Source organism: Dehalococcoidia bacterium (assembly GCA_030648205.1).
In the GTDB taxonomy this organism is placed as follows: Bacteria; Chloroflexota; Dehalococcoidia; order JAUSIH01; family JAUSIH01; genus JAUSIH01.
In genome coordinates this window covers 1-53,328 of sequence record JAUSIH010000053.1, presented here as the reverse complement: position 1 = coordinate 53,328, position 53,328 = coordinate 1, and the positions used below count along the sequence as shown (strand labels likewise).

The window sequence follows — 53,328 nt, the reverse complement described above, 5'->3', positions numbered from 1 at the left end:
AAAGCCCTGGCGGACGCTGCCAGGGAAGGGGGACTGCAGTTCTAATGAACAGACCAATTCGGCGTGACCGGTTCAACGCGGGGGACAGCTCCTTCACCGAGAAGGTTGTGTTTATCCGCCGTGTCGCCAAGGTGGTCAAGGGCGGGCGTCGGTTCCACTTCAACGCTGTCGTCGTCGTCGGCGACGGCGAAGGCCGCGTGGGCATCGGCATTGGCAAAGCGGAGGAGGTGCCCGAGGCCATTCGCAAGGGCGGTGCACTGGCGCGGAAGAACCTCACGCCGATCCCTCGGAAGGGGGACACCATCCCGCATGAGATTAATGTAAAGTTCGGCGCGGCCCGTGTCCTGCTCAAGCCTGCGAAGGCGGGCACCGGCGTCATTGCGGGAAGCAGCGTTCGAGCCGTAGTGGAGGCTGCCGGCATCAAGGACATCGTGACCAAGTCCCTGGGCAGCTCCAATCCGATCAACGTCGTGCGCGCCACACTCAAGGCCCTTTTGGACCTGCGGGACCCTGAGAAGGAAATCGCCCTGCGCAAGAACAGGGCCTCAGCCGCGGCGCAGCCTGCCGCGGGCCGTCCTCAGGCGGCCCCCGCGCCCGCCGTAGCAGCGCCCGTCGTTGTAGCGCCCGCCGCGGCAGCACTGGCTCCCGCGCAGGAGAAGCCCAATGGCTAAACGCATCCGCGCGACATATGTCAAGAGCTCCATCGGCTACAGTGGTGAGCAGAAGCGGACTGTCCGGGCGCTGGGACTCCGGCGCCTGCACCAGACTGTCGAGCACGATGACACCCCCGCAATGCGGGGCATGGTCGAAAAGGTGAAGCACCTGCTCCGCGTAGAGTGGGTTGACGCGGCCTGAGAGATAGGGGTCTGACACAATGATCAAACAGCATACGCTCAAGTCCCCGCCCGGGTCCCACCATCGCAGGAAGCGCGTCGGCCGGGGCATCGGCAGCGGGCACGGCGTCTATTCCACCAAGGGCGTGAAGGGCCAGAAGGCCCGCACAGGTGGTAAAAGCGAGATGCGCCCCGGCTTCGAGGGCGGCCAGAATCCCCTTATCAAGCGTCTGCCCACCAAGCGAGGCTTTCACAACCCCCACCGTGTCGAGTACACAGAGGTGAACGTCAGCAAGCTGGAGACAGCCTTCGCGGCGGGCGCCGAGATCACGCTGGACGCGCTGGTCAAGGCCCGCGTCGTTCGAGACCTCAAGAAGCCAATCAAGGTGTTGGGAGAGGGTGACCTGACGAAGGCCCTGACGGTCACGGTGCACAAATTCACCGCCTCCGCCAAACAGAAGATCGAGGCGGCGGGCGGCAAAGCTGTTGAGGTAGCCACTTAACGTGACCACACAGACGCAGGCGGCAGCCCCTCGATTGCTCCAGGCCATGGTGGACGCGTTCCGCCAGCCGGACCTGCGGGCGCGCCTTCTGTTTACCTTTGGCCTGCTGGTGCTCTTCCGTTTTGTGGCCCATATCCCCGTGCCGGGAGTGGACCTGGCCGCCATGAACCGGTTCTTCCAGGGCAACGCCCTTCTGGGCATGCTGGACCTGTTCACCGGCGGCGCCATGCGCAACCTGAGCGTTGCGGCCATGGGAGTGTACCCCTACATCACGTCCACCATCATCATGCAGCTCATGGTGCCTGTTATCCCCGCTCTGGAGCGCCTGTCCAAGGAAGGCGACCAGGGTCGGGCGCAGATTAACCGCATCACCTTCTGGCTCACCATCCCGCTGTCGGCGCTGCAGGCATATGCACAGCTCTTCGTCTTTCAGCGCGCGGGCATCATCCCCGGCTTCGGGCTGACCGGCGAGAACCTGCTGCCCACACTGGCGATGGTCGCCTCCATGACGGCGACGTCCATGTTCCTCGTCTGGCTGGGCGAGCTCATCACCGAGCACGGTATCGGCAACGGCATCTCCATCATCATCTTCGCCGGCATTGTGGCGAGCCTGCCGCAGATGCTGGGACAGTCGTTCCTGCAGGCGGGGAACCCCATGGGCCTGGTGTTATTCTTCGGCGTTGGCTTCCTGATGGTGATGTTCATCGTTATCTTCACCGAGGCCAAGAGGCGCGTTCCCGTCCAATACGGCAAGACCCTGTTCAGAGGAGGGCAAGTCCGTCGGGTGGGCGGCTCCACCCACATCCCACTGCGCGTGAACTCGGCGGGCATGATTCCCCTTATCTTCGCCATCTCCATCATGATCCTGCCGGGGACTGTCGCCAGCTATTTCATCGGCGTGCAGCCCGCGTGGGTATCGGACATGGCGTCCTTTGTGCAGCGCGTGTTCGCCTTCGACAGCATTTTCTACCAGACGCTGTACTTCCTGCTGGTGGTAGCCTTCGCCTTCTTCTACACGATGGTCATCTTCCAGCAACAGCAGATGGCGGAAAACCTCCAGAAGAATGGCGGCTTCATTCCCGGCATCCGTCCGGGGCGCCCGACCCACGACTATCTGCTGCGCGTCATCACTCGCATCACCTGGGGCGGCGCCATCTTCCTGGGACTGGTGGCCGCGGCCCCGTACTTCGCCACGCTCCTGACGGGTGTGCAGGGGCTGCAGCTTTCAAGCACCGGCCTGCTCATCGTCATCGGCGTGGTCCTGGACACCATGCGGCAACTTGAAGCCCAACTCCTCATGCGCCACTACGAAGGATTCATTCGCTAGGGCAATGCCCTTCGCAACGCGAGGATAACAGAGCATGTACGTCATCCTATTGGGCGCCCCCGGCGCGGGGAAAGGCACTCAGGCCGCAACCCTGCAGCAGGAGTTGAAACTGGCGCACGTGGCGTCCGGCGACCTCTTCCGCGAGCACCAGCAGAAGGGCACGGAGCTGGGGCTGCTGGCCAAGTCCTACATGGAGAAGGGCCAGCTTGTGCCGGACGAGGTGACCATCCGCATGGTCCTGGAGCGGATAGAGCGGCCCGACTGCGCCCAGGGAGCCATCCTGGACGGCTTCCCCCGGACCATTGAGCAGGCCAAGGCCCTGGACCAGGCCCTGACGCAGCGGAACAAGGCCATTGACAAGGTGCTGTATATCGTCGTTTCGGAGGCGGAGCTTGTCCGCCGCCTGAGCGACCGCTGGATATGCCGTTCCTGCCAGATCCCGTACAACGTGACGTCCGCGCCGCCCAAGCTGACAGGCAAGTGTGACAGGTGCGGGGGCCAGCTCTACCAGCGCGCCGACGACACGCCGGAGACGGCCCGCAACCGCCTGCGTGTGTACTTCCAGCAGACCATGCCGCTCATCGAGTATTACCAGAAGGCGGGCAAGCTGACAGAGGTCAACGGCGAGCAGGAGATCGACAAGGTGCGCGGTGACCTCCTGCGGAGCCTCAATGTCGCCAAGCGCGTGGCGAGGCGCTAACGCACCACGCATGATTTCGACGGGTCCCCTGAATTCCTCACCCTGTTCGCAGGGTGGACGAGCACCTTACAAGCTGACAAAGGCTATTGGAGAGCGGGACGCCTGCTTGACCTGGCGCGCGTTATAGTGCACAATAGAGTTTTGCCACAATGTTAGAACCCGTACTGCAACAGGGAATAACGCTCAAGTCGCGCCAAGAGCTCGACTACATGCGCCAGGCTGGGAAGGTCGTCGCTCACATGATTGACGCCCTGGTCAAGGCCGTGCGCCCCGGTATACGTACGGGAGAGCTGGACGCCATAGCGGAACGGGTGGTCCGTGACATGGGCGCCATCCCTTCGTTCAAAGGATACAGAGGCTTTCCGGCCACCATCTGCGTCTCGGTCAACGACGAAATCGTCCACGGCATCCCCGGGCGCCGTGTCCTCAAGGAAGGGGACATCGTCGGCCTGGACGTGGGCGCCATCGTGAGCGGCTATCACGGAGACGCCGCGGTGACGGTGGGGGTGGGACGCATCAGCCGAGAGGCCGAGCAGCTTATCGAAACCACTCGAGAGACCCTGGCGCAGGGCATCCAGGAGGCCAGGGCGGGCAACCGGATGGGCGAGATCTCGGCGGCCATCCAGAGCTACGCCGAATCACGCGGCTACTCGGTGGTCAAGGAGTACGTAGGACACGGGATAGGCAGGGCTCTCCACGAGGAGCCCGCCGTGCCCAACTACGGTGAGCGGGGCAAGGGATTGGCCCTCCAGAGCGGGATGGTGCTCGCCTTGGAGCCGATGGTGAACATCGGGACATGGCGGACCCGCCTCAAGCCGGACAACTGGACGGTAGTCACGCTGGACGGAAGCCTGTCGGCGCACTTTGAGCACACGGTGGCGATCACCGACGGGACGCCTGAGGTCCTGACGCAGTTATAGGGCGGATTGTGAAGGGGAGGCGGATGGGACAAGGAGTGTATGGGAAAAAAGGAAACAATCGAGGTAGAGGGGACGGTGGCGGAGGCCCTGCCTAACGCCATGTTTCGTGTGCAGTTGGCGAACGGGCACACTGTCCTGGCCCACGTGTCCGGCAAAATCCGGCTCCATTTCATCAAGATTCTGCCGGGGGACAAAGTGTTGGTGGAGCTATCTCCCTACGACTTGACCCGGGGGCGGGTAACGTACAGGTTCAAATAGCACAAGGTATATCACGCTCAGGGCTGGTTTACCAGCCTCTGAGCCTTTCGTTTGCCAGAATGAAGTATTCAACCGAGAAGAGGAAACGGCGATGAGGGTCAGGTCATCTGTCCGGGCGCGATGCGAAAAGTGCAAGGTCATCCGCCGCAAGGGCGTGGTGAGGGTCATCTGTAGCAACCCCAAGCACAAGCAGAGGCAGGGCTAAAGCCTTAGGGATTGGCCTCAACGAGGAGATGTTATGGCGCGTATCGCAGGGGTGGACCTGCCGAACAACAAGCGAGCTGAGATCGCGTTGCGTTATATCTATGGCATCGGGCCCACCCTGGCCCGGATTGTCTGCCAGAAGGCCGGCGTTGACCCTCAGGCCAAGCTGTCCGACCTTCCCGAAGATCTGGTTAACCGCCTCCGAGAAATTGTGGACAAAGGGTACCGGGTGGAAGGCGACCTGCGCCGCGAGGTGCAGATGAGCATCCGCCGCAAGATAGAGATCAACTGCTACCAGGGCACGCGGCACCGCCGCGGCCTGCCCGCCCGAGGCCAGCGCACGCGCACAAACGCCCGCACCAAGAAGGGCGCGCGTAAGACCGTGGCCGGCAAGCGCCGCGTCGCCGCCAAGAAGTAGCCTCGGACAGATAGCTAAAGCTGAGGAGCACGTATGGCAAAATCTGCGCCTAAAGGTGGACGCCGTCGGGAAAAAAGGCAAATCCCCGCAGGACGGGCTTATGTCCAGTCCACATTCAACAACACCCAGGTGACCCTCACCGACCCCAAGGGCAACGTCCTCTCGTGGGCCAGCGCCGGGGCTACCGGCTTTAAAGGCTCCCGCAAAGGGACGGCCTTTGCCGCCCAACGGGCCGCTGAAGAGGCGTCCAAGCGAGCGATCGAGTACGGCATGCGCCAGGTCGAGGTGTACGTGCGTGGCCCTGGCACTGGCCGCGAGGCAGCCATCCGCTCTCTCCAAGCGTCTGGCCTCACCATCACCCGCATCACGGACGTGACTCCCATTCCCCACAACGGGTGCCGGCCACCCAAGCGGCGCCGCGTGTAGGTGGGGGACGCATCGCCTTGCACGGCTTTAGACAGGAAGTGAGATAACTATGGGACGCGACACAGGCCCGGCTTGCCGGTTATGCAGAAGGATAGGCGAAAAGCTCTTCCTGAAGGGAGAGCGATGCCTGAGCCCCAAGTGCGCCGTCGAAAAGCGGGGCACGCCGCCCGGCGCTCACCCCCAGCGTCGGCGCCGCCTTTCCGAATACGGCGTGCATCTCAAGGAGAAGCAGAAAGCACGCTACGTCTACGGGATGATGGAGCGCCAGTTCCGCCGCTTCTTTGACCAGGCCAAGCGCCGGCCTGAAATGACGGGCAAGTACCTCATGCAGCTTCTGGAGCGACGCTTGGACAATGTGGCCTACCGGCTGGCCTTCGCGGAGTCGCGCAGGCAGAGCCGGCAAGTCGTGGGACACGGCCACATCACCGTCAACGGAGTGGTGACGGATATCCCGTCCTATTTGGTACGCACCGGCGACGTCATAGGCTGGCGGGAAGTGAGCAAGAAGAGTTCCTATTACCAGGCCGTCGCCAAGGACGCGCCTCAACGCCCCGTGCCCGCATGGCTCAGCCTGGACAGCGGCACTATGACCGCCAAGGTGATCGGTTTGCCTGAGCCAACTGACACCGAGGTGAAAGTGGACGACCGTCTCATCGTAGAGTTCTACTCTCGGTAGAGGTCTTCCTCCAGATAGCGTGAGCTAGTAGGAGCGGAATCATTCATGACCACAGAAGAACGAGTTGCAACGCCGCAGCCCAAGATTGGCTGCGTGGAACAGGGCGAGACGTATTCCCGGTTTGTCGCGGAGCCGCTGGAGCGGGGGTTTGGCGTGACGCTGGGCAATGCGCTGCGCCGCGTACTTCTCGGCTGCCTGCCCGGCGCCGCTATTCGTGGGATCAAGATCGAGGGCGTGCAGCACGAGTACTCCTCCCTCCCTTTCATGAAGGAGGACCTTACCGATCTGCTGCTGAACGTGAAAGCCATCCGTCTGCGGCCCATCTCCAACAAGCCGGCAACGCTCTACCTGAACGTCCAGCGTGAGGGAGAGGTAACCGCGGCCGACATCGAGCCTTCGTCCGACTACCAGGTGGTCAACCCTGAGGAGCACCTGGCAACCCTGGACTCCCAGGACGCCCGACTGGCGATTGAGTTCTACGTGGAACCGGGCAAAGGCTATGTCCCGGCCACCCACGTCACCGGTATGCCTATCGGCAACCTGCCGGTGGACGCCATTTTCTCGCCGGTCCGGAAGGCTAACTTCACCGTGGAGCACACGCGGGTCGGCCAGGTAACGGACTATGACCGGCTCGTCCTGGAGATATGGACGGACGGTACTATCACCCCCATGGAGGCGCTGCGCCAGGCGGCCCAGGCCCTCGTGGACCAGTTCTTCCTGTTCACCAACTTCGGCAAGGCGCTGGAGCGCGGCCCGGACCAGAAACCCCTGGCTCTGACCATCCCGGCTGAAGTCTATAACACGCTCATTGAGAAGCTGGGCCTCTCCGCCCGCACGCTCAACTGTCTCAAGCGCAACAACACCAACAAAGTCGGCGAGGTCCTGGAGAAAAGCCGCGAGGAGCTCCTCTCCATGCGGAACTTCGGCGAGAAGTCGCTGGATGAGTTGTACGATCGCCTCCGCTCCATGGGCCTCCTGTCGCCAGAGGAAAAGCCCGCTGACTCCAAGGAGGGCGCCGAGGCTGACTCGGAAGCGGTAGAGGCTACAAGCTAGTTAAGCAGTACCGAGGATAACCATGCGACACAGATTATCAGGACGTCATCTCTCACGGGCCACGGACCACCGTATGGCCCTCTATCGCAACCTGGCCACCAGCCTTCTGGAGAACGAGAAGATCGTGACCACGCTGGCCAAGGCCAAGGAGACGCGCACTTTCGCCGAGCGGATGGTCACACTGGGCAAGAGCCAGGAGCTCCACGGCCGACGCCAAGCCCTGGCCTTCATTTACAAGAAGGACGTGGTGGAGAAGCTGTTCACGGACCTGGCCCAGCGCTACAAGGACCGCTCCGGCGGTTACACCCGCATTATCAAGATGGGCCCCCGTACGGGTGACGGCGCGATGATGGCGCAGATAGAGATGGTTGACGCTCCCGAGAAGGCGAAAGCCAAGGGCACCAAGAAGTAACGGTGGCCCCCAGCGCCACGGCGCAGGTACGGCGTATCGTCCTGGTGGTGGAGTACGAAGGGACACACTACAGGGGCTTTCAGATACAGAAGAGCGCTCCCACTATTCAGGGGGAGCTGCAAAGAGCACTTGAACAATTGACAGGCGAAAGGACGCGGATGGCAGGCGCCAGCCGTACGGATGCCGGCGTCCACGCACGCGGGCAGGTGGTCAGCTTCCTGACGGACTCTCGGCACGCGCCGGAAGTCTACAAGCAAGCTCTGAACCACTATTTGCCGGAGGACATCGCGGTGCAGGCCGCCCATGAGGCGCCCCTCCCATTTGACGTCCGGCGCAACGCGCAAGGCCGCGAGTACATGTACCTCGTGCTGAATCGGCCGGATCCCAGCCCCTTGTGGCGACGGTTCACTTACCGGATGAGCGAGCCGCTGGACGCCGCGGCTATGGACGCCGCCAGCCGCCTCTTCGAAGGCGAGCGGGACATGGCATCCTTCACCGAATCGCTGGAGCCGGGGGTACGCAGCACGGTGCGCCGGGTGGCGCGAGCGCGCGTGACGCGACGCGGCGAGATGGTGAGTTTCACCGTCCGGGCCAACGCCTTCCTGCCTCAGCAGGTCCGCCGCATGGCGGGGGCGCTGACAGCGGTGGGCACGGGGAAATTGGAGTTGGCGGCGTTCCGCCGGGTACTGGACACGCCCAGAAAAGGGACCGCGGGGCCCGTCCTTCCCGCCTGTGGACTGTATCTCATGCGGGTCATATACCAGGACTTCCCGCCCAAGGAAAAAGGGTTATGAAGATCATTCAAACCAAGACATACACGGCGTCAGAGAAAAACCTGACGCTCCGGTGGCGCGTCATTGACGCCTCGGGGCGAACGCTGGGCCGTCTGGCCACGGAGATCGCTTGCATCCTCCGGGGCAAGGACAAGCCCACGTTCACGCCTCACATCGCCATGGGCGACTTCGTCGTCGTTGTCAACGCAGCCAAGGTGCACGTCACCGGGGCCAAGCTGACCAAGAAGTTCTACTATCACCACTCCCTGTACCCCGGCGGCCTCAAGAAGACCCGCCTGGACGATGTGCTGGCGAAACATCCGGAGCGCGTCATCGAGGACGCCGTACAGGGCATGCTGCCCCATAACGCCCTGGGCAGACGCCTGATCAAGCGCCTCAAGGTATCGTCCGGGCCCGACCACCATTACCAGGCCCAGGTCGGTCCCGCTCATGCGGTCAAGGACGCGGCTGCTCCGGCCAAGGATGCGATTGCTCCAGCCAAGGAGCGCAAGACCAGTGCTGCGAAAAAGACAGCCGCCCCCAAGAAGAAAGAGGCGTAACTTATGTCAACACAGTCGCCAGCGCAGCCAGACTACTACAGGGGACTGGGCCGCCGGAAGTGCGCCGTCGCACGCGTGAAGATGGTCCCTGGCAACGGGACCGTCCTCGTGAACGGCAAGCCTCTGGAGACGGCGTTTCCCCTGCCACGTCTGCAGACGCTTGTGCTGCAAGCGTTCAAGGTCGCCAACGCGGAAGGCAAGTTCAACGTCATGGTCAAGGTCACCGGCGGTGGACTGACCGGCCAGGCCAGCTCCGTGCGTCACGGCATTGCCCGGGCGCTGCTGGTCATGGACGAGACGCTTCGGCCAATTCTGCGGAAGGCCGGCCTTCTCACGCGGGACTCGCGCGTCAAGGAGCGCAAGAAGTACGGCCTGAAGCGGGCCCGCAAGGCGCCTCAGTACACCAAGCGCTAGGAACCAACCCGCAACGCGGAGAACACAAAAAGAGACGCCCCGGAATTCCGGGGCGTCTCTTTTTGTCTCTTGACGCCACCCTCTACTGTGTACCAGCCCGGAGATGGCCAGCCTCTACCCTCGCGGCAGGCCCAGCCCGCGCTGAGCGATGATGTTGCGCTGAATCTCGGAGGTGCCCGCAGCAATGGTCACGGAGACGGCGGTGAGGGCGCCCCGCGCTATGCGGCCCTCCAGAGGCGCGCGCTTCTCCCCCACCTCTAACTGACTCCGCATCCCCAAAACACTCATGCCCGTGCGGTACAGGCGCTGCGTCATCTCCGTGCCAAAGCACTTGGACATGGAGGCCTCGTAGTTCGGCACCTTGCCCTGCGACTGCATCACGGCCACCCGGTATGCCATGAAGCGCGACAGCTTCGTCTCGATTGCGGCGTCCGCGAGCCGGTTGCGCACGAAGGGGTCCTGGGCCAGGGGCGCGCCGTCGCGCACCGTGCTCTGACAATATGCCGTCAGTTCCTCAATGACCCTCCGCGCGTGCGCGGAATAGGCCACGCCCGACCTCTCGAAGTCCAGGGCCACGGCCAGAATGTACCAGCCGTGGTTCTCGTCCCCCACGCGGTTGCGCGCAGGCACCCGCACGTCGTCGAAGAAGACCTCGTTGAAGTAATGCAGATTGGCCATTGTCTTGATGGGCCGGACGGTGACGCCCTTCGACTTCATGTCCACGACGAACAGGCTGATGCCCTTGTGCTTGGGCGCCGCGGGGTCCGTCCGCGCGGCGATCCAGCCCCAGTCGGAGACGTGCGCAGCGCTGGTCCATATCTTCTGGCCGCGAATGATGTAGTCGTCCCCGTCACGGACGGCCTGCGTTTGGAGCGAGGCCAGGTCCGAGCCGGTGCTCGGTTCGCTGTACAGGGTGCACCAGTAGCGCTCCGCCCGCGTGATGGAGGGCAGGTGCTCGCGCTTCTGCTCGTCGGTGCCGTAGAGCATGAGCGTAGGGCCGACCCAGCTCACGCCGCCGACACCCATGTCAATACCCGGGACCCCGTTGTAGACCATCTCCTCGCGGTAGATGACCGTGTCCATCAGGGGACGAGCGAGGCCGCCATACTCATGGGGCCAGGAGAGGGTCAGCCATCCCTTCCCCGCCAGCTTCCGCGACATGGTGCGGGTGAATTCCCAGTTCTCCCCGTCGAACTCCTCGCCGTGGTCGAGGCCGGTGAAGCCCCGCGGAAGCTCCTGCTTCAGCCAGCCGCGTATATCCTGGCGAAAGGCCTCCTGCTCCGAGGTCAAGGCGAAGTCCATAGCCTCTTTTCTCCGTACGCACGATTCAGGCGAGGGCCACCCCAGGCCCCCTGATGAGCGCTCAGGGCAATTCTACCCCTTCCCGGGCGCGTTGAGATAGGAGGGAGACGGGCGTCGAAGTCGCTTGCGCGAGGAGACGGCGAACGGACTCGGACGGAGAAAGCGGGAGCGTATGCGCCGGCCCGCGCCGTGGACAGGCCGCGCTAGGGCACGACGACTATGGACGGGCCGCGGTCCCGGGTGAACTCGCCGATGATCGCGCCCTGCACGCCCGACTGGCGCAACGCCTTCAGCAGGCGGTCTACCTTGTCGGGAGGCGTGGCCATCAGCAGCCCGCCCGACGTCTGGGCGTCCGCCAGCACGATCCGCCCGTCCTGCGACACCTTTTCGTCCCACCGCACGATCTTCTCCAGAGACTTCAGGTTGCGGATGGTGCCTCCGGGGATTGTCCCCTTGGCTATCAGGTCCCACGTGCCATCCATGACCGGCGTCTGCGAGAGCGAGACGCGGGCGGTCAGCCCCGTGGCCTCCACCATCCAGCGCAGATGGCCCAGGAGTCCGTAGCCGGTGACATCAGTGCAGGCATGGACGCCCACCTTCATCATGGCCTCTGCCGCAGCCTTGTTGAGCGTGGACATGACCTTGATGGCCTGTTCCAGCACGGCCTTGGGCGCCACGCCCCCCTTGCCGGCCGTGGTGATGATGCCCGTGCCCAGCGGCTTCGTCAGAACGAGCTTGTCGCCCGCCTGCGCCGTCGCGTTGGACACCTGCAGGCCGGGCCGGATGAGGCCCGTGACCGCCAGGCCGTACTTGGGCTCCGGGTCGTCAATCGTGTGGCCGCCCACGATGAGCAGGCCCGCCTCGGCGGCCTTGTCCGCGCCGCCCCGCAGAATGCGCCCCAGTATGTCCTTCGAGAGATTGACCGGGAAGCAGACGATGTTCAGGGCCGTGAGCGGCTGGCCTCCCTTGGCGTACACATCGCTCAGGGCGTTGGCCACGGCGATTGCCCCGAAGGCATACGGGTCATCCACGACGGGCGGGAAAAAGTCCACCGTCTGGACGAGGGCGATCTCCTCGGTCAGCTTGTAGACGGCTGCGTCGTCGGACGTGGCCGTGCCGATGAGCAGATTGGGGTGGCTCACTCGCGGCAGGTGCTTCAGGACCTCGACCAGGTCCTCCGGGCTGAATTTGGCGGCTCAGCCCGCGCATCGAGCCAGGCTGGTGAGGCGGACCTCCTCCACGCTGGCCATAGCTGCCTCCTTCTCTCGTCGCGGGAACGGACTGTCCACAACGGCAAGGCGAGAGATTAAAAATACTAAAGCATTCCATAAGAGAATGCAAACTTGACCGGAGGCGCGTGCCCGCCGCCGGGGTACGGGCACAGGCTGACGCCCTTGCGGCCTCCGTGCGTTTCCACTAGACTATGCGCCTGCGCTAGACTACGCGCGGGAGCGCTTGCTCGCCAGATCTGAACGCCCTGCTGTCGCGGGAGCAGGCGCTCATTACTCCGGACATCAGCGGCATCATCTCCCTCAGCGTCTTCAGCGCCACGGTCTCCCAGTTGGTGAGCAACGTGCCGCTGACCATGCTCGTGATTCCGTTGATAAAGGGTATCCAGGGTGATACACTATGGGTTACGCTTGCCGCAAGCTCCACGCTGGGCGGCAACCCCGCAGGGCGGGGCGGTGTCCAACATCATCGTGGCGGAGGTGGCGGCCCGAGACGGCGTCGAGGTGCGGTTCGGCGAGTTCCTGCGCGTGGGGCTGCCCGTCACCGCGGCGACGCTGGCGCTGGCGGTGGGCGTGCTGATTGTGGAGTTCCAGATGGGCTGGCTGAGGTAGGCGCACCCGGGACGCAGCCTCCCCGGCGAAGGGGCCGGGGCTCGCCCCGATGTATCGGGGTTCCGCTCAAACCTTTTCATAAGGCGAGGAGGAGGGGGCATGGCCTCTGACCGCAAAGTAGAGCTTTACGACACAACGTTGCGCGACGGCACGCAGGGGGAGGGCATCTCCCTCTCCGTGGAGGACAAGCTGCGCATCACGCGCAAGCTGGACGAGCTGGGCATACCCTACGTCGAGGGCGGATGGCCCGGCTCCAACCCGAAGGACGCCGAGTATTTCGTCCGCGCCCAGGGCCTGACCCTGAAGAACGCCGTTGTCGCCGCGTTCGCCATGACGCGCCGACCGAACGTCACGCCGGAGCAGGACGCCAGCATCCGCGCCCTTCTGGACGCACGAACGCGCGTCGTCACGCTGGTGGGCAAGAGCTGGGACCTCCACGTCACCCAGGTGGTGGAGACCACACTGGAGGAGAACCTGCGGATGATCCAGGACTCCATTCGCTTCCTCAAGGCCAAGGGGCGCAGGGTCTTCTACGACGCCGAGCATTACTTCGACGGCTTCAAGGCCAATCAGGAGTACGCCCTGCGGTGCCTCCGCGCCGCGGACGAGGCGGGCGCGGAGCGCATCATCTTGTGCGACACCAACGGCGGCGGCATGCCCTGGGATATCCGGGACGTCGTCAAGCGCTCCCTCCAGACCGTCAAGACGCCCCTGGGCATCCACTGCCATAACGACTGCGAGCTTGCCGTGGGCAACAGCCTGGCCGCAGTGGAGGCGGGCGTCTTCCAGGTGCAGGGCACCGTCAACGGCTACGGCGAGCGCTGCGGGAACGCCAACCTGGTCTCCATCATCCCCAACCTGAAGCTGAAGATGGGCATCTCGTGCCTGACGGACGCCCAGCTCGCCAGTCTCACGGAGGTCTCCCGCTTCGTATCGGAGATAGCCAACCAGTCCCCGAACGCATTCCAGCCTTACGTGGGGGCCAGCGCCTTCAGCCACAAGGCGGGGCTGCACGCCTCCGCCGTGGCGAAGGTGGAGCACAGCTATCAGCACATTGACCCGCTGCTGGTCGGCAACACGAAGCGCGTGCTCGTCTCGGAACTGGCCGGGCGCGGCAACATCCTGGCGAAGGCCAAGGAGCTTTTCCCGGACGTCCCCCTCCACGGGGAGCAGGCGCGGCGCATCCTGGACCAGATCAAGGAGCAGGAGAGCAAAGGCTTTCAGTACGAGGGCGCCGAGGCGTCTTTCGAGCTGCTGGTCCGCCGCGCCGTCGGCAGCCTGCACCCCCACTTCGAGCTGGTGGACTTCCTGGTGCTGGTGGAGAAGCGCCGGCGTCTGCCCACCCTGGGCGACGTCAACGGCGAGGTCCTCTCCGACGCGATGGTGAAGGTGCGCGTGGCGGGAGAGACCAGCATGGTGGCGGCGGAAGGCAACGGCCCGGTCAACGCCCTGGACGCCGCCCTGCGCCAGGCGCTCCTGCGCGTGTACCCCAGCTTGGCCGCGGTCAAGCTGGTGGACTACAAGGTCCGCATCGTGAACGAGACGGAGGGCACCGGCGCCAAGGTGCGCGTCCTCATCGAGTCCACCGACGGCGAGCGCTCCTGGCGCACCGTGGGCTGCTCTGCTAACATCATCGAAGCGAGCTGGATGGCCCTGGCGGACAGCCTGGAGTACTGGCTGCTCAAGCGCGGCGTGGAGTCCGCCTAGTGTGGTGTTCCCGAAGTACGCCGTCGATGTCATTGCGAGGCCCGACGAAGGAGGGCCGTGGCAATCTGGCTGCGGGGCGCGCCCTTCCTCCAGATTGCTTCGTCCTCCGGCAAGCCGGAGTCCTCGCAATGACAAATCGTAGGCGTATTTCCGAAACGGGACACTAGCCGCCTACCCTCCGGCGGCAGCGAGGCATGGGGATGCGGAAGCCCGACTCCGGAGCGCCAAAGCCGACGGACGGTCTTGTGGAGAGCGAGTGGGGGCGGGCCATGTCCATCGCCTACGTGACTCGCTACGGCATCATCGTTCGCGCCAGCCTCATCACCATAACCACAGTCATCGTATTCTTTGGCGCGCCGTTTTTCCCCGGCTTTGACCCCGTCCCTGTCTATGTCCTCTACGCCCTCGCCCTGGCGGTGCACGGACTCGCGTGGTTCTGGGCGCGGCGCACCCCCTTATCAGTTGTCCGGTCGTGGGTCGTTGTCGCGGTGGACGTACTGGTGGTCACCACTTTCATCTACCTGACGGGCGGCCTCGTCAGCCTTTTCCCCTGGCTCTACCTTATCGTTGTCATGAGGCCCGACGTGGTCCTTCGGGGGAGAGGCACCCAGGTGGCGTTCGCGGCGACCCTTGTCTTGCTATGGGGCCATGCCTGGCTGAGCTATACGGGCGTCATTCCTCGACCATATGTCCTTGCGGGCGCTCCCAACCCGTACAACAACCCATCGTTCCTCCTGATGGCGCTGCTGTTCCACACCTTCGCGCTGTCCATCCTGATGTTCCTCACCACATACCTGATCTCTACACGCCAGCGCGACGCCCTGCGCTCCAGCCACATGGCGGTAGTGCGGACGCTGACCACCACGGTGGGGGCGCACGCGCCGCAAGCGGTTGGCGAGGGAGAGCGCATCGCGCGGCACGCCACGGCCATCGCCCGGGAGATGCGCGTGGGCCCGATGGAGACGGAGACCATTCGCGACGCGGCGCTGGTCTGTGACGTGGGCATGGCGCTGCTGCCACAGGATACGATCAGCCAGACCGTTCCCCTGGACCCGGTGCGACAGGCCCAGATCATGCGCCATCCCCTCGTCGGCGTTGAGATACTGGCGGCAACGGGCGTAATGCAGCATGTCCTGCCTCTTGTGCGGCACCACCACGAGTTCGTCGATGGAACGGGTTACCCGGACGGCCTGTCCGGCGAAGCCATACCCCTGGGCGCGCGCATCCTCGCGGTGGCGGACGCCTTTGAGGCGATGACAATGAACGGAAGGCTCTCTCCTGAGCAGGCCCTGGCGGAGCTGCGACGCATGGCCGGCTCGCAGTTCGACCCGCGCGTGGTCCAGTCCCTTGCCGAGACCTGGCGCAAGGGTCTTGTGACACTCCCGCCTCCCACTTCGGCAGGGCGCACTCGCGTTGACGCGGGACGTCCCCTGGCGGCGATACCCCTGCCCTGGGCGCTGGACATGCGGCCAAGCACCCAGCAGAAGGTGGCCACCGCGTTGCTGCGCCTCGGCGGAGACGTCAGCGCGGTGCTGAACATGGAAACGCTGAGCAAACGCGTATGCGAGATTCTGCAAGAGGCCATCCCGTGTTCGAGCGAAGCCTTCCTGTTCCGCGCCACCAAAGAGACCTTCGTGGTCGCCTGCGGCATGGGGCGGTGGAGCGACCACGGCGGGAAGCGCGTGACTCCACTGGCAGGGCCGGTAACAGAGGCCCTGGGAACCGGCGACCCTGCCCTTCTCACCGGCACGGGCGACATACCCGCCTTCGCCGAGCTGCTTTTTGCCGGCGGCGCAGCCATCCTGCTGCCCTTGCGCCACGAGAGCGAGGTCAACGGCCTCGTGGTGATGGAGACCGCGGAGCCGAACGGCTTCACCGAAGAAGACCTGCGGCTAACGCGGGCGCTGGTCCCCTCCATCGGCCTGATGCTGGAGGTCGCCGTGCTGCATAGGCAGACCGCGGAGGCGGCGGTCACGGACTCCCTGACCGGGCTGCACAACCACCGCTACTTCAAACAGCGGCTGGAGGAGGAGATAGCCCGCGCCAGGCGGCTCAAGGAGCCTCTAACACTGGCGGTGCTGGACATAGACCGCCTCAAGCAGATCAACGATAATTACGGCCATTTGGCGGGCGACACCGTCTTGCAGCGCGTGGGCGCCGTGCTGCGGCGCGAGATGCGCGGCTCGGACGTGACGGCGCGCTACGGCGGAGACGAGTTCGTGGTGATCATGCCGGAGGCGACGAAAGAGGCGGCGGAGACGGTGGTCCAGCGCGCGGCGCAGGCCTTCAAGTGCCAGGAGCCGAGGCTTGAGACCGGCGGGAAAGAGGTGCCGCTGCCGGGCATCTCCTGGGGTCTGGCCACATTCCCGCTCGACGGCCAGACGTCGTCCGCACTCTTCTCCGCGGCGGACGCGGCCCTCTACCAGAGCAGGACGAGCAAGGGCGACGCGACGCCACGACAGCCGCCCTAGTCGTGCCGCAGCGCCTCAATAGGGTCCAGACGGCCCGCACGGTAGGCCGGGTAGATGCCGAAGAAAAGCCCCGTCATCACGGACACTGCCAGGGCCATCGCCACCACGTCCAGCGAGACCTGTGTCTGAATCTGCTGCCCATTAATCTGCTGGGTGGCGAATAGCTGAGCGAGGCCCCAACCGGCCCCCACGCCGAGGGCGCCGCCTAGCAGGCTGAGCGTCGTCGCCTCGATTAGGAACTGCAGCAGGATGTCCCTGCGCCGGGCGCCAACCGCCTTCCGAATGCCTATCTCACGGATGCGCTCTGTCACGGACACCAGCATGATGTTCATGATGCCAATGCCGCCCACCACCAGCGATATGCCGGCGACGCTCCCCAGGAAGACGGTGAGCACGCCAGTGATCTGGCCAAAAGTAGCCAGAATGTCCTGCTGGCTGGTGACCGTAAAGTCATCGTCTCCGCTGATGTTGTGCCGCTCGCGCAGAATGCTTGAGATCTGCTCCTTCGCGGCGTCAAGCTGGCTCTCGTCTGTAACCTGCACGCTGATGAGCTGCACGTTAATAGCTCCCTGAGCGGTGCGCTGGGAAAAGAGCCGGTAACGCACGGTTGTCAGGGGCGCAAGGACCATGTCGTCCTGAGACCCCAGGAAGCTGCCCCCCTTCGGCTGGAGCACTCCGATGACTCGAAACGGCCGGTTGCTCACGCGGATAGTCTGGTCAATCGGGCTGCTGTCGCCGAAAAGGTTCTGGGCCACTGTGGCGCCCAGGACAATCACGGCGGAACGCGCCTGTATGTTCTGGTCCGTAATAAATGACCCCTCCGCCAGGCTGAGGTTGCGTACGTCCGCATAGTCAGGCGTCACGCCCACCACGCGGGTTGACACGTTCTGGCCCTGGGCTACGATACGAGCGCCCGTGGTAAGCTCCGGGGCTACTTTGGCCACGGCGGACGCGGTGATGGGGTCCGCCAGGGCTTCGGCGTCGTCCAGCGTGAGCGTCTGGACCGAGCCTTGCTGCCCGCGCACGCCAGCCACAGTCTGGGCGCCGGACCGGACGAAGAGCAGATTGGAGCCTACAGCCTGGACCGCGGAGGTGACAGACGCCTGGCTGCCGCGGCCGATGGACATGAGCGAGATGACCGCCGCCACGCCAATGACGATGCCCAGCACGGTCAGGCTGGAGCGCAGCTTGTTGCTGCCCAGCGCCTGGAGGGCTATGGAGAGGCTCTCAAATACGTTCATCAGTCTGGACTCCAGCTTACGATCTGCATGTTAGCACTCGGTTGCGTAAGTTCACGTACACCAGGTTTGCCCCAGGCCCGCTCACCCTTCGACGAGCTCACCATGAGCGGCTTTTCATACCGCGCTTTTTCGCAACTACGCACTAGCGCGGCTGGCCGAGCGTCACGCGGGCCGGAACTGCGGCTCTGATCACATCCTCACCAGACCTCTTCGTCACCTGCTCTATCCGATGGACAAGCCCGTCCCGGAGCATAATAATCCGCTCCGCGTACTGGGCGATGTCGCTCTCATGTGTCACCAGGATCACGGTCATGCCCTCCTTGATGTTTAGCTCCAGGAAGATGTGCATGATCTCGCTGCTCGTCTTGGTGTCGAGGTTGCCCGTAGGCTCGTCCGCCATGAGGACGGCGGGGTCGGTCACGATAGCGCGAGCGATGGCCACGCGCTGCTGCTGGCCGCCTGACATCTCCGACGGACGGTGATGCGCGCGATCCGCGATTCCTACCCGCTCCAGAGCCTCCATTGCCCGCTTCCGCCGATCGCGAATACCGGCATACACGAGGGGAAGCTCCACGTTGCCGAGGGCGTCCAATCGGCTGAGCAGGTTGAATCCCTGGAACACAAAGCCTATCTTGCGGTTACGCACGACAGCAAGCTGGTCATCGGAAAGGCGGCTCACCTCCGCTCCGCCCAGAATGTAAGACCCAGACGTGGGCTTGTCCAGACAGCCCAGAAGGTGCATGAGAGTGGACTTGCCCGAGCCAGAGGGGCCCATGATAGCCACCATCTCGCCGTCTCGGATGCTCAGGCTGACGCCTCGGAGCGCACGCACCTCCGTAGTGCCCATGTGATAGACCTTGGTGATATCGTGCAGTTCAATCACGAAGCACTCCCGTCGAAAAGGGTCTGGCTCTAGCGGCCAGCCGGCCGCGCTCCGCCGACGCTGGGTAAGCCAAATGTGGATGTCGTGGGCGTGGCGGAAGCCCGTTGAATCGGCTCGATGAGCACGGTGTCGCCCTCCACCAACCCCTCCAAGACTTCAACGTTTTGCCCGTCGGAGAGGCCAATGGTGACCTTGCGCTCCTCCGGCAGGCCGTTGACCAGCACCTTCACAATCCGATCGCGACCGGACTGCCGGACGGCCCGCACGGGCGCGAGCAGCACGCTTTCACGCTGGTCCACGACTATCCGCACCAAGACGGTGAGACCCTGGCGCAGGGGAACGCCCAGACCGGAGGACGCCCGCGGCGCCTGCGTCGCCCCGCTCTGCGGTGGAGCGCCCGCCAAAGGCGTGCGCCGTGGCGCCGGCTGGCCGGGCGTTGCGGATGCCTGCGGCGCGCCGCTTGCCTGCGCTTGCGTCGCCCCGCTCTGGGACGGCGCGCCCGCCGTGGGCGTACGCCGTAGCGCCGGCTGCCCCCCCGACCCTGCCACAGCGCCGGTTGAAGCGTTAGGACGCCTGACCTGACTTCCCGCGGGACTCTCCGTGGGAAGGATGTCCAGGGTCACGTCATAGGTCACCACGCCGCTCTGACTGGTCGCAAGGAATGAAATAGTCCGCACGCTGCCCGTGAGCGTGACGCCGGGGAGCGCGTCCATGGTGAGCGTGGCGATCTGCCCCGGACGCAGACGGAGCACATCCACCTCATCAACATTGGTGTGCAACTCCGCCTTGCTGGGGTCAACGATCTGGAGGACGACCGTTGAAGCGCCTACGGAGGTCCCTTCCTCGACGCTCACCGCGGCGATGACCCCGTCAAAAGGCGCCACCATGGTGGCCTTTGTGATCTGGTCCTTGGCGCGGTCAAGGGCAACCTGCGCGTTGGAGCGCTGGTTCTCTTTGGTCGCGACGTCGTTCGGGTCGCCGCCTGCTTGCAGCTTCGCAAGCTCCTCCTCCGTCGTCTTGAGACTTGCCCGTGCGCTGGCGAGCGAAGCCTCGGCCTTTTGCACGTCCACAGGGTCCGCGCCACTCAACTGCTTGTCCAAGTCCTCCTGCGCCTTCAGCTGGTTGGCCTGGGACGAGTTTACCTGGCTCTGTTTGACCTCCAGATCAGTCGGGTCCGCCTGGGACGCTAGCATGTTGTCAATATCCTTGTAGAGTTGCTCCTGGCTTGTTGCAAGGGTGGAGATGCTCCTGAGGGCCTGCGCCAGCGCCTGGCCGGCCCGGCCTTGCTCCTGAGCAAGCTTGTCCATGGCCACTTGAAGGTCCGCCGCCTTGCGGCTCATCTCCGCTTGCGACACCTGTTGCTGGTTGAACGAGGCTTTCGTCTGGTCGTAGATGGCCTGTGCCCTGTCCACCTCCACCTTATAGAGCGGAACGCTGAGGGCGATGCTGCCTTGCGCAGTCACCAGGCTTTGCTCGGCGGCGGTCACGAGTGCCTTGACCGCCGTGGCCTCAGCCCCAATGGTATTCAGGTCGTTCCGACGGATGGTTTCAAGCCCCGCCGTGAGGTTCTTCTGATTGGTCTTGCCCTTGTCAATCCAGTCCAGGGCGTTATCCGCGTTGGAGACGGCGGTGAACAGAGCGTCATGCGCGCGGGCCACGTCGGGCGCCGTGGGGGCAGCCGTCTGACGCAGAGCGCCGACAGCGATTCCCACCTGCCGGTCCATGGCCTCCAGGGCAGAGCGCGCGCTCTGCACCTCGGGGAACGGGTTCCGTGAGTCGTCCAGGGCGCCCTGGGCCGTACGCAGATTTGCCTTGGCCTGCGCCACCACCGCTCGCTGCTTGGCGATATCAGCCGCCGTGTAGGGATTCTTAACTTTTTCAAGATTGCTCACCGAGGCCGCGAGGTTGGCCTTGGCGGCCGTCACGTTAGCCTCCGCCTTGGCAATGTCTCCTTCCGTGTAGGGGCTCTTGGCCTTCTCCACCGCGAGCTGAGCGTTCTTCAGGTTGAACTCAGCCTGCTGGACATCCCGCCCCAGATCGGAGGTGTCCAACTTGCCGAGAATCTGGCCCTTTTTGACCTCGTCGCCGGTGTCCACGGGAAGGGTGGCGATATTCCCCGCCACCCCGAATGCCAGCTTGCCCTGTGCGCGCGTGGGGATGGCCACGCTGCCGCTGGTGTTGACCACTATCTCCAGATTGCCCCGCCTGACATCCACCTGCTGGACGTTCACGGCGGTGGTGGACTTGGCATTCGCCACCTGGCTATAGGCCAGGTAGCCTCCGCCCGCCAGGGCGACGGCAGCAAGGGGGACAGCTATCTTCAGCCAACGAAGGGCCATAGACACCTCACACCCCTAACAACGCTGCCTGCGCTGGAAGGTTAGGCCCTCCTAGCCCTCAATCTGCACTGTTTGCTCGGATATCTCCCCGCGCTCGTCAATGACGAATGCGCGCAACACGGGGTTCCGCTCGTCGCGTAGCGAGACAAGGACGTAGAAGACGTCCGGCCAGGCGGCCATGGCCTGCCGGCGGTCCGTTGGGGAGGGATAGGCCTCGGTCGCTGTGTGGGAATGGTAGAAGCCGACTATCTCCGTACCGTTCTTCTCGGCCTCGCGGATAGCGGCCAGCAACTGCTTGTCGTCAATGCGGTACAGCACCGGGGAGTGGAGCGTGTTGTCGGCGCGGCGGGCCTCGCTCACGCGGGAGCCTTTGCCTATCAGGATGCCGCAGCACTCCCGGGGGGCGTCCGCACGGGAGTGGGCGATCATCTCGTCCACATGGCGCTTCTCAAGGTACAGAGTCACGCGGATGCCCCTCCGGAATGTACGAACACGCTCCAGCTATTCATTATACGTCATCCGGATACGGACGTGGGCTTGCCAGCCAGCTTGTCCAGCGGAGAAATTGCTCTCAAGGCGCTTGACAGCGTCCGCAGCCGCTCGGTATAGTCTAGCTACACTACACTAACCCGGGCCCGACGCGCTGGCCTCCGCAAGGCCAAGCCGCGCCACAGGAGGCGTACAATGGCCGTCCACGAGCGCTACAAGTTCCAGTACCTGTGGGACCAGGCCCTCCAGGTCCCGCATGAGGGTAGGGAATGGAAGGTCATCATCTACGAGAAGCCCACCCCCAAGGTCGCTCGCATCACTCTCAACCGGCCTGAGCGACGCAACGCCTTCAACGACAACCTCTTCCTGGAGATGCTCGCCGCCTACCACAAGGCGTTCGACGACGCTGACGTCCGCGCCATTATTATTCGCGGCGCCGGGGCCGGCTTCTGCTCCGGCCACGACCTCTCCGGCCCCAAGGACGAGCACGGGCGCCCGGACGAGACGCCGCCTGTTCCCCCGGATATGAAGCCCACCATGCGCGACTACTTCAACGTCGAGCGGCGGCGTTGCACCAAGCACAGAGACATCCTCTTTTTGCCCAAGGTGACGATCGCACAGGTGCATGGCTTCGCCATCGGCGCGGGCGAGTTCGTGGCCGCATCCTGCGATCTGACCATCGCGGCGGAGGACGCCGTGCTGGGCCAGCGCGGCTTTGGCCGCATGACGGAGGGCGTCCACAACTGGCCCGGCGCCTGGCCGTGGGGCTCGCAGTTCCAGCGCGGCGGCACCGTCCTTCAGGAGATAGGGGCCAGGGACGCCGCGCGCGTGCATCTGATTAACAAGACTGTCCCCGCGGACAGGCTGGACGATGAGGCCCTGACGTGGGCCAAGGCCATTGCGGAGATACCCGCGGACGCGCTCACCTTGACGAAGGAGTTCTTGAACGGCTGCGCGGACATCTCCGGTATCAGCCGCGCCTGGCGGTCCCATCACGCCAGGCATATCGCGCTGCAGTTCATCCGATTCCCTGAGGGAGAGGTCAACTTCTACAAGCTGCGCCGGGACAAAGGACTGAAGGGCTACTTCTCGGACCGCAAGCAGAGCGCCACGCCGGAGGCCCTCCGCGCCTAGGCGTCGCCGCTTGCCCCCAAATAGCGCGTACAGGAAAGGGCTTCCGTCACGTGGAAGCCCTTTCCTGTACGCATCCGCGGGGATGGCGGCGAGGGTTTTGCTATACTTGCAGAGATGGAAGACGAAGACTTCGTCAGGCACATCAAGCAGCGCATTGAAGGCGCCACGGGGACCGTGATTGAGCTGTCCATAGACACAGCCAAGCGGTCGGGCATCTCCGTGGACCTCTCCTCGCCCACGCCCAAGATCGCCTTTGGCGCGGACGCCCTCAAGTTCTCCGGGCTGGCACGCATGTTCACCCAGTACACCATCCTGTGTCTCAAGGAGAAGCGCAGGGTCAGCGACGAGGAGTTCATCCTCTACCTGCGCCGCAACTAGTGTAATGTCCCTGAAATACGCGTATGAATTGTCATTGCGAGGAGTCCTTCCGCGGAAGGAGGACGAAGCAATCTGGAGGAGGGGTGTACCCCGCAACCAGATTGCCACGCCCCGATTTCATCGGGGATCGCAATGACATTGGCAACGAACTTCGGGGACACTACACTAGCGCCTTCTGGACTGAAAAGCAGGCCTGCGCTCTATGACCACTGAAGGCAACGACGACCTCTACAAAGAGATCATCCTGGAGCACTACCGTCATCCCCGCAACGCCCGGCCTCTGGCGGCCCCGGACGTGACGCGTGAGGCGAGCAATCCCCTGTGCGGAGACCAGGTCGTCCTGCAAATGAAGCTGAAGCACAATCGCATCGAGGACATCTCGGTTCAGGTCAGGGGGTGCTCCATCAGCTGCGCTTCTGGCTCCATCATGACCGAGGTCATGAAAGGTAAGACGTTCGCGGAGGCCCTGGCGCTCTACCAAAGGTTCAGTGGAGCAGTCCAGAGCTCTGGCCCTCGCCTCTCCGGCCTGGGCGACGTGGAGGCATTACAGGGAGTGCGGAAGTTCCCCGGCCGGCTGCAGTGTGCCCTGCTCCCGTGGACAGCCCTCGAACAGGCCGTAGAGACCGCTGAGCAGGCCGCTCAAAACTAGCGGATTGCCCACGACCCGGCAGCACGCTCATTCAGCTATCTGTTAGCCTCGCCGCCCCCAGCAAGACAGATCGGCAGCCCTAAGGGTCTGCCTGCCGTCCCCCAACCTCCTTGGCCGCCTGTTGCTGTTGCCAACCCGCGCGTATGGCGTTCAATGCTGTGGGGACGAGCTGCGCCACATGGCGCAGGCGCTCGCGGAAGACGACCACCATGGCCAGACAAAGGGCCACGTACATGGCGGCGAAGGCGAGGCGCACCCGCGGGTCCGGCGTCACGAGCTGGACGGCGAACAAGAGGAACAAAACGAGCGCCTCCCAGGCCTTAAGCCGCAGAGATGCCAGCAGGAACACGGCGAACAGGGACTGGGCGCTGGTCAGCAGGAACTCCTCCTGCTGACGGAAGTCCAGCGCCAGGGCGGTAGGCGCCCCCGAGGAGATGCTGTAGACCACGGGCAGCGTCCCCACCAGCAGCGTCCACTGGTTCACCTTGGCGGAAATCATTGTAGTCATGGCGGCGTTGGCCTGGCCTCGCAGAGTGAAGATGCAGGCCACCACAATCTCCGGCGCCTCGGAAGCCAGAGGCGCCAGCCATTGCACCAGCAGAAACTCGTCCACCTTTAGCACGTGGCCCATCGCGAGCAGACTCTCGGCGAAGGGCTCCGCAGAGGCGAAGATCGCCCCCGCCGCGAAGATGAACATCACGATGGTCGCAAGTCGCCGAGGCGCCTTCGGCAGCCTCGCGATGGTCGCCGCAGGCCCCCCCAGCTCCGGTTCCTCCACGGGCGCACGGGAGATGATCCAGATGTACACGCAGAAAAGACCAACCAGGATGACGGTGTCCAGCAGAGATATGGAGGCCTTGAAGTAGATGGCGAACGAGTACAGCGTAGCCAGGCCAAGGACGCTCAACTCTACCGTGTTGGCGGGCAACAGGTTAAACGTCCCTTTGCGCGACTTGAAGAAGAACAGCAAGAGAATCAACGGCCAGGCAAGGCCAATAAGGAGCCGGTTGGACCCTGTCATATTAGCCGCGGCGTACGCCACATAGGCCGGGTCCTTGCCCGCCTGCCACGCGAAGTACAGGTCCACGCTGTATTCCGGCAGGACCGCGACGACGGCTAGTATGGCGAGGGCCAGGGAGGGCGGTATGTCCATATGGGCCACTTCCGAGGCCCAGGCAAGGATGAACGCGCCGCCGAGGATGGCGACGCCGAAGAGCACTGCCCCCAAAATGGGAGTGGGAAGATGGAGTCCCGTCAGGCGTGCGAATATGGCGGGCGCGGCGACCGCCACCGCGATAAGGATAAGCGTCAGGTCCACCCAGACCCAGTGTTTTTTTTCGTTTTGCATATCGGCAGGTCTCTCCTGATATGGTGCGTTCATCGCCCGTGCGGCGCCGTCCGGCTCGCGGGACCGCCCGTTGCCCCCCCGCCCTGCTGAAGAACACGCGTAGCCATAGGAATCAAGTTGACAATGGAACGCATGCGCTCGCGGGACAGCACGATGAGGCCCAGGCACCCCGCGACGTAGAGAGCCGAATAGATAAGCCGCACCTGAGAATCGGACACGACGAGTTGAGTCGTGAAAAGCACGAAGATGACCAGGGCCTCCCATGCCTTCAGCCGCAGGGACGCCAGCAGGAAGACCGCGAATAGCGCCTGGGCATTGGTCAACAGGAACTCCTGGCGCTGCACCGAGTCCAAAACAAGGTCGTGGGACGCGCCCGCGGACAGGCTGAGCGCAACGGGTAGAGCGCCCGCCAGAAGGGTCCCCAGCGCCAGCCGGGCGGCGATCAGCGCTGTCAGGGCCTCACCGCCGTATCCGCGCAGGGCTAGCACGCCGACCACCACAATCTGCGGCGCCTGAGCGGCAAGGGGCGCGAACCACTGGACAAGCAGAAGGTCGTCACCGGTGGCCCTGCCGGTGGCGGCCAGCGCCTCGACGAACGGCCCGGCGGAAGCGACGAGGCCGAGCGTCGACAGGAGGAACAGGCCCAGGACGATGGCGCGCCGCCAGCCATGTCCGAGGCGGGCCATGGCGACGAGTGGGCCTTCCCGTCTCGGCTGCTCCCGGGGCGCCCGGGCCGCAAGCCACAGGTACAGACCGAAGAGAACCACCAGAAAGGCGCTGTCCAACAAAGCGATGGACGATTTGAAATAGATAACAAAGGAATACAACGTGAGGCTCCCCAGGAAAACCAGGTCAATGGAAGCGGCGGCGGGTAAGGGAAGCGCACCCTTACGGGACCTGGCCAAGAAGGCCAAGAAGACGACAGGCACAGCAAGGCCCACGAGGATACGGTTGGCCCCTGACATGCTGGCGGCGGCGTATGCCGTATAGGATGGCTCCCTGCCCGCCTGGGCTATGAGATGCAAGGTTACATTAGACTCCGGCAAAACAACTACAACGGCGAGAAGAGCGACGATCAACGGAGCGGGGAAATCCCTGCGCGCCGCCTCTGAGGCCCAAGCCAGAAGGAATGCAGCGCCCACGACGGCCGCGCCGAACACCAGAGCGTCCTGGTAAAGGGCGGGGGCGGGAATGCCTGCCGCGCGCCTGACGAAGCCAAGCGCTGTGAGCGCGACGGCCACCAAGACCAGGGCCCAGTTCTTCATTGAGCGCGTCTCTACACCGATTAAGAAAAGAGACCTGCGACGCAGGTCTTTGAAAGAACATGCAAGGGGTCTGGCCGGCTAGCCTTCAACCTTCACCACTCGGTACCGGAGTTTGCCCGCCGGCGCGCTCACGTCCACCTCATCCCCCAGCTCGTGCTCCAGCAGCGCCCGGCCCGTGGGCGACATGACGGATATCTTCCCCGTGCTGGGGTTCACCTCACTGGGATTCACCAGCACGTAAAGGAACTCCTCGCTATTGGCGAGATCACGCACGGTGACGCGGCAACCGAGCCTGACGCGGCTTGAGCGTTCGCCGTTACGCCCTTCGATGAGGGTGGCGCTGCGCAGCTTGTGCTCCAGCTCGCGGATACGGGCCTCCGTCATGCCCTGGGCCTCCCGCGCGGCGTCCAGCGGCGCGTTCTCGCGGAAGTCCTTGTCGGCCATGGCGCGCTTGAGCTCCTCGGCGATGTGTACCCGTCGGGACTTCAGTTCCTCCAACTCACCCTGCAGAAGGGCAAAGCCCTCCGGTGTGAGTTGCATGGCATCCGCCGCTCCGGCGCGCGCGTTCCGGCCGTTCCGCCGGGCGCCCGACACCCGTTTCACCTTCAGGTGGACACCCAGGTTCTCCGGGGTCAGGCCCTTCTTGCTCACATATCGGAAGAATGATTTAAGTGGTTGGAGGCGGACTCCGGCGTCGCCGTAGGAGGATGAGCATGACTCAGCATACAGTTCCAGCTCGTGGGGTGTGAGCTGTGACACGAAGCGGTCGCCCCTGCACCACCGGATGAACCGGTTGATCTCCTGCTGAGCGCTGGGCTTATCGTGAAGTGGCGCCTCGGTCAGGTAGCGAGCGGCTATTTGAGCTATGGTAGCCCCTTGGTCCTGTTGAAGAGCCATCTCGTCTATTGTAGAACGCGCTCACCCCCCTGTCAAACGGACAGCGCCAGGAAAGACATTCGGGCGCCGCGGGTCTGGAACCTCTATTCAAGAGATATCCCTTGGAGTAGCGGATACACGTTCACAAGGCTATAATCGCTCTGTAATGACTGAGCGCAGCGTGTTCCGTTGGCAGCGGAACCTCTACTTCCTGGCGGTTGCACAGTTCTTCTCCACGTTAGGATTTCAAGGCGTAAGTCCTCTCCTTCCCCTCTTTGTGCAGGATCTCGGCGTGAGGGCCCCCAGCGAGGCTGCTTTCTGGACGGGCGTGGCCCATTTCGCGGGCGGCTTTTGCTCCTTCCTTGCCGGCCCACTGTGGGGCGCCATGGCCGACCGCTACGGGCGCAGGACCATGGTACTGCGCTCCACAGCCGCCGGCGCGGTCATTCTGGCGATCACCGGCCTCTCCCCAAATCTGGCCTTCCTCATCGTGATGCGCTCGCTGCATGGGGCTTTGACCGGCGTCAACGCCGCCTCTTTTGCCCTCGCCGTGTCACAGGCCCCGCAGAAGCGGACAGCATTCGCCCTGGGGATAGTGCAAATGGCCTTTTTCCTCGGTACGATGGCTGGCCCGTTGCTGGGCGGCTTCCTGGCCGATTCCTTCGGCTACCGCGCTCCCTTTTTCGTTACCGGCGGACTGCTGGTCGTCAGCTTCCTCGTCGTTCTCCTCTTCGTGCGGGAGAAGTTTGAGCCTCCCCCGGAGACCAAGGAACGGCTGCATCCCCTCCGGAACGTCCGGATGGTGCTGGGCCTGCCGAATGTGGTGCCTCTCCTGGGGATGCTGCTCGTCACGCGCTGCGGACCGTTCATGCTGTTTCCCGTCATGGCGGTCTTCATGCAGGAGATGGTCGCTCAGGGAGCCGCCACGATGGCTGGCCTCGCCTTTGCCCTCTTGGGACTGGCGAGCGCGCTCGCGTCCGTGCTGATCGGTCGCTGGGGCCAATCGCACAACCTGCACGTCGCCGTCCTGGTCGCCGCCTTCGGCGCCTCCGCGTTCTATCTGCCCCAGGCGTGGGTGCGGTCGCCAGGCGCGTCCTTGGCGCTTTTCGCGATAGTAGGCCTTTTTCAGGGGACGTTGCTTACGGCGACAAACGCCCTGCTGAGCACGTCCGTCTCCCGGCAACACCAGGGAGCAGTCTTCGGAGTTGTCCAGAGCGTCAACGCGATGGCGCTCGCCTCGGCCTCCCTGATCGCGGGCACGATGAGTGTGGCGATGGGATTCCGGTCCATCTTCGTCGTTGACGCCCTCATGTTCTTTTTCATGGGAATGGTAGCCCTATGGATGTTCAAGACCCAGCGCCGACGGCTCCAAAAAGAGGGCGTTGACGCCCGCACGAAGCAAGCCTGAACGTGCCTGAGGCGCCCCGGCTCTCTCTCGATAGCAGCCACCGCGTGCGAGACGCCGCTCCCGCGTTCCGCCGCTCCTTGCGCCTCACCTATGCGCCAGCTATACTGAAGACGGAAGAGAGACTTTCACAAGACTATGGACGACATCAAGCAGTTCCTGCCCAAACTGGAATCCGTCGAGAGGCGCTATAACGATATCGAGCGCCAGATGGCGGACGCCGCCCTCGCCACCGACTACGGGCGCGTGCAGACCCTGGCGAAAGAACGCGCCTCCATTGAGGACGTGGTCAACCAGTTCCGCTCCTACCGCAAGGTGGACCAGGAACTGCAGGACACGCTGGCCCTGGTCAAGGAGAGTGGCGACGAGGAGATGCGCGCCATGGCCCGCCAGGAGGCGGACGCGCTGGAGAAGAGGCGCAACGGCCTCATCGAGGAGTTGCACCGCGGGCTGCTGCCCAGGGACCCCAACGACGAGAAGGACGTCATCGTTGAGGTCCGCGCCGGCGCGGGAGGCGACGAGGCCGCCCTGTTCGCGTCAGACCTCTTTCGCATGTACAGCCGCTACGCGCAACGGCATAACTGGAAGACGGAGGTCATCAACACCAGCGCCATCGGTATCGGCGGCTTCAAGGAGATCACCTTTGAGGTCCACGGCAAGGGCGCCTACAGCCGCCTGAAGCACGAAAGCGGCGTCCACCGCGTCCAGCGCGTGCCCTCCACCGAGTCCAGCGGCCGCATCCACACGTCCACGGCCACCGTGGCCGTCCTCCCGGAGATTGACGAGGTGGACGTGCAGGTGAACCCCGACGAGCTGCGCATTGACATCTTCCACGCCAGCGGCCACGGCGGGCAAAACGTGCAGAAGGTGGCCACGGCAGTGCGCATCGTTCATGTGCCCACGGGCATCGTGGCCAGTTGCCAGGACGAGCGCTCACAGCTCAAGAACAAGACGAAGGCCATGGCCCTGCTCCGCGCGCGCCTGTACGAGATCAAGCGGCGCAAGCAGGAGGAGCAGGTCTCGCAGCAGCGCCGCGCCCAGGTGGGGACGGCGGAGCGCTCCGAAAAGGGCCGCACCTACAACTTCCCTCAGAACAGGGTCACCGACCACCGCGTCAACATCACCGTCCACAACCTGGAGGGGGTGCTGGACGGCGACCTGGACAAGCTGATTGACGCGCTTCAGGCGGACGAGCAGGAGCGCAAGCTGGCGGAGAGCCTCGTGTGACCTACCTGGAGACCCTCCAGTGGGGCCGCGTCACCCTCGCGTCCGCCGGCATTGATGAGCACTACCTGGAGTCAGAAGTCCTCCTCTGCCACGCCATCGGCAAGAATCGCGCGGAGCTTTACGCGCGCCTCTCCGACAGACTGCCCGACGACAGGGCGGAAGCCTACAAGCGCCTGGTGAAGCGCCGCCTCACCCGCGAGCCTCTGGCCTACATCACCCGACGCAAGGAGTTCTTCGGCCTGGACTTCGCCGTGGACGCGCGCGTGCTCATACCGAGGCCGGAGACCGAGATGCTGGTGGAGCGGGCCGTGGGCGCGGTGCGCGAGCGATTCGGAGGGGACGGCAAGCGCGCGGTGCTGGCGGACATCGGCACGGGCAGCGGGTGCGTGGCCATCGCCCTGGCCGTGCACCTGCCAGCGGCCCGCGTGTACGCCACGGATGCCTCCGCTGGCGCGCTGGCGGTCGCTGAGCGGAACGTGCGCCGCCACGGAGTCGCGCGCCGCGTCACCCTCCTGCGCGGCGACCTTGCGGAGCCGCTGCCCGAGCTTGTGGATATGCTCGTCGCCAACCTGCCCTACGTCCTCGACGGCGACTACCCCGGCCTGGCTCCTGAGCTACACCACGAGCCGCGGGATGCGCTCCTGGGCGGACCGGACGGCACGGACGCCATCGCGCGGCTGCTGCGGTCGGCGCCGACGAAGGTGAAGCCGGACGGCGCGCTGCTGCTGGAGGTCAATGAGGCGCACGCGGACACGGTGGCGGATATGGCGCGCGCGGCCTTCCCGCAGGCTACAGTGCGCGTGTGGCCGGACCTTGCGGGCCTGCCGCGCGTGGTGGAGGTACGGAGAGAGGTAACAGGCCTACCCGCACAGTGGACAGTCAGGAGGTAGGCGAATAGGCCGAGTGATACCCGCCTTCTCAGATTGAGTTCGGGAGAATTAGTTGTCTAAGTATATCGCCCTTGTTTTTGCGTCATGGTGAAGAAGTCGTTTGGTCGTGAACAAGACCAAGCACGGCTTGCAACGTATGACGCGCAGCTTTATGAGCCAATAAACTGTCGTATGCCATTTCGCCTCTAGCGTACTCATGTCCTTTATCAGGAGATGGCAGTTCTTTGGAATCACGCCAGCACCATTCATGGAACCCTGTTGGAAAAACTATCGGGAACTCTGCGCCTTCAGGATCCAAATAAAGTGCATGAGCCCATTGATGATGAACTCTGGCACGTACATATCTGAGAGCTGGCACAATCAAGCCTCTTTGCTCCCCAAAGTTTGTGTACCATTCCCTTCCGCTATCCGACATGTGCTTTATCCAGTCGTCGACGCTCACTACCCAATTCAACGTCTCGAATAACGCAATGAACGTGTCAGACGTATCTCGTTCTGCCTGAACCTTTATGAATCGCTCATATGAACTTTCGAGTCCCTTAAGCAGTGTTGACAACTTTGGGGGATAATACTTCATGCGACGTCTTAATAGATGAATGTGGTAATCGACATGAATGCTACAACAATGTCCGGCCGTGGCGTTTCACGATCCTCGCAAACGCCTCGCCGGATACGGGCTTCATACGGCTATTTCGAGGACCCGCACCTTGCTTTTTGCCCGCGCCTTTGGCTTCTTGATGTCCACGGAGAGACAGCCCTCCACCGCCTCGTAAAGGTTGTGCAACAGCTCTTCAAAGGTCTCCCCCTGCGTGGCGCAGCCAGGGATGGCGGGCACCTCCGCCCAGTAGCCACCCTCTTCCGCCTCGTGTACCACAACCTTCAATTTCATGGCGTACTCCGTCGTTCGCGCCTATTGGACGAGCGCAAACCCACACGCCGAGTATATCAGAACCATCGCGTCACTAGCACGACTGCCGGGTCACGTCGGCCTGGAACGCGCGCTGCTTGTCCGTCCACCAGGTCTTCATGTAGGCCAGAATCGCCTTCACGTCGTCCGTGGCGAGCTTGAACCCCTCCATGCGCGGCGCGTCAGCCGGGGCGCCAGGCGACGGAGGCACTCCCTCCACAGTAATCCGCACCAGCACGCAGTCGGGGTGGTGCCAGGTGTGCCCGTTGGCGTTGTGCACGGGAGGATAGTCCTGGATGACGCCGCCCGTCGCGTCGCCGTGGCAGCTCTGGCAGTAGGCGCCGTAGAGCCGCGCGCCCCGCTGGACGACCTCCGGCGGCGCTGGCGCAGGCTGCGCCGCCTGGCCGCACGCCGCAAGGACAAGCGCGGCCACCAGACAAAGCCACAAGAAAGCGAAAGCCCTTGCGCCGCTGCGAGTGGAGACCTTCACGCTGCCTTTCCGAGGCACTGCCCGAAGCACCGCGGCTACTGGCCGCTTTCGGTCAAGCGCCGCTTCAGCCGGTCAATGACCGGCACGGGCGCGGGGTCTATCCCGTTCAGCATGGCGAGATAGTAGCTGACGTAGTCGCCGAGGAGCGTCACCGACAGCATCTGGGCCAGCGGGCTTGTCCCCCGCGCGTCCACGGTCTCGTGCGGAACGCCCGCCTCAGTCAGCATGTCGTCGGTGATGGCGTAGCGCAGGAGGGTGCGCGCGTGGAGCAGCGGCGACCGCAGCATGAGCACGAGCGTGTCCTTGCGCAGCTTCTCGGGGAGCGGGAAGCCCACAACGGCGTTGTGGTGCAGCTCGGGCAGAACCTCAAAGAACGCCCACGCCTTGCTGTTCTCGTTCACCTGGGTCTTCCACCGCCGCGCCACGCTCGTGAGCAGGCCCGCGCCGTAGATGACGGGGAGCTTGCCGTGCATCCGCCGCGCGAGCGCCTTGGCGGGGTTGCGCGACTCAGGCGCATCCGGCCCCAGCTCCGCGGCGAGCCGGTCCAGCAGGGCCGTGGCCTCCCGCACAGCCGCCGATTGGTCAGCAACCATGCCCAGCTTCTGGGTGAAGGCCACCAGCGGCAGAAAGCCCCACGCCAGGGCGCTGCGCGGCTCCCCCTCGAACTGAATGGGGAAGACCGGAACGCCACTCTCTCGCGCCAGGGCCGCGACCTGGCCGCCGCGAGTAATGGCCAGCAGCTTGACGCCGAGGGAGGCGCGACTGGCGAGGGCGCGCCGGAAACCGGAGAGGGTCTCCTCTGTGTTGCCGGAATAGCTGGACGCAACCACCAGCGTCCTGTCGCTCACCCACCGGGTCGGCAACTCGTAGTCGCGGTGCACCAGCACCGACGGCCCGCCCAGATGGGCGCACAGGTCGGCCAGCAGGTCTCCCGCGATGGCGGAGCCGCCCATGCCGAGCACCACGACCCGCTCCACGCGGCGGTAGTCCTCCGGCAAGGGGAACGCCTGCGCCGCCGACCATGCGTCGCTGCAATTGCGCGCCATCCCGGCGATGCGCCCGCCCAGGCCGGACGGGTCGAGACGACGATAGATATCCGGCGTGTCCAGGTTAATCACGGCGGCCTACACTCCCGTCATCTTGCGACCCGCGTCTAGAAGCCGCTCCACGCGCTCTGGGCTGGGGCCCTCGCCGTAGATGCGCAGCAGCGGCTCCGTGCCGGAGAACCGGATGAGCAGCCACGCCCCATCCTCCAGCACGAACCGGAAGCCGTCCGTCGTGTCCGTGGTGGCGACCTTGACGCCATCGAGCGCCGACGGCCTGCTGTCGGACACGCGCCGCACCACGGAGTCGCGCCGCGTCGCGTCAAACGGCAGGTCAATGCGCTTGTAGTGATGCGGCCCCACCTTGCCGTACAGGTACTCGATGAGCTTCGCGGGCGACTTCCCCGTCCGCACCATCAGGTCGAGGAGGAACAGGCTGGCAAGCACGCCATCGCGCTCCGGGATGTGCCCGCGGAAGCCGAACCCGCCGCTTTCCTCGCCGCCGATGAGCGCCTTCTCGCGCTCCATGATGGGGCCGATGTACTTGAACCCCACCGGCGTCTCGAAGATGGGCACGTTGTAAAGCTGCGCCAGCTTATAGAGCATACTGGTGGTCGTCACCGACTTCACGATGGCGCCGCGCTCGCCGCGCACCTCCAGCATGTACAGGGCCAGCAGCGCGAAGACCTGTAGGGACGTCAGGAAGACGCCGTTCTCGTCCACCATGCCCACGCGGTCGGCGTCGCCGTCCGTGGCCAGGCCCACGTCCGCCTTGCGCCGCACCACGGCCTTACACAAGTCGTGCAGATTGTCGGCGATAGGCTCTGGCTGACGCATGCCGGGGAAGATGGGGTTGCGCTCGCCATGCAGCTCGTGGACGCGGGTGGCGCCGCCCGCCAGCCCCGATGCATCGTGGGCCAGCAACTTCCGTAGGTAGCCAGCGCCCGCGCCGTACATGGGGTCCACCTCCACGCGCAGGCCCGCCTTTCTGATGCGCTCCAGGTCCACCAGCCGCGCGACGTGCTCCATGTACGGCCCTTCCGGGTCAATGCGCCGGACGCGCCCGCTTGCTTCCGCCTCGCTCAGGGGCATGCGCGGTATCGGGCCCCCGGCCCTGGCCGCTGCGATAAGCTGCTCCAGACGGGCCACCACCTCCGGCGAGGCGCTGCCCGCGTACTCCGGCTTGTACTTGTAGCCGTTCCAGATGCCCGGATTGTGGCTCGCGGTGATGATGGCGGCCCCTCCCGCTTTCTGGGCCACGATGCTGTAGCTGACCACCGGGGTGGGCGCGGCCCGCTCGCAGAGATAGACCGGGACGCCGCTCGCGGCCACCACCTCCGCCACGGCGGCGGCGAAGTGCTCAGAGCTGAAGCGCGTGTCGTATCCCACGACCAGCCCGCGCGAGGCCAGGCCGCGCTCCTGGAGGTACAGCGCCGTGCCGCGCGCGCAGGCCCGCACGTTCTCGAACGTGAAGTCCTCGGCGATGATGGCGCGCCATCCGTCGGTGCCGAACTTGATGGGGGTGGTGTCGCTCATAGCTACGGTCTCCCTGACAAAATGTGGACTAGCGGGCGTGGGTGGCCGCCTGATGCGCTCCGGCGGACGTCGCCGCCGCGACCACCAGCCGGCCCGGCTGGTGAGCGGGCAGCAGCAGAACAGGCACAAGCCCGGCGTAGCCGCAGACCAGCGCCGCGACAATCGACCATGTATATGACCCGCTCAGGTCAAACAGCGCGCCTCCGAGCCATCCGCCGAAGGCCATGCCCATCATGGCACCCGCGACTTCAAACGAATAGATACGATTTAGAGGCGCCTTTTCGCCGTAGAACTGCCGGTTGATGATGGGGAAGCCCACCATCTCGCCCCCGAACCCGAAGCCGAAGAGCACCGCGAAGAGATAGAAGCCCCATGTATCGCTCGCCCAGAAGAGCAGCACGAGCGGCGTAGTCTGGAGCAGCAGCGCGACGGCCAGCGTGAAGCGCGCGCCCATCCGCTCGGTCACCATGGACATGCCGAAGCGGCTCACCATGGACGCGCCGGAGATGGCGCTGAGCACGCCCACGGCCACGAGGCCGGGGACTCCCTGCAACGTGGCCATGGAGACCACGTGGGCCAGAATGATGGAGTGTCCCGCGCAACCCAGCGCGTGGACCAGCACCAGAAACCAGAAGGAGCGGTTGGAACGCACCCGGGCAAAGGTCACGGCATCCGCGGGAGGCGTCGCCGCAGTCTCCGCCGCCTGGCCCTGGCCTGCGAAAAGCCCATAGGGCATCAGGCCCTTGTCCTCCGGCTTGTTCCGCAGCAGGAAGCCCGCCGTGAGCAGGACCACCCCTGTGGGGATGCCTATCAGCGTAAAGGCCTGTTGCCACCCCACAAGGGAGATGACCCAGCGCAGCAGGAATGGCAGAATGACCGGGCCAAGGCCCACCGCCACCCACATGAAGCCGAGGGCCATCCCCACCCGCGCGTGGAACCAGCGTGTCAGGACAACGGGCAGCAGCATTGTGAAGATGGTCGTGCCAAGACCACCCAGCAGAACGCCGTAATAGACGTAGAACTGCCACAGTTGCGTCGCCGTGCCAGTCAGCAGCATGCCCGCGGTAAATGCCAGGGAGCCCGCCAGAATGACCCGCCGAGAGCCATACTTGTCCGCCACAGCTCCCGCCAGCAAGGACAGTGGCACCGCCGACAGGTACACGAGCGCGTAAGCGACGGATATGTCTCCCCGACTCCAGCCGTACTGGGCGACCAGAGGGTCAACGAGAACGGCAAAAGAGTTCCGGATGCCCGCGGCGACAACCGCCATCGCGGCGGCGCAAGCCAGGACCACCCACGCGTAGTGGAGACCCTGTGAGCGCGCCCGTGCGACGGTGGAGCCCGCCATAGGTCGGCTCTTATTCCCTGTCGCCTACGCCACTGGCGCGGGCTTGAGAGGGCTGAGGCCCGCCTCTCGCCGCAGAATGGCGGCTTTGTCCGTCCGCTCCCACGGCAGGTCCAGGTCCTCGCGACCGAAATGCCCGTAGGAAGCCGTCTGCTTGTAAATGGGACGACGCAGCTCCATGTTATGGATGACCGCGCCCGGCCGCAGGTCAAAGTGCTTGTTGATCAGCTCCAGAATGATCTCGTCGCTGACCTTGCCCGTGCCGAACGTCTCGATGGAGATGGAGACGGGGTGCGCCTTGCCGATGACATAGGCCACCTGGATCTCCAATCGGTCCGCCAGGCCCGCCGCCACGAGGTTCTTGGCCACGTGGCGGGCGGCGTAGGCGCCCGTGCGGTCCACCTTTGTGGGGTCTTTGCCGGAGAATGCGCCGCCGCCATGCCGGGCCACGCCGCCGTAGGTGTCCACCAGAATCTTGCGCCCCGTGAGGCCGGCATCGCCCATCGGGCCGCCGATGACGAAGCGCCCCGTGGCGTTCACGTAGTAGCGCGTGTCCTTGTCCCGCAAGTGCTTGGGCACCACGGGCTTGATGACGTACTCGATGATGTCGCGCTCGATGGTGCTGTGGTCCACCTCCGCGCTGTGCTGCGCCCCTATGACCACTGTGGTGACCCGCTTGGGCTTCCCTTTGCTGTACTCCACCGTGACCTGGGACTTGCCGTCGGGACGCAGGTAGGGCAACGTGCCGTCCTTGCGCACCTCGGCCAGGCGCTTGGTGAGAAGGTGGGACAGGTAAATGGGCAGAGGCATCAGAATCCGGGGATTGCCGGCGTCATTCTCCAGCATGTCCGTCTCGCGACATGCGAAGCCCACCATCATCCCCTGGTCGCCCGCGCCGATCTTGTCGAAGTCCTCGTCGCCGTTGCTGCTGGGCAGCCCTTTCTCACGCGCCTCCAGGGCCTGGTTCACGCCCATGGCGATGTCCCTGGACTGCTCCTTGATGGACAGGATGATGCCGCAGGTATCGGCGTCGAAATAGTGGTCAGACCGCGTATAGCCGATTGCGCGGACGGTATCGCGGATCACCTTGCTCATGTCTATCCATGTGGACGTGGTGATCTCCCCGGTGACGACGATGAGGCCGGTCGTCGCCAGGGCCTCGCACGCGACGCGGGCCTGGGAGTCCTTCGAGAAGATGGCGTCCAGGATGGCGTCGGAGATCTGGTCGCACATCTTGTCGGGGTGGCCCTCGGTGACCGACTCCGATGTGTACAGGTACGACGGGGATTCCATGAAGCTGTAACCCATGAGCAAGCCCTCCCTTGTTACAGGAAGGCCGGTACGGGAATTTAGGTACCGGCTTCCCAGCTTTCCAGATAGCGCCGCTGCTCGTCCGTCAGGACGTCAATAGTGATGCCCATGGACTGTAGCTTTAACCGACCGATCTCCTGGTCAATCTCCTTGGGCACCGAGTAAACGCCCGGTGCGAGCTTAGTCTGGCCCCCGGCCAGACGCTCCACGCACAGGGCCTGGTTGGCGAAGCTCATGTCCATCACGCTGGCGGGATGCCCCTCGGCGGCGGCCAGGTTGATGAGGCGGCCTTCGCCCAGGAGGAACACCTTCCGGCCGTCTTGCAGCGTGTACTCGTCCACGAACGGCCGGACGCGCCGCTTGCCCTTCGCCAGGGACTCCAGGCCGGGGATGTCTATCTCCGCGTTGAAGTGCCCGCTGTTGGCCAGAATAGCGCCGTCCCGCATCGTCGTGATGTGCTGGCGGGAGATCACGTTGATGTCGCCGGTCACCGTGATGAAAATGTGCCCCACCTTGGCCGACTCCGCCATGGGCGCCACGGAGTACCCGTCCATCATGGCCTCCAGCGCCCGAATGGGGTCCACTTCCGCGACGGTCACGTGCGCGCCCAGGCCCTTTGCCCGCAGGGCGACGCCCCGCCCGCACCAGCCGTAGCCCACGACCACGACTGTCTTGCCCGCCCACAGGATGTTGGTGGCGCGGGTGATGCCGTCAATGGTGCTCTGGCCCGTGCCGTAGCGGTTGTCGAACATGTGCTTGGTGTCCGCCTCGTTGACCGCCATGATGGGGTACAGGAGCTTTCCGGCCTGGGCCATGCTGCGCAGCCGGATGACGCCCGTAGTCGTCTCCTCGGTGCCGCCCAGGACGCCCGGAAGCAGGTCGCGCCGGTCCTTGTGGATAGTCGCCACCAGGTCAGCGCCGTCATCCAGAGTGATCTGCGGCTTGTGTTCCAACGCGGCGTGAATATGCCGGTAGTACGTATCGTTGTCCTCTCCCTTGATGGAGAAAGTGGGAATACCATAGCTTGCGACCAGCGCCGCGGCCGTCTCGTCCTGAGTGGACAGGGGATTGGAGGCGCAGACCGCCACCTGGGCGCCACCCTCCTTGAGGGTGAGCACCAGATTGGCCGTCTCCGTGGTCACGTGTAAGCAGGCGGAGAGTCGAACGCCCTTGAGCGGCTTCTCCTTGGAGAAGCGGCGGCGAATAAGGCCCAGGACGGGCATCTCGCGGGCGGCCCACTCGATCCGCAGTTCGCCGTCACGGGCGAGGCCAATATCACGAACGTCTCCCCTGAACCTCTGTTTCGATGTCATCCGTCACTCTCTCACACCGGATTCCGGCTCCTCTCCTTTGCACAGAGGAGCATAATTTCTACCCCTTCACTCCCGCCAGCGCCTCCAGCGGCAGCCTCCGCAGGACGTGGTCAATGACTTGCCCGCGGGGGCGCGACGTGTCCACCACCATGTGATGGACCGAGTCCGCTTCCGCTATCGGCTCAAAGGCACGTTTCTGCGCCTCGTAGATCTCGGCACGCGCGTCCGACGCAGACGCTCCCTGTTCGAGACGCCGCTCCAGACGGCGGAGCGCCAGCGGCTCCGGGCAGACGGCCTCCAGCACGTAAAACGCGGCGCCCGCGTCATCCGCGGCGGCGGCGGCCTGCCGACGATGGCGGGCTTCCCGGAAGGAGGCGTCCAGGATAATGGACTGCCCGCGTTTCAAGGCGTGGCGCGCCCTCTCGACGAGGGCGTCATAGGTCTTCTCCGTCATCTCCGGGCGGTACAACCCCCGATTGAACGGGTCGAAGTGGCGCTCGGTGAACGGGACGGAGGCCATCTCCTTGCGCACCACGTCCGACGAGGCCACCTCCACGCCCAGTCTCCGCGCCAGGTCACGGGCCAGCGTCGTCTTGCCCGTGCCCGCGAGACCCGTGGTGATGAAGATGGCGGGCCGCCCCAACGGTTGCGTATAGGAATGGGCCAGGTCAAAGTAGCGACGGGCCGTCTCCCGGGCCTTGTCCCGCGCGGGCGGGGGCACATCGGGCGCGTCCACCTGGAAGCTGGCCACCTTGCCGCGTACATAGGCCAGATAGCACTTGTAGAATGGCAACAGCTCCCGCAGCTCGCCGTCCCCCGACAGCTCCACGTAGGTGTCCACCCACAGGCGGGACAGGTCGTGACGCCCGTTGAAGTCCAGGTCCATGGCCAGGAAGGCGACCTCGCTGGCCACGTCAATGCAGCGGAAGCGCGGAGTGAACTCGATGCAGTCAATGACCTCAATGCCGTTGGTGAAGCAGACCTGCGCCGTGTGCAGATCGCCGTGGCAGTCGCGCACGCGCCCTTCCGCCATGCGGCGCTCCAAAAGCGGCGTCTGAGCATCCACAAAGCGGGTGGCGTAGGCGCCCATGTCGCGGTACTGGCGCTCGGCGATGGTCGTGCCCACGTATTTCTCCGTCTGCGCCAGGTTCTCCCGCCAGTTGAACCGAACGGCATCCGGACTGCCGAAGCGCGCGACCTCCGGGTCGGTCTCCGCCCGTCGGTGGAACTCGACGGTCTTCTCGGCCAGCCGCCGCACCATGTCGGGCGTTGCCTCATCGCGGCGCAGAAGGGCGTCCAGCATGCGGTCGCGCGGAAGCTGCGCCATGTGCACGGCGTACTCCACCACCTCGCCCGGCGCGCCGACGCGGTACGCATCCCCGTGGCGGGTGACCTCCACGACGCCCTTGTACGCGGCCGGCGAGAGGCGCCGGTTCAGCCGCAACTCCTCCTGGCAGTAGTGACGCCGCTTCTCCAGGGTGGTGAAGTCCAGAAAGCCGAAGTCCACCGCCTTCTTGACCTTGTACACGTCCTGCCCAGTCAGAAAGATGTAGGAAATGTGCGTCTGCACCAGCTCGACGGTCTGGACCGGGTGGGAATAGGCCCCCGGGTCAAGCAAAGCCCTGACCAGTGGTGGGTACAGGTCTGACCCACCCTGGACTGAAGGGATGGCGGCGGTGCGGACATTCCTCATCGCGCTAGGGCGCCGACTTGTCCTTGGCCGCCTGTTCTCCCTCGGAGGTCTTGGCCTTCGCAGGTCTGGCATGTTTCTCAGCGGGCGCCTTGGGTTCCGCGTGGGGCTTGGCTTCCGCGGGAGCCTTCGTCTCAGCCGCAGCCTTGGGCTCGGCGGCGGGCTTATGCTCCGGACGCGCCCTGGGGTGCTTCTCCACGGCGGGCTTTTCCACAACGGGTTTCTCAGCAACCGGCTTCTCCACGGGCTTCTCCGGGGGCGCCGCCTTGGCCGGAGCGGGCGGACGGGGCCGCGCTACGTGCGGACGTGGCGCCGCAGCCGCGGGCGCCGGGGCGCGGTGCGCGGGAACGGGGGCCCTGACGGCGGCCGTTACGGGGGCCTTGACCGATGGACCGCCGGTGGCCCGCAGCGACTTCTTGCGAAGTTTGAGTATCTGCTGCCGGTGGCGGTGCTTGAGGGTAGCCATGCGCTTCCGTTTATTCATGAGTTCCTCTCTGGAGAAATCTTGCCGGGCACCGTCCCGGACGCTTCTGATCACCAACAATTCGCCGAGGGCTATGCATCTTTACCCTTCTTCACAGGGTAGCTACAGGCGATCCACCCCTCCGTCCCACCTTCGACGTTGTAGAGCAACGAGGCGTCGAAGCCCAGGGCCGCCGCCATCTCGCAGGTCAGGGCGCTGCGCACGCCGGTCGCGCAGATGAACAGGGCGGGCTTCCCGCTGTCCACCTCCCCGGAGCGGGTGAAGAACTCGTCCACCGGAATGAGCTTGGCGCCTGGCACATGTCCAAGCACGTATTCGTCCGGACGGCGAGTGTCAATGACCTGGACTCCGCCCTTGTCAATGAGCTTCTTCGCCTCCTCAGTCGATATCCTTGCAAAAGGCTCGCCGGTTTCCCGCGGCTGCCGCTTACTGGTCGCCATGGTGCTCCCCTCCCTCGCCATTAAGGTCAAAGCGCCATCTTATTGTACATACTTCCCAAGCAACAGGGTCAGGTCTCGCCTGGCGCGGGCGGGAATGCTGTCCCGCGCCGTGACAATGGCGTTCTTAAGGGCGCTCGCGCAGCCGCACGTCCGCTCCGCCGGCAGCTTCGCGATAAGGCGGCGCAGAACGCCCTTGGCGACAGCCACGTTCTTCAGCAGGTTGGAGATGACCATCTCCACTGTCACATCGTCGTGCTCCGGGCGCCAGCAGTCGTAGTCGGTGGAGCAGGACAGGCTGGCGTAGCATATCTCCGCCTCGCGGGCCAGCTTGGCCTCCGGCAGCACGGTCATGCCGATGACGCTGCCTCCCCACGAGCGGTACAGCTCGGACTCGGCGCGCGTCGAGAAGAGAGGCCCCTCCATCGCGATGTACGTGCCGCCGCGATGGGTGCGGCTGTGCGTCCGCCGCGCCGCTTTGTAGAGAAGGCCGCTCAGGTCGGCGCAGAACGGGTCGGCGAAGCCGCAGTGGACAACGACGCCGCTGCCCTCAAAGAGGCTGTTGACCCGGTTCTTTGTCCGGTCAATGACCTGGTCGGGGATAACCATGTCCTGGGGCCGTATGTCCTCCCGCAGGCTGCCCACGGCGTTGACGGAGATGATGCGCTCCACGCCAAGGCTCTTCAGCGCATAGATATTGGCGCGCGAGGGGAGTTCCGTGGGCGAGATAACGTGCCCCCGCCCGTGGCGCGGAAGGAAGGCCACGCGGCGCCCCTCCAGCGTCCCCAGGATGATGGCGTCGCTGGGATCGCCGAAGGGCGTCTTGACCCGCACATTCTCCACGTCCGTCAGACCGTCCATCTGGTACAGGCCGCTGCCGCCTATGACGGCAATGGTGGCGCGCCTCCGGTCGCTCTCCCCCTCTTTCAGCTTTCCCCCCTGGCGTGGCGCCATAGCTTCCTCTCTATCAGTCCGACGCTCGTATCCGCGCTCTCCCGAACAGCGCTGGCGGGGTAATCAAAAAGCCTTTTCGACCATCCCCCTGCCCCCTTCCTATCTAGGAAAGGGGTAAAACTTGTATCTGGGGGACACCCCCAGCCCCCCGCCAGTCCTTCCGGGGAAGGACTGGACTTTCCTTTTTCAGCAGCCCTAGCGCACGGAAGCCGCCGATGCCTGCCGTAGCAAGCGCCCCAGGCTTGTCCCGTACGGCGCGCGCACAATCCCGCGCTCCGTGACAATGGCCGTGACGTACCTGTGAGGCGTTATGTCAAATGCTGGGTTCCGCACGCGCACCCCGTCCGGGGCGATGGGCACCCCCGCTATGTGCGTGACCTCCTCGGGAGGCCGCTCCTCGATGGCGATGGCGTCGCCGCTTGGCGTCGCCAGGTCAACGGTGCTGACGGGCGCGGCCACGTAGAACGGAACGCCGTTCTCCTTCGCCAGGACGGCGATGGTGTACGTGCCTATCTTGTTCGCCACGTCGCCGTTGGCGGCGATGCGGTCCGCTCCCACGACCACGCAGTCAACGTCTCCTCGGCTGAGGACGAAGCCCGCCGTGGAGTCGGTGATGAGCGTGACGTCAAAGCCGTCCTCCCGCAGCTCCCACGCTGTCAGGCGTGCGCCCTGCAGGAAAGGCCGCGTCTCCGTAGCTATGACTCGTACATCCTTGCCCTGCTCTCGCGCGGCGCGCAGAATGCCCAGCGCGGTGCCGTAGCCCGCCGTAGCCAGCGCGCCCGCGTTGCAGTGGGTCAACACAGTAGCCCGCTCCGGAATGAGCGCCGCGCCAAGCTGCCCCATACGGCGATTGGCCTGCTCGTCCTCTTCTTGAATACGCCGGGCCTCGGCCAGCGCGCACGCGCGGATGGCGGCCACGTCGCCTTGCTCATGCGCCGCGCGCCGGACTCGCTCCACCGCCCACGACAGGTTGACCGCCGTCGGACGGGCGCGCGCTATCTCATCGCAGGCGCGGTCCAGCTCGCGCAGTAACGTCTGCCGCGACGCTGCGGCGAGTTGCCGCGCGGCCAGCGCCACGGCGTACGCGCCCGCCACGCCGATGGCCGGAGCGCCGCGCACGCGCATCTCTCGAATGGCCATCACAACACTCGAATAGTCAGCGCACTCCAGGTACACGCGCTCCCGCGGGAGGCGCGTCTGGTCCACGAGCTTCAGCCGATCGTTTTCCCAGGAGATTGCGTTCATATCCTCTGACAACAAAAGAGACCTCCCGATGAGAGAAGTCTCTTTGAGCCTTGCTCTCATCGCTCTCATCTGTCCCCCTCGAGCGGGGTTGGAGTTGGCACCGTATCGTGCAGCGTATGAGCGCCGCGCCGACCGGTTGCCGGGCTTCAGCGGGCCAGTCCCTCCACCACTCTTGATAAGAGCGAGGGGCCTATTCAGTTATGGGCCGACTGATATCGTAACGGGGTGAGCTATCCGTGTCAATAGGAACCACGCGGATAGCCTCCGTCCTCCGCCCGCGCTCCGCGGGGCTGCTATCATACTGTCATGCGGACTATGGTGTTCCGGCTCCTGTCGTTGCTTGCCGGCGCGGCGCTGCTGGTCTCCTGCGCCCGCCCGCCGACTCCTGTCGCCGCGCCGACATCCAATGCGGCTCCCGCGCCGCCTGCTACGCCCCAACCTGCTGTCGCGCCGAGTCCAACGCAGTGGCCCGCTCCCTCCCCTACCCCTCGCCCGCAACCGGCGCCGACACCCACTCCGGCAAGCGCTGAAGCAGCAGCGCGCGCCGTCATCCGAGACCCCAACGCATCATTCTTCGACGTAAGGGCGCGCCGGGAATACCTGCGCACGACGACCGACCCGCGCCTGCTCAAGTCAATACCCGCCGCCCGGGACTGCGCGCGCCTCGGTCGGCCTGAGCCGCCGAAGGGCCGCATGATCATCCCGCCGTTCTACGTTTCCGGCGGGCATGGCCCCGCGAATCCAGCCTACGCGCCCGCCATGCAGCCGTATCACGCCTTCGAGGACCGGCTCTCCCTGCTCGCCACGCTGTACGCCCGCTTCGGCGAAGAGTCGTACGTCCGGTGCATGGTGGATACGCTCCGCGATTGGGCGCGGGCGAACACGCTGCTGGACTACGACCCCGCGGAAAGCTCGCAGGCCTGGTACACCGTGGAGTGGACGGCCTCGACCGCGGCACTGTCGTACTCCGTCATCCGCGCCGATCCCGCCGTCGCGCCGGCGGACCGTGAGATAATCGAAGGCTGGCTGGGCCGCGTCGCCCGCCGACAGATCGGCTTCCCCGGCGGGCGCAGCGCGTGCTGCAACAACCACGCATGGTGGCGCGCGCTGGAAGCCACGTCCGTCGGCCTCGTCAGCAACGACGTCGAGCTGTTTCGCTGGGGCATGGCGAAGTACTACGACGCCTTATCGCGAATGGCGGACGACGGAAGCTGGCCCGAGGAAATGGCCCGGTACGAGAGGGCGCTGCATTACCAGAACTTCTCGATTGCGCCGTTGGCGATGGTCGCGGAGCTGGCTGACCGGCAGGGAGTAAACCTCTATGACGCCAAAGTGAACGGGCGCGATATCCACCGCGCGGTGGCGTTCCTGCTGCGCGCGCTGGATGACCCGGCAGTCGTGAAGGCGTACGCCAGCGAGGAGCAAGACCTGCGGGCATTCAGGCCGGGCAGCGAAGACATGGCGTGGATGGAGCTGTACCGCCGGCATTACGCCAGCCCCGACCTCGGTCGCTTCCTGACGGAGCCGATTAATACCCGGCGGTTCGGCGGCGACGTCACGCTGTACGTCTATCGTCCCGCGGGTCAATAGCCAGCGCTCCCGCCGCAGCCCGCGCAAGACCGGCTTCAGCGCCCAAGTTCAGCTTCGAAGACGGCGTCGGCGAAGGGACGGCCACGGGGGACGCGCAAGCCGCAAAGGCAAGGGTGGAAAGAAAGGCGCGGACTGCGGCGAGAGACTGCCTCACAGCTTCCTCCTGCCGGGTGTAACCAGGACAACCTACGCCCCGGTCGCCTCCCGCAGCATCTCGTCAAGCGTCTGCTTCGTCGCGGCCACCGCCTCCGCCAACGGCGCGTTCCGCGCCTGCGCCTCCATGCGCCGCTTCAGCTCCACGCTCTGCGTCTTCAGCGTGCGCGGGCTGATCGTGACGCGGAGAGGGATACCCAGCAGGTCGGCGTCGTTGAACTTGACGCCCGGCGAGTCCGCGCGGTCGTCGAACAGCACGTCGAGGCCAGCCGCTTGGAGGTCGGCGTACAGCTTCTCGGCGACGGGGCCTACCTGCGGATTGTCCATCTGGAGCCCCACCATGTGCACCTGGTAGGGCGCGATCGGCGCGGGCCACGCGATGCCCTTCTCGTCGTGGTTCTGCTCAACAGCAGCAGCCAGCAATCGCCCCACGCCGATGCCGTAGCACCCCATGATGATAGGCTTCTTCTGCCCGTCCTTGTCCAGGAACGACGCGCCTAGCTTCTCGCTGAAGATAGTCCCCAGCTTGAAGACGTGCCCGACTTCAATGCCGCGCATGGAGACGAACGCGGCTTTGCCGCAGCGGGCGCAGATGTAGCCCGCCCGCGCCTTCGCGATATCCGTCAGCAGCGCCACCGTGAAGTCGCGCGGGTAGTTCGCGTTCTTGTAGTGATGGCCCTCCAGGTTGGCCCCCGCAACAAGGTTGGACCCCAGCGCGATGGAGTCGTCCCCAACGACGCGCACGCCCGTGACGCCGATGGGCGACGCGTACCCCGCGACGAGTCCCGCGCCTCTGACCTCCTCGTCCGTGGCCAGACGCAGGTCGGCGCACTTCAGCGCGTTTTTCAGCTTGACCTCGTTGACCTCCAAGTCGCCGCGGATGACGACGAAGACGACCTTGCCGTCGGCGGCGTAGAAGACCGCCTTGAGCGTCTGCTCCGGCTTCACGCCCAGGAACGCCGCGACTTCCTCGATTGTCTTCTTGCCGGGCGTCGCGACCTTCTCCAGCGGGCGCTCCGGCTCCCGCGGCGCGGGCGGCTTCACGAAGGCGGCGCGCTCCACGTTGGCCGCGTAGCCGCAGCCTGAGCAGCGCAGTATCTCGTCCTCGCCGCTCTCCGCAAGCAGCATGAACTCCTGGCTGTCCTTCCCGCCGATAGCTCCGGAGTCCGCCTCCACCGGCACGGCTGGCAGGCCGCAGCGGGCGAAGATGTTCTTGTAGGCCTGGAAGACGCGCCGGTACGTCACGTCCAGCGCGTCGGCGTCCACGTCGAAGCTGTACGCGTCCTTCATGGCGAACTCACGCACGCGGATGAGGCCCGCGCGGGGGCGCGGCTCGTCGCGGAACTTGGTCTGAATCTGGTAGAGAAGCTGTGGAAGGTCGCGGTAGCTCTGCACGTTCAGGCTGACGAGGGTGGTAACGACCTCCTCGTGCGTGGGCGCGAGGCAGAGGAGCCGCTCCTTGCGGTCCTGAAGGGTGAAGAGCGTCTGGCCGAACGAACCGTGGCGGCCCGTCTGCTGCCACAGCTCGATGGGCTGCAGGGCAGGCATGGAGAGCTCCTGGCCGCCCGCGGCGTCCATCTCCTCGCGGATGATGCGCTCGATCTTGCGGTAGGCCCGCAGGCCCAGGGGCAGCATGGAGTACACGCCAGCGGCGATGGGATGGATAAGCCCCGCCTTGAGCATCAGCCGGTGGCTGGCTGTCTCCGCATCGGCAGGTTCCTGGCGGAGCGTCTTGCCGAACAGTTGAGAGAGACGCATCTAAGCGACAGCCTCCCAGGGAGATTCTCCGATGTTGCCGGCCTAGCGGAATCGTGCTCCGCGAGACGGCCTTCCCATCATAGCACAGGTCATGTGGGAGACGAGAATCGGCGATCGTAGTGGTTCACAACTACTGGCGCGGGGCTGCAAACCCACGGTGGTCGTCGCCGCGCGGACGACCTCACCCCCTCGGTCCCCCTCTCTTGCGGAGAGTGGGGAGAGAAAGAACGGATTCGGGAGGACACCCTTCGGCTTCGCTCAGGGCAGGCTCTCCCGGACCCTCCGGCGGGCCGCCCTGCGGCCCTGCGGCCCAAGTTTTCCAGCGAATTTTGACGAGGGCGCTAGTGTGGTGTCCCCGAAGTTTGTCACAGTGTCATTGCGAGGCCCGACGAAGGAGGGCCGTGGCAATCTGGCGGCGAGGTCCATCCCTCTTCCAGATTGCTTCGTCGTCCCGACTTGTCGGGACTCCTCGCAATGACAATTCCGTGCGCGTATTTCAGTTACAGGACGCTAGATGCCCAGGTCCCGCCCCATGCCCTTTGCCTTGGCCTGCTCATAGACGTGGGCGGCCGCCGCCACGTCCCACAGCGCGATGCCATGCGACTTGAACATGGTGATGTCGTCGTCCGAGCGGCGGCCCGACACGTGGCCGGACACCACCTGCCACATCTCAAGGCAGTTCTCCCAGGACAGCAGGCCGCGCTCCACCGGGCCGAGGAGGTCGCCGGACTCCACCCGCGCCTGCTCGATGGAGTCCACCACGATGATGTTGCTCCTGCGCACGGCCACGTCGTCTATCTCCCGCCGGATGAGCGCATTGCCCCCCATGATGTTCATGTGGACGCCCTTCTCCAGCAGGTCCCCCTTGAACACCGGCTCGCGGGAGTACGTGGCCGTGACGAGGATGTGGCTGCCTTTCACCGCCTCGTCCGGCGTGTCCACGGCGCGCACCGCCACGCCCGTCTGGCGGGCCACCTTCTGCGCAAAGGCGCTTCGGCGCTCCGGCGTGCGACTGTACACCCGCACCTCGCGGATGGGCCGGACGGCGCACATGGCCGTGACCTGGGTCTCCGCCTGGTACCCCGCGCCGATGACGCCCACGACGTTCGCGTCCTTGCGCGCCATGTACTTCGTCGCGACGCCGCTGGCCGCGCCCGTGCGTATCTGTCCCAAGTGGTCAGCCTCCATCAGCGCCAGTGGGCTGCCATCCGTCGCGCTGTAGAGCATGACGAGGAAGCGTATCTTGCGGCCAATGGCCGTGTACGCCTTGAACCCCAGCACTCCCTTGTGCGGCAGGGCGGCGCCCATCAGGTGCAGCGTTCCCGCGGGGATGCGCACCCGCTGACGCGGGCGGTTGACCGCGCCGCCGGGGGCCTGCTGGCGCATGGCGTCCTCCACCGCGGCCACGGCTTCGGGCATGGGCAGCAGGCGCTGGACGTCGTCTTCAGTCAGGTAGAGAGTCACAGGCCCTCCTTCTCGGACGCAGCTTTCGGCATAGCCGTTGACGCATACAGGCCCCGCTTCGGCGGGGCCTGTGTATCTTAGCCACCATTGCGGGAAGCGGGAACAGGTTACTTCTTGGCTGTGGGCGCGCGGCGAGGCACCATGACCTTGCGGCGAAACGTGAGGACGGTCTCGCCGCGCTGATTGAAGCCGCGCGTATCCACCGTGATGACGCCCACGTCCGGGCGGCTCTGCGACGCCTTCACGTCCACCACCTTCGTCTCCGCGTAGAGGGTGTCGCCGTGGAAGGTGGGGCCGGTATGTTTGAGGCTCTCCACCTCCAGGTTGGCGATGGCCTTGCCGGAGATGTCCGGCACGGTCAGCCCGAAGACCACACTGTACACCAGGGTTCCCACCACCAGCGGCTTCTTGAACTGCGTATTGGCGGAATAGGCGTGGTCAATGTGCGTGGGATGGTGGTTCATGGTGAGCATGCAGAAGAAGGTGTCGTCGGCCTCGGTGATGGTGCGGCCGGGCCAGTGCTTGTACACGTCACCCACCGTGAAGTCCTCCAGGCATCTGCCGAACCGGTCCCGTCCGTCGAACTCCATGTCATGACCTCTCATTTCCGGGATGTAGGCTCGTAGTTCGACAGGCTCACTACGAGCGGCCGCTCGTTCCCGCTCATCCTGAGCCCGTCGAAGGATGAGGCATTCTTGCTGGCGTCCGCTATGCCCGCTTGTACTTGCGCTCCAGGGCGCGGGCGATGACGATTTTCTGTATCTGGCTGGTCCCCTCGCCGACGATGAGCATGGGGGCGTCGCGATAGTACCGCTCGACGCGCATCTCCTTGGTGTAGCCGTACCCACCGAAGACGCGCATGGCGTCCACGACGATCTCCTGGCAGACCTCGGACGCGAAGAGCTTGGCCATGCCGGTCTCCAGGTCGCTGCGCTCTCCGCGCTGCTTCTTCTCCGCCGCCGACTGCACCAGGTGGTGCGCCGCCTCGATCTTCGTCGCCATGTCCGCGAGCATCATGTGGATGGCCTGGTGCTCGAAGATGGGCTTGCCGAAGCTGTGGCGCTGGAAGGAGTACTGGATGGCGTCGTCGAAGGCGGCGCGCGCGAGGCCCACGGCCCGCGCACCGACGTTGATGCGTCCGACCTCCAGGCCGCTCAGCACCTGCTTCATGCCCGCGCCTTCCTTGCCGCCGACGAGGTGAGTCACGGGCACAGGGGAGTCGGTGAAGTCCAGCTCCACCGTATCCAGGCCCTTGTACCCCAGCTTGTCTATGTCACGGTTAATCCGGAGCCCGTCAGTCCCCTTTTCCACGAAGATGGCGCTCATGCCCGCGGTGATAGGGCTGGCGTTCTTGTTGGTCTTGCAGAGCACCATGTAGAACTGGGCGCGGCGGCCGTTGCTGACGAACATCTTGGTGCCGTTCAGCCGGTAGAAGTCGCCGTCCCGGGTCGCCGTCGTCTCAATGGCCTGCACGTCCGAGCCTGCATTGGGCTCGGTGACACAGAGGGCGCCGCGTTTCTCCCCTTCCGCGAGCGCGGGGAGCCAGCGCTTCTTCTGCTCCTCGGTGCCGAAGTTCTCGATGATGTAGCCGTCTATGACGTGGGTGTTGATGATGCCGCCCAGGCTCATCCAGCCGCGCGAGAGCTCCTCCACGACGGAAGCGTACGTGGTTAGCGGCAGGCCCAGTCCGCCGTACTGGGGGCTGATGACCATGCCCAGGATGCCCATGTCCCGCACCTGGTCCATCAGGTGCTGCGGGAACTCGTTGCGGTGCTCCAGCTCGCTTGCGACGGGGATGACTTCCTTGTCCACGAAACGCCGGACTTCATTGACGATGATGTTGTGACTGGTCTCAGATGTTGCTGACATGACGACCACCCATCTCCCTTTGAACCAGACAATCCGATAGCCGAGTCCGCAAAACGCCCGTGACTCTAGCGTGGCATGCCGGAGCCCAGGATATCGTAGCCGGTAATCTCCGTGAGCTTCTTGTTCATGGTGCGGACGTAGTCCCACGTCACCTTGCCCGCCTGCGCGGCCTTGCTCAGGGCCTGCAGCGCAATGCGGATTGTGGCGTCGTCAATCATCTCGCCGGACTGCGGGTCCATCACCGCGCCGCCGCCGGCGTTCTTGGACTGGTCCAGCGCCCGCTTGTAGGTCACAATCTCCTCGTCCGTGGGCGTGAAGCAGGCATTGGCAATATCCGCCTGGGACGGGTGGATGACCCACGTGCCGTCCATGCCCATATTGGCGGCCTTCGCGTTCTTCTCCCGCAGCGCCGCCTCGATATCCTTCACCGCCTGGGGCAAGTCCGTCTTCCGCGCGATGCGCGTGTACACGTTGTCAATGGCGTGCAGACCGTGGGCCTTCGCCGCGATGACGGTGCGCTGCTTGGCGTAGGCGAAGTAGACGTGCTGGTCCGTCAGGATGTTGCCGATACCCAGGAACGAGGAGAAGTCGGCGATGCCGAAGATGAGTCCCGCGCCGCGGCCCGAGCGCTCCAGCTCCGCGCCGATGGCGTCTATCTGCTCCAGCCCGCGGGGCGTCTCAATCAGGACCTCCAGCGCCACCTTGGTCTTCCACTTGTTCACCCGCTCGCAGTAGTTGAGAATATTCAGGACGTACCGCACGTCGTCCGGGCCGAAGGACTTGGGCATGATCATGCCGTGGAACTTGTCCACGGCATGGCGCATCATGTAGTCAACGTCCGCCTCGAAGAGGCCGGAGCGGATGTTGTTGGGGCGCCAGGTGACCACCTTCGTACCAAAGTCCAGGGTATTGAAGGCCTCGGCGAGGGCTTTTCGGACAGGCTCGCCCTTCAGGTCGTAGGGGCAGGCGTCCTCCATGTCGCCCATGACGTGGTCCACGGGCGTCCTGATCGCGTTCTTGCTCATTTTGAGCGGATCGGCGGACTTGTCGGTCAGAATGGAGGGAGTAACGCCGGGATAGGTCAGCTCAGTGCGCGGGACAACCCGTCGTCCGTCGGGCAGCAGGAACACGTTTCACCTCTTCTTACAGAGATCGCCTGAGAGAGCGCCTGGGCGCGTCACAACTCGTAGATTGTCTGGCGGGCTGGAATGCGGGGAAAAACCGCGCGCAAGGGTTAAGCCAATTGTGTATCTTAGCGGCGCGGACAGTGAGTGTCAAACGCACGCCCTGCTCGCGCGGCCCCGATGTATCGGGGGGGGGCCGTACTTGACATTCTAACCCCTTCGGGCACGCTCAGGTCCTGCCCGGAGCTTAGCCGAAGGGGTGCCCCCAGATTCGCTGACTTCCGCCTTCCTGGTAGGAAGGGCTACGGAACGCAAACGACGACGCGCCGTTCGCATTTACTGTGGCGACACAAGTGCCGGCGACTTGTGAACTTTCCCTTTATGCTGCTAATCTACGTCGCTTTCTCTTTGTACCACCCTCTCCATTGCCCAAGCCGAACGCCATCCCATGTCCCCCCGTGTCAGGAACTGAAGCGCCACCAGGGAAACAAACGCTATGCCTCCCAGGATAAGAAAACCCGCGCTGAAGGAGCCGCTTGCTTGTTTCACGTTGCCTAGCAGGTTAGGCAGTATGAATCCTCCCAGTCCCCCGACTGCGCCGATGAGGCCCGTCGCCACGCCGATCTCGCGGTGGAAGCGACGAGGCACGAGTTGAAAGACAGCTCCGTTGCCCATGCCCAGACACGCCATCCCCAGGACCAGCAAGAACGTCATGATCGGCAGCGGAGGCAGGCGAGAGCCAAGAACATATGTGACCGCAATGCCTCCCAGCACAAGGGTCAGAACACGCACGCCGCCAAACTTGTCTGAGATATAACCGCCTACCGGGCGAAGGCCGCTTCCTACAAAGGCTGCTATAGCGGTCAGATAGCCTGCCGTTACAGGGCTTGTCCCGTACTGGTCCCGCAGGAAAAGCGGCAGGAAGCTGCTGAGTCCCACGTAGCCGCCAAACGTGACGCTATACAGAGCGCAGAACCACCACAGGTCGCCGTACTTCAATATGGACAGGTAATAGCTGCTAGGTTGTCCCTTCACGTGGTCCGGGCTGTCCTTGGCCATGAGAAGAAAAGCAACCAGCACGAGCGCCAGAGGTAACATAGCGACGGCGAGGACGTTGTGCCAGCCTATCACGCTGGCGAGGCGTGGCGCCAGCAGATTTGCGATGACAACGCCGCTGTTGCCTGCGGCGGCTATCCCCATGACCAGCCCCTGACGCTCGGGAGGATACCAGCGGCTGGCCAGTGGCAGCGCTACGGCGAACGAGGCCCCCGCCGTCCCCAGCATCAACCCAATCGCCAAGAGCGAGGGCAGGCTGTTCCCCATTTGCCATCCCAGAGTTAGGGGTATGAAGAGAAAGAGGAGCATGGCTACTCCTATTCGTTTGGCCCCCACGCGGTCGCTTAAGAGGCCCAGGGGAATGCGCAGCAGAGCCCCACTCAGGATGGGCGTGGCGACCAGAAGGCCCTTTTCAGCGGGACTCAGCCCCATGTCCTCGGCAATGTAGATGCCCAGGGCGCCGAGCAAGACCCACAGCATGAAGCTCAGGTCAAAATGCAGAAACGACGCGACAAGGGTGGGGAGATGACCAGGTCGGGTGATGACGTGAGTTTTCACGCGGTACTCCTATCGCGAGACTGGTAAGGCTCGGGAAATTGCCCCTGGGTGGAGAGGATGTTGCTCGATGTAGCGCGCC

At 64.7% G+C, this 53,328-nt stretch carries 54 protein-coding genes, 1 pseudogene and 1 riboswitch; of the genes and pseudogenes, 26 read left to right on the top strand and 29 right to left on the bottom strand.

Annotated elements, in window-relative coordinates:
* The first annotated feature begins 44 nt into the window (after positions 1-44).
* The 16 genes and pseudogenes from rpsE (at position 45) to rpsI (ending at position 9,477) form a co-directional block, all read left to right on the top strand.
* A complete protein-coding gene (rpsE, locus tag Q7T26_07350; protein MDO8531968.1) occupies positions 45-671 on the top strand; it encodes a 30S ribosomal protein S5 in 627 nt (208 codons plus the stop codon).
* Entirely contained in the window at positions 664-855 is a 192-nt protein-coding gene (gene rpmD, locus Q7T26_07345; protein MDO8531967.1) for a 50S ribosomal protein L30, read from the top strand. The genes rpsE and rpmD overlap by 8 nt, the downstream gene beginning before the upstream one ends.
* A gap of 22 nt (positions 856-877) precedes the next feature.
* Positions 878-1,336, top strand: coding sequence for a 50S ribosomal protein L15 (gene rplO, locus Q7T26_07340; GenBank protein ID MDO8531966.1), 459 nt, complete (start codon positions 878-880; stop codon positions 1,334-1,336).
* A gap of 34 nt (positions 1,337-1,370) precedes the next feature.
* Positions 1,371-2,663: a preprotein translocase subunit SecY gene (secY, locus tag Q7T26_07335; protein ID MDO8531965.1), complete on the top strand. Its 1,293-nt coding sequence runs from the start codon at positions 1,371-1,373 to the stop codon at positions 2,661-2,663.
* 34 nt (positions 2,664-2,697) lie between these two features.
* Positions 2,698-3,363 carry an adenylate kinase gene (locus tag Q7T26_07330; protein MDO8531964.1) on the top strand — a complete coding sequence of 222 codons (666 nt, stop codon included), beginning with the start codon at positions 2,698-2,700 and terminating at the stop codon, positions 3,361-3,363.
* A gap of 149 nt (positions 3,364-3,512) precedes the next feature.
* On the top strand, positions 3,513-4,283 hold the full coding sequence (gene map / locus Q7T26_07325) for a type I methionyl aminopeptidase (protein ID MDO8531963.1): 771 nt from the start codon (positions 3,513-3,515) through the stop codon (positions 4,281-4,283).
* A gap of 39 nt (positions 4,284-4,322) precedes the next feature.
* On the top strand, positions 4,323-4,541 hold the full coding sequence (infA, locus tag Q7T26_07320) for a translation initiation factor IF-1 (protein MDO8531962.1): 219 nt from the start codon (positions 4,323-4,325) through the stop codon (positions 4,539-4,541).
* 91 nt (positions 4,542-4,632) lie between these two features.
* Entirely contained in the window at positions 4,633-4,746 is a 114-nt protein-coding gene (gene rpmJ / locus Q7T26_07315) for a 50S ribosomal protein L36 (GenBank protein MDO8531961.1), read from the top strand.
* Between the two features lie 33 nt (positions 4,747-4,779).
* Positions 4,780-5,163 (top strand): 30S ribosomal protein S13, encoded by a 384-nt coding sequence (rpsM, locus tag Q7T26_07310; protein MDO8531960.1) that lies wholly within the window; start codon positions 4,780-4,782, stop codon positions 5,161-5,163.
* A 33-nt stretch (positions 5,164-5,196) separates the two neighbouring features.
* Positions 5,197-5,589 (top strand): 30S ribosomal protein S11, encoded by a 393-nt coding sequence (gene rpsK / locus Q7T26_07305; protein ID MDO8531959.1) that lies wholly within the window; start codon positions 5,197-5,199, stop codon positions 5,587-5,589.
* A 49-nt stretch (positions 5,590-5,638) separates the two neighbouring features.
* On the top strand, positions 5,639-6,265 hold the full coding sequence (rpsD, locus tag Q7T26_07300) for a 30S ribosomal protein S4 (protein MDO8531958.1): 627 nt from the start codon (positions 5,639-5,641) through the stop codon (positions 6,263-6,265).
* 45 nt (positions 6,266-6,310) lie between these two features.
* Positions 6,311-7,318: a DNA-directed RNA polymerase subunit alpha gene (locus Q7T26_07295; protein ID MDO8531957.1), complete on the top strand. Its 1,008-nt coding sequence runs from the start codon at positions 6,311-6,313 to the stop codon at positions 7,316-7,318.
* Between the two features lie 22 nt (positions 7,319-7,340).
* Positions 7,341-7,730: a 50S ribosomal protein L17 gene (rplQ, locus tag Q7T26_07290; GenBank protein MDO8531956.1), complete on the top strand. Its 390-nt coding sequence runs from the start codon at positions 7,341-7,343 to the stop codon at positions 7,728-7,730.
* A gap of 2 nt (positions 7,731-7,732) precedes the next feature.
* On the top strand, positions 7,733-8,524 hold the full coding sequence (truA, locus tag Q7T26_07285; GenBank protein ID MDO8531955.1) for a tRNA pseudouridine(38-40) synthase TruA: 792 nt from the start codon (positions 7,733-7,735) through the stop codon (positions 8,522-8,524).
* Positions 8,521-8,940 (top strand): annotated as a pseudogene (rplM, locus tag Q7T26_07280) (50S ribosomal protein L13). The gene truA and the pseudogene rplM overlap by 4 nt, the downstream one beginning before the upstream one ends.
* Before the next feature lie 126 nt (positions 8,941-9,066).
* Positions 9,067-9,477: a 30S ribosomal protein S9 gene (rpsI, locus tag Q7T26_07275; protein ID MDO8531954.1), complete on the top strand. Its 411-nt coding sequence runs from the start codon at positions 9,067-9,069 to the stop codon at positions 9,475-9,477.
* A gap of 114 nt (positions 9,478-9,591) precedes the next feature.
* Here the strand turns inward: rpsI and Q7T26_07270 are convergent, their stop codons facing one another.
* From Q7T26_07270 to Q7T26_07260, 3 genes are all read right to left on the bottom strand, one after another.
* On the bottom strand, positions 9,592-10,779 hold the full coding sequence (locus Q7T26_07270) for an acyl-CoA dehydrogenase family protein (GenBank protein ID MDO8531953.1): 1,188 nt from the start codon (positions 10,777-10,779) through the stop codon (positions 9,592-9,594).
* Between the two features lie 203 nt (positions 10,780-10,982).
* A complete protein-coding gene (gene selD / locus Q7T26_07265) occupies positions 10,983-12,020 on the bottom strand; it encodes a selenide, water dikinase SelD (GenBank protein ID MDO8531952.1) in 1,038 nt (345 codons plus the stop codon).
* Positions 12,021-12,213: 193 nt separating this feature from the next.
* On the bottom strand, positions 12,214-12,366 hold the full coding sequence (locus Q7T26_07260) for a hypothetical protein (protein ID MDO8531951.1): 153 nt from the start codon (positions 12,364-12,366) through the stop codon (positions 12,214-12,216).
* Between the two features lie 98 nt (positions 12,367-12,464).
* Between Q7T26_07260 and Q7T26_07255 the strand changes: the two genes are divergently transcribed.
* From Q7T26_07255 to Q7T26_07245, 3 genes are all read left to right on the top strand, one after another.
* Complete coding sequence (locus tag Q7T26_07255) at positions 12,465-12,620, top strand: hypothetical protein (protein MDO8531950.1); 156 nt, start codon at positions 12,465-12,467, stop codon at positions 12,618-12,620.
* A gap of 99 nt (positions 12,621-12,719) precedes the next feature.
* Positions 12,720-14,327 (top strand): citramalate synthase, encoded by a 1,608-nt coding sequence (gene cimA / locus Q7T26_07250; GenBank protein ID MDO8531949.1) that lies wholly within the window; start codon positions 12,720-12,722, stop codon positions 14,325-14,327.
* Positions 14,328-14,527: 200 nt separating this feature from the next.
* Entirely contained in the window at positions 14,528-16,798 is a 2,271-nt protein-coding gene (locus tag Q7T26_07245; protein ID MDO8531948.1) for a diguanylate cyclase, read from the top strand.
* Here Q7T26_07245 and Q7T26_07240 read toward each other — a convergent pair.
* From Q7T26_07240 to Q7T26_07225, 4 genes are all read right to left on the bottom strand, one after another.
* A complete protein-coding gene (locus Q7T26_07240; protein ID MDO8531947.1) occupies positions 16,795-18,039 on the bottom strand; it encodes an ABC transporter permease in 1,245 nt (414 codons plus the stop codon). The genes Q7T26_07245 and Q7T26_07240 overlap by 4 nt on opposite strands.
* A gap of 142 nt (positions 18,040-18,181) precedes the next feature.
* The gene (locus Q7T26_07235; GenBank protein ID MDO8531946.1) at positions 18,182-18,922 is read right to left on the bottom strand and encodes an ABC transporter ATP-binding protein; all 741 of its coding nucleotides are present in this window, start codon (positions 18,920-18,922) and stop codon (positions 18,182-18,184) included.
* A gap of 29 nt (positions 18,923-18,951) precedes the next feature.
* Entirely contained in the window at positions 18,952-21,261 is a 2,310-nt protein-coding gene (locus tag Q7T26_07230) for an HlyD family efflux transporter periplasmic adaptor subunit (GenBank protein ID MDO8531945.1), read from the bottom strand.
* A gap of 51 nt (positions 21,262-21,312) precedes the next feature.
* Entirely contained in the window at positions 21,313-21,726 is a 414-nt protein-coding gene (locus Q7T26_07225; GenBank protein ID MDO8531944.1) for a M67 family metallopeptidase, read from the bottom strand.
* 219 nt (positions 21,727-21,945) lie between these two features.
* On the opposite strand from Q7T26_07225, the gene Q7T26_07220 reads away from it, so the two are divergent.
* From Q7T26_07220 to Q7T26_07210, 3 genes are all read left to right on the top strand, one after another.
* Positions 21,946-22,884 carry an enoyl-CoA hydratase-related protein gene (locus Q7T26_07220; GenBank protein ID MDO8531943.1) on the top strand — a complete coding sequence of 313 codons (939 nt, stop codon included), beginning with the start codon at positions 21,946-21,948 and terminating at the stop codon, positions 22,882-22,884.
* 114 nt (positions 22,885-22,998) lie between these two features.
* Positions 22,999-23,262: a hypothetical protein gene (locus tag Q7T26_07215; GenBank protein MDO8531942.1), complete on the top strand. Its 264-nt coding sequence runs from the start codon at positions 22,999-23,001 to the stop codon at positions 23,260-23,262.
* A 202-nt stretch (positions 23,263-23,464) separates the two neighbouring features.
* Positions 23,465-23,911 carry an SUF system NifU family Fe-S cluster assembly protein gene (locus Q7T26_07210; protein MDO8531941.1) on the top strand — a complete coding sequence of 149 codons (447 nt, stop codon included), beginning with the start codon at positions 23,465-23,467 and terminating at the stop codon, positions 23,909-23,911.
* Between the two features lie 79 nt (positions 23,912-23,990).
* On the opposite strand, the gene Q7T26_07205 is transcribed toward Q7T26_07210, so the two are convergent.
* The 3 genes from Q7T26_07205 to greA all read right to left on the bottom strand — a co-directional run bounded on the left by Q7T26_07205 (position 23,991) and on the right by greA (position 27,421).
* On the bottom strand, positions 23,991-25,259 hold the full coding sequence (locus tag Q7T26_07205; GenBank protein MDO8531940.1) for a sodium:calcium antiporter: 1,269 nt from the start codon (positions 25,257-25,259) through the stop codon (positions 23,991-23,993).
* Between the two features lie 29 nt (positions 25,260-25,288).
* Positions 25,289-26,524 (bottom strand): sodium:proton exchanger, encoded by a 1,236-nt coding sequence (locus tag Q7T26_07200; protein MDO8531939.1) that lies wholly within the window; start codon positions 26,522-26,524, stop codon positions 25,289-25,291.
* 78 nt (positions 26,525-26,602) lie between these two features.
* The gene (greA, locus tag Q7T26_07195) at positions 26,603-27,421 is read right to left on the bottom strand and encodes a transcription elongation factor GreA (protein MDO8531938.1); all 819 of its coding nucleotides are present in this window, start codon (positions 27,419-27,421) and stop codon (positions 26,603-26,605) included.
* A gap of 145 nt (positions 27,422-27,566) precedes the next feature.
* Between greA and Q7T26_07190 the strand changes: the two genes are divergently transcribed.
* From Q7T26_07190 to prmC, 3 genes are all read left to right on the top strand, one after another.
* Positions 27,567-28,808 carry an MFS transporter gene (locus Q7T26_07190; protein MDO8531937.1) on the top strand — a complete coding sequence of 414 codons (1,242 nt, stop codon included), beginning with the start codon at positions 27,567-27,569 and terminating at the stop codon, positions 28,806-28,808.
* 135 nt (positions 28,809-28,943) lie between these two features.
* Entirely contained in the window at positions 28,944-30,032 is a 1,089-nt protein-coding gene (gene prfA, locus Q7T26_07185; protein MDO8531936.1) for a peptide chain release factor 1, read from the top strand.
* Complete coding sequence (gene prmC / locus Q7T26_07180) at positions 30,029-30,922, top strand: peptide chain release factor N(5)-glutamine methyltransferase (GenBank protein MDO8531935.1); 894 nt, start codon at positions 30,029-30,031, stop codon at positions 30,920-30,922. Before prfA ends, prmC begins: the two co-directional genes overlap by 4 nt.
* 82 nt (positions 30,923-31,004) lie before the next feature.
* Here the strand turns inward: prmC and Q7T26_07175 are convergent, their stop codons facing one another.
* From Q7T26_07175 to mtnA, 13 genes are all read right to left on the bottom strand, one after another.
* Entirely contained in the window at positions 31,005-31,499 is a 495-nt protein-coding gene (locus Q7T26_07175; GenBank protein MDO8531934.1) for a hypothetical protein, read from the bottom strand.
* Positions 31,500-31,601: 102 nt separating this feature from the next.
* Entirely contained in the window at positions 31,602-31,811 is a 210-nt protein-coding gene (locus tag Q7T26_07170) for a type II toxin-antitoxin system HicB family antitoxin (GenBank protein ID MDO8531933.1), read from the bottom strand.
* A 73-nt stretch (positions 31,812-31,884) separates the two neighbouring features.
* A complete protein-coding gene (locus tag Q7T26_07165; protein MDO8531932.1) occupies positions 31,885-32,319 on the bottom strand; it encodes a cytochrome c in 435 nt (144 codons plus the stop codon).
* Positions 32,320-32,354: 35 nt separating this feature from the next.
* A complete protein-coding gene (locus tag Q7T26_07160) occupies positions 32,355-33,437 on the bottom strand; it encodes a bifunctional phosphoglucose/phosphomannose isomerase (protein MDO8531931.1) in 1,083 nt (360 codons plus the stop codon).
* Between the two features lie 6 nt (positions 33,438-33,443).
* The gene (locus Q7T26_07155; GenBank protein MDO8531930.1) at positions 33,444-34,898 is read right to left on the bottom strand and encodes a phosphoglucomutase/phosphomannomutase family protein; all 1,455 of its coding nucleotides are present in this window, start codon (positions 34,896-34,898) and stop codon (positions 33,444-33,446) included.
* A 28-nt stretch (positions 34,899-34,926) separates the two neighbouring features.
* Positions 34,927-36,246: an MFS transporter gene (locus Q7T26_07150; GenBank protein ID MDO8531929.1), complete on the bottom strand. Its 1,320-nt coding sequence runs from the start codon at positions 36,244-36,246 to the stop codon at positions 34,927-34,929.
* Between the two features lie 24 nt (positions 36,247-36,270).
* On the bottom strand, positions 36,271-37,536 hold the full coding sequence (gene metK / locus Q7T26_07145; GenBank protein MDO8531928.1) for a methionine adenosyltransferase: 1,266 nt from the start codon (positions 37,534-37,536) through the stop codon (positions 36,271-36,273).
* A 56-nt stretch (positions 37,537-37,592) separates the two neighbouring features.
* Positions 37,593-38,867 (bottom strand): adenosylhomocysteinase, encoded by a 1,275-nt coding sequence (gene ahcY, locus Q7T26_07140; protein ID MDO8531927.1) that lies wholly within the window; start codon positions 38,865-38,867, stop codon positions 37,593-37,595.
* A 58-nt stretch (positions 38,868-38,925) separates the two neighbouring features.
* Positions 38,926-40,560, bottom strand: a complete 1,635-nt coding sequence (locus tag Q7T26_07135; protein ID MDO8531926.1) for an AAA family ATPase — start codon at positions 40,558-40,560, stop codon at positions 38,926-38,928.
* A 4-nt stretch (positions 40,561-40,564) separates the two neighbouring features.
* Positions 40,565-41,041 (bottom strand): hypothetical protein, encoded by a 477-nt coding sequence (locus tag Q7T26_07130; protein ID MDO8531925.1) that lies wholly within the window; start codon positions 41,039-41,041, stop codon positions 40,565-40,567.
* A gap of 71 nt (positions 41,042-41,112) precedes the next feature.
* The gene (locus Q7T26_07125; GenBank protein MDO8531924.1) at positions 41,113-41,481 is read right to left on the bottom strand and encodes a rhodanese-like domain-containing protein; all 369 of its coding nucleotides are present in this window, start codon (positions 41,479-41,481) and stop codon (positions 41,113-41,115) included.
* Between the two features lie 39 nt (positions 41,482-41,520).
* Complete coding sequence (mtnP, locus tag Q7T26_07120; protein MDO8531923.1) at positions 41,521-42,432, bottom strand: S-methyl-5'-thioadenosine phosphorylase; 912 nt, start codon at positions 42,430-42,432, stop codon at positions 41,521-41,523.
* 195 nt (positions 42,433-42,627) lie between these two features.
* A complete protein-coding gene (mtnA, locus tag Q7T26_07115; protein MDO8531922.1) occupies positions 42,628-43,737 on the bottom strand; it encodes an S-methyl-5-thioribose-1-phosphate isomerase in 1,110 nt (369 codons plus the stop codon).
* A gap of 2 nt (positions 43,738-43,739) precedes the next feature.
* A riboswitch (SAM riboswitch) is annotated at positions 43,740-43,859 on the bottom strand.
* 124 nt (positions 43,860-43,983) lie between these two features.
* Between mtnA and Q7T26_07110 the strand changes: the two genes are divergently transcribed.
* Positions 43,984-45,267, top strand: a complete 1,284-nt coding sequence (locus Q7T26_07110) for an alginate lyase family protein (GenBank protein MDO8531921.1) — start codon at positions 43,984-43,986, stop codon at positions 45,265-45,267.
* 186 nt (positions 45,268-45,453) lie between these two features.
* Here the strand turns inward: Q7T26_07110 and Q7T26_07105 are convergent, their stop codons facing one another.
* The 6 genes from Q7T26_07105 to Q7T26_07080 all read right to left on the bottom strand — a co-directional run bounded on the left by Q7T26_07105 (position 45,454) and on the right by Q7T26_07080 (position 53,249).
* Positions 45,454-47,178: a proline--tRNA ligase gene (locus Q7T26_07105; GenBank protein ID MDO8531920.1), complete on the bottom strand. Its 1,725-nt coding sequence runs from the start codon at positions 47,176-47,178 to the stop codon at positions 45,454-45,456.
* A 510-nt stretch (positions 47,179-47,688) separates the two neighbouring features.
* Positions 47,689-48,642 carry an ornithine cyclodeaminase family protein gene (locus Q7T26_07100; protein ID MDO8531919.1) on the bottom strand — a complete coding sequence of 318 codons (954 nt, stop codon included), beginning with the start codon at positions 48,640-48,642 and terminating at the stop codon, positions 47,689-47,691.
* A 107-nt stretch (positions 48,643-48,749) separates the two neighbouring features.
* Positions 48,750-49,232, bottom strand: coding sequence for a MaoC family dehydratase (locus Q7T26_07095; protein MDO8531918.1), 483 nt, complete (start codon positions 49,230-49,232; stop codon positions 48,750-48,752).
* A gap of 118 nt (positions 49,233-49,350) precedes the next feature.
* Positions 49,351-50,511: an acyl-CoA dehydrogenase family protein gene (locus Q7T26_07090; GenBank protein MDO8531917.1), complete on the bottom strand. Its 1,161-nt coding sequence runs from the start codon at positions 50,509-50,511 to the stop codon at positions 49,351-49,353.
* 65 nt (positions 50,512-50,576) lie between these two features.
* Positions 50,577-51,641, bottom strand: a complete 1,065-nt coding sequence (locus tag Q7T26_07085) for a CoA ester lyase (protein ID MDO8531916.1) — start codon at positions 51,639-51,641, stop codon at positions 50,577-50,579.
* Positions 51,642-52,022: 381 nt separating this feature from the next.
* Positions 52,023-53,249 carry a nitrate/nitrite transporter gene (locus tag Q7T26_07080; GenBank protein ID MDO8531915.1) on the bottom strand — a complete coding sequence of 409 codons (1,227 nt, stop codon included), beginning with the start codon at positions 53,247-53,249 and terminating at the stop codon, positions 52,023-52,025.
* Between the last annotated feature and the right edge of the window lie 79 nt (positions 53,250-53,328).

Coding starts and splice junctions, on each gene's coding strand:
- rpsE (MDO8531968.1), top strand. CDS start 45: ATGAACAGACCAATTCGGCGTGACCGGTTCAACGCGGGGGACAGCTCC.
- rpmD (MDO8531967.1), top strand. CDS start 664: ATGGCTAAACGCATCCGCGCGACATATGTCAAGAGCTCCATCGGCTAC.
- Q7T26_07330 (MDO8531964.1), top strand. CDS start 2,698: ATGTACGTCATCCTATTGGGCGCCCCCGGCGCGGGGAAAGGCACTCAG.
- map (MDO8531963.1), top strand. CDS start 3,513: ATGTTAGAACCCGTACTGCAACAGGGAATAACGCTCAAGTCGCGCCAA.
- infA (MDO8531962.1), top strand. CDS start 4,323: ATGGGAAAAAAGGAAACAATCGAGGTAGAGGGGACGGTGGCGGAGGCC.
- rpmJ (MDO8531961.1), top strand. CDS start 4,633: ATGAGGGTCAGGTCATCTGTCCGGGCGCGATGCGAAAAGTGCAAGGTC.
- rpsM (MDO8531960.1), top strand. CDS start 4,780: ATGGCGCGTATCGCAGGGGTGGACCTGCCGAACAACAAGCGAGCTGAG.
- rpsK (MDO8531959.1), top strand. CDS start 5,197: ATGGCAAAATCTGCGCCTAAAGGTGGACGCCGTCGGGAAAAAAGGCAA.
- rpsD (MDO8531958.1), top strand. CDS start 5,639: ATGGGACGCGACACAGGCCCGGCTTGCCGGTTATGCAGAAGGATAGGC.
- Q7T26_07295 (MDO8531957.1), top strand. CDS start 6,311: ATGACCACAGAAGAACGAGTTGCAACGCCGCAGCCCAAGATTGGCTGC.
- rplQ (MDO8531956.1), top strand. CDS start 7,341: ATGCGACACAGATTATCAGGACGTCATCTCTCACGGGCCACGGACCAC.
- rpsI (MDO8531954.1), top strand. CDS start 9,067: ATGTCAACACAGTCGCCAGCGCAGCCAGACTACTACAGGGGACTGGGC.
- Q7T26_07270 (MDO8531953.1), bottom strand. CDS start 10,779: ATGGACTTCGCCTTGACCTCGGAGCAGGAGGCCTTTCGCCAGGATATA.
- Q7T26_07260 (MDO8531951.1), bottom strand. CDS start 12,366: ATGGTCAGCGGCACGTTGCTCACCAACTGGGAGACCGTGGCGCTGAAG.
- cimA (MDO8531949.1), top strand. CDS start 12,720: ATGGCCTCTGACCGCAAAGTAGAGCTTTACGACACAACGTTGCGCGAC.
- Q7T26_07245 (MDO8531948.1), top strand. CDS start 14,528: ATGCGGAAGCCCGACTCCGGAGCGCCAAAGCCGACGGACGGTCTTGTG.
- Q7T26_07240 (MDO8531947.1), bottom strand. CDS start 18,039: ATGAACGTATTTGAGAGCCTCTCCATAGCCCTCCAGGCGCTGGGCAGC.
- Q7T26_07230 (MDO8531945.1), bottom strand. CDS start 21,261: ATGGCCCTTCGTTGGCTGAAGATAGCTGTCCCCCTTGCTGCCGTCGCC.
- Q7T26_07220 (MDO8531943.1), top strand. CDS start 21,946: ATGGCCGTCCACGAGCGCTACAAGTTCCAGTACCTGTGGGACCAGGCC.
- Q7T26_07215 (MDO8531942.1), top strand. CDS start 22,999: ATGGAAGACGAAGACTTCGTCAGGCACATCAAGCAGCGCATTGAAGGC.
- Q7T26_07210 (MDO8531941.1), top strand. CDS start 23,465: ATGACCACTGAAGGCAACGACGACCTCTACAAAGAGATCATCCTGGAG.
- Q7T26_07205 (MDO8531940.1), bottom strand. CDS start 25,259: ATGCAAAACGAAAAAAAACACTGGGTCTGGGTGGACCTGACGCTTATC.
- Q7T26_07200 (MDO8531939.1), bottom strand. CDS start 26,524: ATGAAGAACTGGGCCCTGGTCTTGGTGGCCGTCGCGCTCACAGCGCTT.
- greA (MDO8531938.1), bottom strand. CDS start 27,421: ATGGCTCTTCAACAGGACCAAGGGGCTACCATAGCTCAAATAGCCGCT.
- Q7T26_07190 (MDO8531937.1), top strand. CDS start 27,567: ATGACTGAGCGCAGCGTGTTCCGTTGGCAGCGGAACCTCTACTTCCTG.
- prfA (MDO8531936.1), top strand. CDS start 28,944: ATGGACGACATCAAGCAGTTCCTGCCCAAACTGGAATCCGTCGAGAGG.
- Q7T26_07175 (MDO8531934.1), bottom strand. CDS start 31,499: ATGAAGTATTATCCCCCAAAGTTGTCAACACTGCTTAAGGGACTCGAA.
- Q7T26_07170 (MDO8531933.1), bottom strand. CDS start 31,811: ATGAAATTGAAGGTTGTGGTACACGAGGCGGAAGAGGGTGGCTACTGG.
- Q7T26_07155 (MDO8531930.1), bottom strand. CDS start 34,898: ATGAGCGACACCACCCCCATCAAGTTCGGCACCGACGGATGGCGCGCC.
- Q7T26_07150 (MDO8531929.1), bottom strand. CDS start 36,246: ATGGCGGGCTCCACCGTCGCACGGGCGCGCTCACAGGGTCTCCACTAC.
- metK (MDO8531928.1), bottom strand. CDS start 37,536: ATGGAATCCCCGTCGTACCTGTACACATCGGAGTCGGTCACCGAGGGC.
- ahcY (MDO8531927.1), bottom strand. CDS start 38,867: ATGACATCGAAACAGAGGTTCAGGGGAGACGTTCGTGATATTGGCCTC.
- Q7T26_07135 (MDO8531926.1), bottom strand. CDS start 40,560: ATGAGGAATGTCCGCACCGCCGCCATCCCTTCAGTCCAGGGTGGGTCA.
- Q7T26_07130 (MDO8531925.1), bottom strand. CDS start 41,041: ATGAATAAACGGAAGCGCATGGCTACCCTCAAGCACCGCCACCGGCAG.
- Q7T26_07125 (MDO8531924.1), bottom strand. CDS start 41,481: ATGGCGACCAGTAAGCGGCAGCCGCGGGAAACCGGCGAGCCTTTTGCA.
- mtnP (MDO8531923.1), bottom strand. CDS start 42,432: ATGGCGCCACGCCAGGGGGGAAAGCTGAAAGAGGGGGAGAGCGACCGG.
- mtnA (MDO8531922.1), bottom strand. CDS start 43,737: ATGAGAGCAAGGCTCAAAGAGACTTCTCTCATCGGGAGGTCTCTTTTG.
- Q7T26_07110 (MDO8531921.1), top strand. CDS start 43,984: ATGCGGACTATGGTGTTCCGGCTCCTGTCGTTGCTTGCCGGCGCGGCG.
- Q7T26_07105 (MDO8531920.1), bottom strand. CDS start 47,178: ATGCGTCTCTCTCAACTGTTCGGCAAGACGCTCCGCCAGGAACCTGCC.
- Q7T26_07095 (MDO8531918.1), bottom strand. CDS start 49,232: ATGGAGTTCGACGGACGGGACCGGTTCGGCAGATGCCTGGAGGACTTC.
- Q7T26_07090 (MDO8531917.1), bottom strand. CDS start 50,511: ATGTCAGCAACATCTGAGACCAGTCACAACATCATCGTCAATGAAGTC.